Here is a 57,671-nt window from a genome sequence, read left to right as displayed (position 1 = left end):
GACACGAGAGTTGGGGAGGCAGGAACGGCGGTGGCGGAACGGAGCACGGCAGCCGTCGACGGCTCGGCGGCCGGCCGCAGCGATGCGGCCGACACGATGAACGCTGCGGACACGGAAGAACCGGCCGGTGCCGCGGGGGACCCGGCCGCCGAGACCCCCGCTGCCGACACCTCGGCCGCGGAGACCCTGTCCGCGGAGCCTCCTGCCGCGGAGATTCCCGCCGCCGAGCCCTCCGCGGCGGAGGCGGAGCCCGCCGCGCCCGAGGAACCGCCCCGCGGCGGCGTTCCCGCCGTCGACATGCACAGCGGCCACAAACTCGCCGGGCGTTACCGGCTGGAGGAGTGCGTCACCCGGCTCGACGGCTTCAGCAGCTGGCGCGCGGTCGACGAGAAGCTGCGCCGCGCCGTCGGCGTGCACGTCCTGGCCGCCGGGCACGCCCACGCCCGCGCCGTGCTCGACGCCGCGCGCGCCGCAGCCCTCATCGGCGACCCGCGCTTCGTCCAGGTCCTCGACGCCGTCGAGGAGGACGGCGTCGTCTACGTGGTCCACGAGTGGCTCCCCGACGCCACCGAGTTGTCCACGCTGCTCGTCGGCGGAACGCCGCTGGAGCCGCACGAGGCGTACGAACTCGTCACGCAGGTCTCCCAGGCGATGGCCGCCGCCCACCGCAAGGACCTCGCGCACCTCAGGCTGACGCCGTCCGCCGTGCTGCGCACCGGCAGCGGACAGTGGCGCATCCGCGGGCTGTCCGTGCACGCGGCGCTGTACGGCACCGAGGCGGACGACCCGCAGCGCACCGACACCGAGGCCGTCGGCGCCCTGCTGTACGCCGCCCTGACGGGCCGCTGGCCGTACGAAGGGGACGCCTACGGGCTGGCGGGCCTACCCAAGCACGTCGGCCTCATCGCCCCGGACCAGGTGCGCGCGGGGGTGCACCGCGGGCTGTCAGAGCTCGCCATGCGCGCGCTCGCGGCCGGCTCCCCCGCCGCCGCGGCGCACGCGCGGCCGTGCACGACACCCGCCGAGCTGAGCACCGCGGTTGCCGAACTGCCCCGCATCCGCCCCCCGGAGCCGCAGTACCGGCGGCCCGCGCCGTACCAGCAGACGACGTACCAGCAGGGCTACGCGCAGAGCGGCGGTCGCCCCGGCGGGCCCGCCGTACGCCCCAACGCCACCGCACGACCGCCTGCTCCGCCCGCGCTGCCGGGGCGTACCGGGAAGGCCGTGAAGTGGTGCGTGTCCGTGCTGCTGATCGTCGCGCTGGCCCTGGCCAGCTGGCAGCTCGCCGACGCCCTGATCAACCACGACGGCCGCAACGGCGACTCCGGCAACTCGGCGGCGCAGCCCGGGAGCGGGGGCTCCGGCGGCGGGCGCCAGTCCGGCGGCAAGCCGGTGGAGATCGAGAGCGCCCGGGACTTCGATCCGTACGGCACCGGCAGCGAGAGCCCGAGCAGCGTCCCCGCGGCCTACGACTCCGACCCGACGAGCTACTGGGAGACCAAGTGGTACACCAGCGCGGTCTTCGGGAACCTCAAGGAGGGCGTCGGGCTGATCCTGGACCTCGGTGAGGCCAAGCGCGTCGGCAGCGCCAAGGTGACCCTCATCGGCGATACCGACGTGACCGCCATGGCCACCCCGCAGGACGCGGCGTCGATGCCGACGGAGCTCGCCGGTTTCGAGGAGTTCGACGCCGCGACAGGCACCAATCTGACGCTCAAGCCCACCAAGCCGGTCGTCACCCAGTACGTTCTGCTGTGGCTCACGGAGATTCCGCCGTCGGCCGAGGGGAACTTCCGTGGCAAGATCTCCGACATCGAAATTCGGAGCTGAGCACGCAGCACTCGACCTGGGGAGGGGTCGGCGTTGGAAGACGCCAACGGCGGCGACGTCGATGACCGCACGCTCCTCGCCCGCCATGTCTCCGGTGAGGACCCGCACGCCTTCGCCGAGATCGTCAGACGCCACCGGGACCGGCTGTGGGCCGTGGCGCTCCGCACCCTCGGCGACCGCGAGGAGGCCGCGGACGCCGTGCAGGACGCGCTGCTGTCGGCGTTCCGCGCGGCGCACACCTTCCGCGGCCAGTCCGCCGTCACCACCTGGCTGCACCGCATCACCGTGAACGCCTGCCTGGACCGGGCCCGCAAGGCCGCCAGCCGCCGCGCGGCACCGGTCGCGGACACCCAGCACTTCGAGCAGCTGCTGGAGCCGGAGGAGTCCGCCGAGGCGCCCGCGGAGCGGCAGGACACCGGTCGTGAGCTACGCCAGGCGCTGGCGACCCTGCCCGCGGAGCAGCGGGCCGCCCTGGTGCTCGTGGACATGGAGGGCTACCCCGTGGCGGAGGCGGCCGACATCCTCGGCGTTCCCGCGGGTACCGTGAAGAGTCGCTGCGCCCGCGGTCGCGCCCGCCTCCTTCCGCTCGTACGTCATCTGCGGCTGTCCGCCGCCGGCTCCGGGGCAGGAGGACGGAACCCGGCGCCGGGGGCATCCGTCCCACCGACGGCAGAGCAGAACGACGTACGTGCGGCGAAGGGCGGAGGTGAGAAGTCGTGACGCAGACCCCGCAGCCATCCGGCACCGGCGACGGGCACCCGGAGGTCGACGAGCTGGCCGACCTCGCCGAGGGTCTGACGTCCCCCGCCCGCAGCCAGCAGCTCCATCGCCATCTCGACGAGTGCGCCACCTGCCGGGAGATCCGGGAAGCCCTCGACGGCGTACGCGGACTCCTCGGCAGCCTCCCTGACCCCACCCCGATGCCGGCCGAGATCGCGGGACGTATCGACGCGGCGCTGGCGGCCGAGGCGCGCTACGCCGCCGATGTGTCAGCGGCCGATGTTTCACGTGAAACCGCGTCGCCGGACTTCCCTGTACCCGCGCCACGCGAGTCTGTTTCACGTGAAACACGGCCGAGCCGCTCGCACCGCCGCCCCGCCGCACACCGCGCGGACACCACCGGCCCCGGCCGACGGGCGCGACGCTGGCCGCGCGTTCTTCTCGGCGCCGCGGGGGCGGCGGCGATCGTCGCGCTGAGCATCGTGCTCATCCAGCTCCCGGGGAGCAGCGGAGACCGGGCGGGCAATGCGGATGTGTCCGCCGCCCAGGACGGCTCCCGGGACAGCGCCCCGAAGACCATGCCGAGCGAGGGCGGCGGCCAGGCGCCGCTGAACGCCGCCTCGCTTGAGTCCCGCGTTCTCGGCATGCTCCAGCAGCCGGAGAGTCGGGAGAGCGACGACGCCGGCGAGGGTGCGGCCGGCACCGAGGACGGGCCTTTCATGACCGAGGGCGACTCCCCGCAGCTGCCCGAGTGCGTACGGGCCGCCGTCAACCGCACAGAGGCCCCGCTCGCGGCCCAGACCGACACATACGAGGGAACCCCTGCCTACGTGGTCGTGCTGCCGCACACCGGCGACCCCCAGCGAGTGGACGCCTACGTGGTGGATTCCTCCTGCACAGCCTCGCCGGACCAGCCGGGCGAGATCCTGCGGCACGACACCTTCCGACGCCCCTGAACCACGCCCGCCCCGCATCGGGAATGTCCGGCCCGTAGGATCCGTTGGGTGGGGAGAGAGGGACAGGACGTAGTCGGTCCCCGCCCCTTCAGGCAGCCGGTCGTAGACAAGGAAGAGTCCGTGAGCGACGTCCGCAACGTGATCATCATCGGCTCGGGGCCGGCGGGGTACACCGCCGCGCTGTACACCGCCCGCGCCGCGCTGCAGCCGCTGGTCTTCGAAGGCGCTGTCACCGCCGGTGGTGCTCTCATGAACACCACCGACGTGGAGAACTTCCCGGGGTTCCGCGACGGGATCATGGGTCCGGACCTGATGGACAACATGCGGGCCCAGGCGGAGCGCTTCGGCGCCGAGCTGGTACCCGACGATGTGGTGGCCGTCGACCTCACGGGCGACATCAAAACCGTCACCGACACGGCGGGCACCGTGCACCGCGCCCGGTCCGTGATCGTCTCCACGGGTTCGCAGCACCGCAAGCTGGGGCTGCCGCGCGAGGACGAGCTGTCCGGCCGGGGCATCTCGTGGTGCGCCACGTGTGACGGCTTCTTCTTCCGCGAGCAGGACATCGTGGTCGTCGGCGGCGGCGACACCGCGATGGAGGAGGCGACGTTCCTCTCCCGCTTTGCCCGCAGCGTCACGGTGGTCCACCGCCGGGACAGCCTGCGAGCCAGCAAGGCGATGCAGGAGCGGGCCTTCGCCGACCCGAAGATCTCGTTCATCTGGGACAGCGCGGTCTCTGCCATCCACGGCGGGGACAAGGTCTCCGGTCTGACCCTGCGGAACACCAAGACCGGCGAGGAGTCCGAGATCGCGGTCACGGGTCTGTTCATCGCCATCGGGCACGACCCGCGCACGGAGCTGTTCAAGGGACAGCTGGAACTCGACGGGGAGGGTTACCTCACGGTCGACGCCCCCTCCACGCGCACCAACCTCGCCGGGGTCTTCGCGTCGGGCGACGTCGTCGACCACACCTACCGCCAGGCGATCACCGCGGCCGGGACGGGCTGCGCCTCGGCTCTGGACGCCGAGCGCTACCTCGCCGCGATCGCCGACGAGCAGAAGTCGGCGGAGCCGGAGAAGGTCGCAGACGCCGTCTGAGACCGAGCAGCCATCAACGCACAACGACGTAAGGAGTACGCCATGGCCGGTGCCACGGTGACCGCAACTGACGCGGACTTCGAGGAGAAGGTTCTCAAGAGCGACAAGCCCGTACTGGTGGACTTCTGGGCTGCCTGGTGCGGCCCGTGCCGCCAGATCGCCCCGTCGCTGGAGGCCATCGCCGCGGAGAACCCCGAGAAGATCACCATCGTCAAGCTCAACATCGACGAGAACCCGGCAACGGCCGCTAAGTACGGCATCATGTCGATCCCGACGATGAATGTCTACCAGGGCGGCGAGGTCGTGAAGACCATTGTCGGCGCCAAGCCGAAGACCGCTCTGGAGCGCGACCTCAACGAGTTCCTCGCCTGAGAAAGCGCCCCCGTTTCACGTGAAACATCGTCGTGAGCGTGGAGCGTGAACCGCAGTCGCGGACATACGAAGGGCCCGTCCCCGGACGGGCCCTTCGTCGTACGCGGCCGGCATCAGAGCGGTCGCAGCACCGGGTCCTTCTGCACGGCGCCGAGGAGCTTGTCGAGCGCCAACTCCACGTCCTCCTTCCAGGAGATCGCGGAGCGCAGCTCCAACCGCATCCGCGGATAACGGGGGTGGGGCCGTACGGTCTTGAAGCCGACCGACACCAGGTGGTCCGCCGGCAGCACACACGCCGGCTCCTTCCAGGCCGCGTCCCCGAAGGCTTCGACGGCCTTCACGCCGCGGCGCAGAAGATCCTTCGCGACGGTCTGGACGAGGGTCCGGCCGAGACCCTGACCCTGATATCCCGGGTTGAGCCACGCGGTCATCAGCTGGACGGCGTCCGCTGACACCGGGCTCGTCGGAAAGGCGAGGGAGCGGGGCACGTAAGCGGGCGGGGCGTACATCACGAACCCGGCCGGAACATCGTCTACGTAGACGACCCGGCCGCAGGATCCCCACTCCAGCAGAACGGCGGAGATCCAGGCTTCCTTCTCCAGCTCCGGACGGCCGGACTTGACGGCCGCCTCACCATTGACAGGGTCCAGCTCCCAGAAGACACACGAGCGACAACGCTTGGGGACGTCCGGGAGGTTGTCCAGGGTGAGCGGTACGAGCCTTCGCCCCATGAAGCCCGATCCTCTCCTTCACCGGCATCCCCCTCGATACCCGTATGCATCGTATCCGGAGACAACAAAACAGGCCGCGGATTCCCTCCGCGGCCTGTCTCGTCGGGATCGGCGAGAGGAGCGGTCACTCGTCGTCGTCGGCGTCCTCGTCGCTCAGCTTCTTCTCCAACACCCTGCCCTCGCCGGGGGCCATCGAGCCGAGAATGCGCTCCAGATCCTCTATCGAGGCGAACTCGACGACGATCTTTCCCTTCTTCTGGCCGAGGTCGACCTTCACCCGGGTCTCGAAGCGGTCGGAGAGCCGGGACGCCAGATCGGTCAGCGCCGGAGACATCCGGTTGCCGGCCCGGGGCGCCTTCGGCCGGCGCCCGCTCTTGGGCTCCGACCCCATCAGGGTCACGATCTCCTCGACTGCCCGCACCGACAGCCCCTCGGCCACGATGCGGTGTGCCAGCCGGTCCTGCTCTCCCGGTTCCTCCACGGACAGCAGCGCCCGCGCATGGCCCGCGGAGATCACCCCGGCCGCCACCCGCCGCTGTACGGGCGGCGAGAGCCGCAGCAGCCGCAGCGTGTTGGAGACCTGAGGGCGCGAGCGACCGATCCGGTCGGCCAGCTGGTCGTGCGTGCACGCGAAGTCCCGCAGCAACTGGTCGTAGGCGGCCGCCTCTTCCAGCGGGTTGAGCTGTGCCCGATGCAGGTTCTCCAGGAGCGCGTCCAGGAGGAGCTTCTCGTCGTCCGTGGCTCGGACGATCGCCGGGATCTGCTCCATGCCGGCCTCACGGCAGGCACGCCAGCGGCGCTCACCCATGACCAGCTCATAGCGGTCCGGACCCAGTCGGCGGACGACGACCGGCTGGAGGAGCCCGACCTCCTGGATGGAGGTGACCAACTCGGCGAGGGAGTCCTCGTCGAACACCTCACGCGGCTGCCGCGGGTTCGGCGTGATGGCGTCCAGCGGAACCTCGGCGAAGTGCGCACCGGCCACTTCGCCGCCCTCCACGGCGCCCTCGACGGCCGGCGTCGCCTCGTAGGCGTTCTCCGGCGGCGGCTGCTCCTCGTAACCCGGTGTCTCGTGCTGGGGCGCCCGCTCCGACACTATGACCGGCACCGCACCCGGCGACATAGTGGCGCCGCCGACAAGCGGTCCCGAGTCATCGGCGGGAGTGGGGGCGGCGGGGATCAGCGCCCCCAGCCCGCGGCCCAGTCCTCTGCGTCGTTCCGTCACTGAGCCCCTCCGTCGTGCTGCTCGTGATGAGCCTCGCCCTGCCCGCTCATGCCGCGCAGGGCCATTTCGCGAGCCGCCTCCAGATAGGAGAGCGAGCCGCTCGACCCCGGGTCGTAGGTGAGGACCGTCTGCCCGTAGCTCGGTGCCTCGGAGATGCGCACCGATCGCGGGATGCTGGTCCTCAGCACCTCGGCGCCGAAGTGACCGCGGACTTCGTCCGCCACCTGGGAGGCCAGCCGTGTCCTCCCGTCGTACATCGTGAGGAGGATCGTCGACACGTGGAGCCTGGGGTTGAGATGCCCGCGCACCAAGTCGACGTTGTGCAGCAGCTGACCCAGCCCTTCCAGCGCGTAGTACTCGCACTGGATCGGGATGAGCACCTCGTTGCCCGCCACCATGGCGTTGACGGTCAACAGGCCGAGCGAGGGCGGGCAGTCGATGAAGATGTAGTCCAACGGCTGCTCGTAGGTGTCGATCGCCCGCATCAGCCGGCTCTCCCGCGCCACCAGCGAGACCAACTCGATCTCCGCGCCCGCGAGATCGATGGTGGCCGGCGCACAGAACAGCCCCTCAACATCGGGGACCGGCTGCACCACCTCGGCCAGCGGCTTGGCCTCCACCAGCACGTCGTAGACCGACGGCACCTCCGCATGGTGGTCCACACCCAACGCGGTCGAGGCATTGCCCTGCGGATCGAGGTCGATGACCAGCACTCGGGCACCGTGCAGGGCCAGCGATGCCGCCAGGTTGACCGTGGTGGTGGTTTTGCCGACCCCACCCTTCTGGTTGGCGACGACCATCACACGGGTCCGCTCGGGGCGCGGCAGACCCTGACCGGCCCGCCCGAGCGCCTCTACGGCGAGCTGAGCGGCACGCCCGATCGGAGTGTCGTCCATGGGAGGCGGAGTTTCACGTGAAACATCCGCCGATTCGGAGCGGGGACCGGGGACCGGATCGGCCATCGGTCCCGCGACATTGGCGTCGGACCGCAAGGATTCACTCTCCTCGACTTCAGACTCGCACTGCACAGAGCCTGCCATGCTTTCGGGGTCGCGAACCAGCGAGGTCCGTTCTCCTGTGGATGATTCCTTGTTATCCACAGCCGATCCGCGGGCATCTGGGGCACCGCGTCCTCGGCTGAGGATCCCGGGGAGCAACGAACGATGTTTCACGTGAAACACGATGCACAGCCCCGAGGGCACCACCGCAGCGACACTCCGGTGTATGTACGGTAGGCGGCTTTAATGGACCGATCGGCCCTCTTCAGGATACGAGCAGACTAGCGGTGTCGGCCGTGCCCGCCGCGACCGCCCTTGCGAGCGGCCCGCGCCCGCTTCGCGGCGAAGCGCACACCCCCCGGACTCTCGCCCACCACGGCTCGCACCACGGTTGCCGGTGGGTCCACCACATCGGCTCCGACCTGCACGATCTCCGTCTCCGTGACGCCGAGCTTGTGCAGCGCGGCCTTCGAGGCGCGCAGCTCCTCCTCGGCGCTCTCGCCCTTCAGCGCAAGCATCTCTCCGTACGGGCGCAGCAGCGGGACGCCCCAGCCGGCCAGCCGGTCCAGCGGGGCCACCGCCCGGGCGGTGACGACATGGACGGGCTCCAGCGTGCCGAGGACTTCCTCGGCCCGGCCGCGGACGACCGTCACCTGCTGTTCAAGGCCCAGCAGCTCGGTGACCTCCTGCAGAAAGCGGGTCCGTCGCAGCAACGGCTCCAGCAGCGTGATCCGCAGGTCGGGGCGGACCAGCGCCAGCGGAATCCCCGGCAGCCCCGCACCCGAGCCGACGTCGCAGACCGCGACGCCCTCGGGCACGACCTCGCCGAGCACCGCGCAGTTCAGCAGGTGCCGCTCCCACAGCCGAGGCACCTCCCGCGGGCCGATCAGCCCGCGTGTCACCGCCGTGTCGGCAAGCAGCTCGGCGTAACGCACCGCGTCCGGGAGGGCGCCGCCGAAGACCTTGTCGGCGGCTTCCGGCACCGGCGGGAGTTCCGCAACATCGGACACGGGGACGTCCTCTCGCTGGAGCGCCGGCGGTCGAGCGACGGCTGGTGACAGGGGGAGCAGTCTGGGCCGGTCGGTCAACCGGCCCAGGGGTGGAACACGTGCGACCCGGTCAGGCCGGGAGCACGACGACGCGCCGCTCGGGCTCCTCGCCCTCCGACTCGCTGCGCAGCCCCGCGGCCTTCACCGCGTCGTGCACCACCTTGCGCTCGAACGGGGACATCGGCCGCAGCTTCTCCGGCTCGCCGCTCTCCTTCACCCGCGCCACGGCCTCGGTGCCCAGCTCGGTGAGCTCCTCCCGCTTACGGGCCCGGAATCCCGCGATGTCCAGCATCAGCCGGCTGCGGTCACCCGTCTCCCGGTGTACGGCCAGCCGCGTCAGCTCCTGCAGCGCCTCCAGCACCTCGCCGTCGCGCCCCACCAACTTCTGCAGCTGGCGATCCGACGCCCCTTCGCTGATGATCGACACCGAGGCCCGGCCGCCCTCGACGTCCATGTCGATGTCGCCGTCGAGGTCCGCGATGTCGAGCAGCTCCTCCAGGTAGTCGGCGGCGATCTCGCCTTCCTGCTCAAGCCGCGTCAGGACGTCCTCGGCCGTGGCCTCGGTCTTCTCGGGCTGGGCCTCGATCTCCGAACCGGCCTCGCCGGTCGCGGAAGCGGTGTCCGTCACGTGGGGGCTCCTTCTTACTTCTTCGACGGGTGCTTGGGCCGCTGCGGCCCCTTGCGCTGACCGGACTTCGCGTTGCGGGCGTTCCCACCCGAACCCGAACCGCCGCGGCCGGATGAGCCGCCCGCCTTCTTCTTCGCAGAGTTCGACGCGGGCTTCTTGTCCTCGGGCTCCGCGTCATCGTCGGCGCCCTCCTGCCGCTGGCCGGCGCCGCCAGACTGGGCGTGGCTGCGGCGCTGGGACTTCGACTGCCGCTTCGGCTGCTGGCGCCGACCGGGGTCGCCGCCGCCCGGCTTGGCGTCCGACAGCGGCGTCTCGCTCTTGATCACGCTGCCGTCCGCCTGGGGCTGCAGGTCGTGCTTGGCCAGCGCCGACACGAACTTCTTCTCGTCCTCGTTGCGGTCCTTGCCCTTGGCGACCATCTGCTTGACGACGTAACGGTCCCGGCGACCGCGAACGCCGCCGCGGTCGATGACGTGCTTCTGCATGCGCTCCAGCAGGTGCGCGTAGGACTTGCTGCCCGGGGTGGGGTTCCGCTTGATCACGTACATCTGCTGGCCCATGGACCACACGTTGGTGGTCAGCCAGTAGATCAGGACGCCGACGGGGAAGTTGATGCCGAAGACGGCGAACATGAGCGGGAAGATGTACATCAGCATCTTCTGCTGCTGCATGAACGGGGTCTTGACCGTCAGGTCGACGTTCTTCGTCATCAGCTGGCGCTGTGTGTAGAACTGCGACCCCGACATCAGCACGATCATGATGACGGTGACGACCCGCACGTCGGCGAGCGAGGAGCCGAGGCTCTCCACCTTGCTCGCGCTGTCCATGAACTTCGCGGCGATCGGGGCGCCGAAGACGTGGGCCTCACGGGCCTGCTCGACCTGCGTGGCGTTGAGGACGCCGACCTCGTGATTGCCGGCGATCTTGTTCAGCACCTGGAAGAGCGCCAGGAAGAAGGGGGACTGGGCGAGGATGGGAAGACAGCTTGAGAGCGGGTTGGTACCCGTCTCCCGGTACAGCTTCATCATCTCCTCGGACTGGCGCTGCTTGTCGTTCTTGTAGCGCTCCTGGATCGCCTTCATCTTCGGCTGCAGCACCTGCATGTTCCGAGTCGCCTTGATCTGCTTCACGAAGAGCGGGATCAGGGCGATACGGATCACGACCACCAGCGCGACGATGGACAGACCCCAGGCCCATCCGCTGTCCTCGGGGAACACGAGGCTGAACAGCGAGTGGAACTGGACGATGATCCAGGAAACTGCCGTATAGAGAGGACCGAGGATCGTGTCCACGAATCAGGCTCCTTGGGCGTTGGGCTGCGTCTTGCCCAGCCGGCTGCGCAGCCGCTGGTGCCAGACCGGACGCTTACGAGGCGGTACATGATCGACTCCGCCGAGCGACCACGGGTTGCAGCGCAGGATGCGCCACGCCGTCAGGGCAGTGCCCTTCAGCGCGCCGTGCAGCCGGATCGACTCGTAGCCGTAGTGCGAGCACGACGGGTAGTACTTGCAGACCGGCCCGAGCAGCGGGCTGATGGTCCACTGGTAGAGCTTGATCAACCAAAGCAGCGGATACTTCATCGCGGCGCCCTTCCCAGCAACCGCCCCAGCGCTGCGTCCAGGTCATCGCGCAGCCGGTCGAAACCGGCCTCCGCGGCGCCAGGCAGCGCCCGTACGACCACCAGGCTACCTGCGGGCAGCTGATCCAACCGATCCCGTATGAGATGACGCAGGCGACGCTTGACGAGGTTGCGCGCGACCGCCGATCCGACGGCCCTGCTGACGACGAAACCCGCACGCGGCGGGGAGGCGTCCTCCCCGGCGGCATGCGGGTCACCGCCGCTCTTCAGATGTACGACGAGCAGGGGGCGGCCAGCCCGCCGCCCGCGGCGTACCGCTCGGGCAAAGTCCTCGCGCCGCCGCAGCCGGTGCTCAGCGGGCAGCACGGCACACCAGCGGGTCAGGCGGACAGGCGTGCGCGACCCTTGTTGCGACGGGCCGTGACGATGGCACGGCCGGCGCGGGTACGCATACGCAGCCGGAAGCCGTGCGTCTTGGCACGCTTGCGGTTGTTCGGCTGGAAAGTGCGCTTGCTCACTCGGGGGCTCCAGGAGAGTTGTCTCGGGTGGATAGGCGCCGAACAGCTGCCACCGTGCGCCCTCGAGCCGCTCGTCACCGCCCGACACGTGACATGATCACTGTCGCGGCCTGAGACTGATCGGAGGCAGGCGGCAGCAGCCGTCGACATCTCGACCTCGACACGGTACGCGGGCGCGCGCCGTCCGGTCAAACCGGCCCCGCGCGCCCGACACGCCACCGGTCACTGTGCACAGCCTGTGGACAACGACTTGAATGGTGCTGCTCGGCGTGACTACCGTGGCTGGACTTCCGACCCCTGCGCGGATCCATCCCGCCCGTCCCGAGATCACACCTTCGTGACCTGCCGTAACCTGAAAGAGCGTGCCCCGTGGCCGACCTGCCTGCCGATCTCGCTGCAGTCTGGCCACGCGTTCTCGAGCGGTTGCTCGCGGACGACCAGGGCATCGAGGCCAAGGACCACCGCTGGCTCCGGGACTGCCAGCCGCTCGTCCTCGTCGCCGGCACCGCCGTGCTGGCCGTACCCAACGAATACGCCAAAGGCGTCTTCGAGGGCCGCCTCTCCTCCAAGATCACCGAGGCGCTGAGCCACGCCTGCCACCAGCCCATCGGCCTGGCCGTCACCGTCAGCCCCGGCGAGCAGGAGCCGGCGCAGCCGCAGCAGCAGGCCCAGCCCGCGCCCACGCGGCCGGGCCCCGAGTCGAGCGCGCACGGGCCGCACGCGCCCCACGCCCCCCAGGGGTCGCAGCCGCCGGCGCACGAGCAGCCCGCGCATTCCAGCGCCCCGCACCTTCCCCTGCCCCACACCGCCGCCGCGCAGCCTCCACATCAGCAGCCCCCGCATCAGACGCACCAGCCACAGCCGCCGCACCAGAGCCACGGTGGTCAGCTCCCCGAGCCGCCGTACGACGGGTACAGCCGCCCGGCCTCCGCGGACGACCACCTGCCCACCGCCGCCCCGACGTACCCCGAGTACGCCCAGCCGCGCCCGGCGCCGGCCGCCTGGCCCCGCGCCGACCACCACCCGGGCCCGCCCGGCGCGCAGCCGGACGGCACCGTCGGCGCCGACGGCACGGACTTCTACGCGGCCCATGACCACCTCGCGCAGCGGCCCGCCCACGACAGGTACGCCCACCCCGGGAGCCACCCCGGGAGCCACCCCGGCGGGCCCGGCCCCTCCGGCGCCCCGATCCCGCCGCTCGTCCAGGCCATGGGCAACGTCGAGCTGCCCGCGCCCAGCGGCGCGCCCGGCCCGCTCGCCGCCCAGCCCGCCCCCGCCACCGGCCCCGGCGAGCCGACGGCGCGGCTGAACCCGAAGTACCTCTTCGACACCTTCGTCATCGGCGCCTCGAACCGCTTCGCGCACGCCGCCGCGGTCGCCGTCGCCGAGGCCCCCGCCAAGGCGTACAACCCGCTGTTCATCTACGGCGAGTCCGGCCTGGGCAAGACGCACCTGCTGCACGCCATCGGCCACTACGCCCGCAGCCTCTACCCCGGCACCCGCGTGCGCTACGTGAGTTCCGAGGAGTTCACCAACGAGTTCATCAACTCCATCCGCGACGGCAAGGCGGACACGTTCCGCAAGCGCTACCGCGACATGGACATCCTCCTGGTCGACGACGTCCAGTTCCTGGCGAGCAAGGAGTCGACGCAGGAGGAGTTCTTCCACACCTTCAACACGCTGCACAACGCCAACAAGCAGATCGTGCTCTCCAGCGACCGGCCGCCCAAGCAGCTGATCACCCTGGAGGACCGGCTCCGCAACCGCTTCGAGTGGGGCCTGATCACCGACGTGCAGCCGCCGGAGCTGGAGACCCGGATCGCGATCCTGCGCAAGAAGGCGGTCCAGGAGCAGCTGAACGCGCCGCCCGAGGTGCTGGAGTTCATCGCCTCCCGGATCTCCCGCAACATCCGCGAGCTCGAAGGCGCCCTGATCCGGGTCACGGCCTTCGCCTCGCTCAACCGCCAGCCGGTCGACCTCGGGCTCACCGAGATCGTGCTGAAGGACCTCATCCCCGGCGGCGAGGACGCGGCCCCGGAGATCACCGCGGCCGCGATCATGGCCGCCACCGCCGACTACTTCGGCCTGACGGTGGAGGACCTCTGCGGCTCCTCCCGCAGCCGCGTGCTGGTCACCGCGCGCCAGATCGCCATGTATCTGTGCCGGGAGCTGACGGACCTCTCCCTGCCGAAGATCGGTGCCCAGTTCGGCAACCGGGACCACACCACCGTGATGCACGCGGACCGCAAGATCCGGGCGCTGATGGCTGAGCGGCGCTCCATCTACAACCAGGTCACCGAGCTGACCAACCGCATCAAGAACAGCTGAGCCGCTCCGCCGCGGCCGTCCCCGGCGCCTTCCCGCCCCGCTGCGTCCTCCCGCCTCCGCACGCCTCCCGCCGCACGCCGGTACGCCGCGCCGTGCCCACGCCCTGCCCCCACGCCGCACCCACGCGTCCGTCTCCGGCCGGCGCACCCGAACAGCCGATCCCCCGCGCCCTGTTCGATTCCCGGCCCGGACCAGGCACTTCTCCACAACTCGGCGCCCTGTCCGCCGTCCACAGCCTGGGGATCCACGAGTTACCCACCGGCGGGTGTGGACGCGATCTGGACAACTCGGGTCTGCCCAGCTCACCCGCATGTGGATTTGTGGGCGACGGTCGCCCACAGGCTGTGGACACCGATGACCGCCGCGAGCGGCGCCGAGCGCTGTCCACCGCCGAGGACCACTCACCCACAGAAAACACCGCTCTGTACACAGCCTGTCCACAATGTTGTCCACTGTTCGGCAACGCAACGCGCCCCTTCACCGGTCCGAGTGAAAGCCGTCACACCGAGGGGCAGGATTGGCTGTGGGGAAACCCGGGTAACTCTGGGGACAGACCTGTGGCTAAGTGGCCCCTCCCTGTGAACGGCCTGTGCACAGCCGGGCCCCGTCCACAGGAATCACGGGTTATCCACTTCTCGTCCCCAACCCGCCTGTGGGTAAAAATCGCGGGCTGACCTGGGCAGACGGGCTTTTCCACCGTTTCCACAGGCCCTACTACTACCTCTACACGTATCTAGCTCGGAATCCGCTTCGAAGCAGGTGCTGTGCACAACTCGGCTCGACCGCCTCCCGGGCCGACTGCGACGAGTTGACCCCGACCCGCCCCCTGTGTCGGTGCCGTGCGTCAGACTGGTCCCCCACACCAACCGAGTCGGCAAGGGCCGAGAGCACCAGGAGGCGGTCTCCGTGAAGATCCGGGTGGAGCGCGACGTACTCGCGGAGGCAGTGGCGTGGGCAGCGCGCAGCCTCCCGGCCCGGCCGCCCGCGCCGGTGCTCGCCGGACTGCTGCTGAAGGCCGACGCCGCGGACGGCGGGACGCTCAGCCTCTCCGGCTTCGACTACGAGGTCTCCGCCCGCGTCTCCGTGGAGGCGGACGTGGAGGAGGACGGCACGGTCCTGGTCTCCGGCCGGCTGCTCGCCGACATCTCCCGCGCGCTTCCCAACCGGCCTGTGGAGATCTCCACGGACGGCGTGCGCGTGACCGTGGTCTGCGGCTCCTCGCGCTTCACACTCCACACCCTGCCTGTGGAGGAGTATCCGGCGCTGCCGGAGATGCCGACCGCGACCGGCACGGTCTCCGGCGAGGTCTTCGCCGCCGCCGTCGCGCAGGTCGCCATCGCCGCCGGCCGGGACGACACCCTGCCGGTGCTCACGGGCGTCCGGATCGAGATCGAGGGCGACACGGTCACGCTGGCGTCGACGGACCGGTACCGCTTCGCGGTCCGCGAGTTCCTGTGGAAGCCGGAGACCGCCGACGCCTCCTCGGTGGCGCTCGTCCCCGCGAAGACGCTCCTGGACACGGCCAAGTCGCTGACCAGCGGCGACATCGTCACGCTGGCGCTTTCGGGCGCCGGTGCGGGCGAGGGCCTGATCGGCTTCGAGGGCGCCGGGCGGCGGACGACGACGCGGCTGATCGAGGGCGACCTGCCGAAGTACCGCACGCTGTTCCCCACGGAGTTCAACTCGGTGGCGGTCATCGAGACCGCGCCGTTCGTCGAGGCCGTCAAGCGCGTGGCGCTGGTGGCCGAGCGGAACACGCCGGTGCGGCTGAGCTTCGAGCAGGGCGTGCTGACCCTGGAGGCCGGGTCCAGCGACGACGCACAGGCTGTGGAAAGAGTCGACGCGCAGCTGGAGGGCGACGACATCTCGATCGCCTTCAACCCCGTGTTCCTGCTCGACGGGCTGAGCGCGATCGACTCGCCCGCGGCGCAGCTGTCGTTCACGACGTCGACGAAGCCGGCGCTGCTCAGCGGCAAGCCGGCGCTCGACGCCGAGGCGGACGAGGCGTACAAGTACCTGATCATGCCCGTGCGGCTGAGCGGCTGAGGTCCGGCGTAGGCTCGGACCGGACATGTCGCACAGCTGGACGAAGGGGCAGTGATGGAGCTCGGTCTTGTGGGTCTCGGCCGGATGGGCGGGAACATGCGCGAGCGCATCCGGCGCGGTGGCCACACCGTCATCGGGTACGACCGCAACCCGGACATCGCCGATGTCCACAGCCTGCGGGCTCTTGTGGACGCCCTGCCCGCCCCGCGCGTGGTGTGGGTGATGGTGCCGGCGGGTGCGGCCACGCAGTCGACCGTCGACGAGCTGGCCGAGCTGCTCGAACCCGGCGACGTGCTTGTGGACGGCGGTAACTCGCGCTGGACGGACGACGAGAAGCACGCCGCGGAGCTGGGCGCGAAGGGCGTCGGCTTCGTCGACTGCGGCGTCTCCGGCGGCGTCTGGGGCCTGGAGAACGGCTACGCGCTGATGTACGGCGGGGACGCCGAGCACGTGGCCCGGGTGCAGCCGGTGTTCGACGCGCTGAAGCCGGAGGGCGAGTACGGCGCCGTGCACGCCGGCAAGGTCGGCGCGGGGCACTTCGCGAAGATGGTCCACAACGGCATCGAGTACGCGATGATGCAGGCCTTCGCCGAGGGCTGGGAGCTGCTGGAGGCCGCGGACTCGGTCACCGACGTGCGCGAGGTGTTCCGCTCCTGGCAGGAGGGCACCGTGATCCGCTCCTGGCTGCTGGATCTGGCGGTCCGGGCGCTCGATGACGACGAGCACCTGGGCAAGCTCCGCGGGTACGCGGCGGACTCCGGCGAGGGCCGGTGGACGGTGGAGGCGGCGATCGACCACGCGGTGCCGCTGCCGGCGATCACGGCGTCGCTGTTCGCCCGGTTCGCGTCGCGCCAGGACGACTCGCCGCAGATGAAGATGATCGCCGCGCTGCGGAACCAGTTCGGCGGCCATGCGGTCAAGGAGGAGAAGTAGCTTGCCGGTGGCCGGCGGCAGCGCCGGCCGGCCGCCGGCCGGGTGTTCGCTGGGTCGTTAGCTAGGTGCCTGGGGAGGTCGGCGTCGGGCCATGCACGTGTCTCATCTCTCGCTGGCCGACTTCCGTTCGTACGAGCGGGCGGAGGTGCCCCTCGACCCGGGGGTGACGGCCTTCGTCGGACCGAACGGCCAGGGGAAGACGAACCTGGTCGAGGCCGTCGGCTACCTCGCCACGCTGGGCAGCCACCGGGTGTCCTCGGATGCGCCGCTGGTGCGCGTGGGGGCGGCGCGGGCGGTCGTACGGGCCGCGGTGACGCAGGACGGCCGGCAGCAGCTGGTGGAGCTGGAGCTGAACCCGGGCAAGGCGAACCGGGCGCGGCTGAACCGTTCGTCGCAGGTGCGCCCGCGGGACGTGCTGGGTGTGCTGCGTTCCGTCCTGTTCGCGCCGGAGGATCTGGCGCTGGTCAAGGGCGACCCGGACCAGCGGCGCCGCTTCCTCGACGAGCTGGTCACGGCGCGGACGCCGCGGCTCGCGGGGGTGCGCAGCGACTACGACCGGGTGCTCAAGCAGCGCAACACCCTGTTGAAGACGGCCGCGATGGCGCGGCGGCACGGCGGCCGGCAGCTGGATCTGTCGACGCTGGACGTGTGGGACCAGCATCTGGCGCGGGCCGGGGCGGAGTTGCTGGCGCAGCGGCTGGAGCTGATCGCGGTGCTGCAGCCGCTGGTGGACAAGGCGTACGAGCAGTTGGCGCCGGGCGGCGGTCCGACGGCCTTCGAGTACCGGTCGCCGGCGGGCGGGCGGTTCGCGGAGGCGCGGACGCGCGAGGAGTTCGCCGGGCTGCTGCTGGAGGCGATGGCGGACGCGCGCAAGCAGGAGATCGAGCGGGGTGTGACGCTGGTGGGTCCGCACCGCGACGACCTGGTGCTGAAGCTGGGCGAGCTGCCGGCGAAGGGCTATGCGTCGCACGGGGAGTCGTGGTCGTACGCGCTGGCGCTGCGCCTCGCGTCGTACGACCTGCTGCGCGGCGAGGGCGGCGGGGAGCCGGTGCTGGTGCTGGACGACGTGTTCGCGGAGCTGGACGTGCGGCGGCGGGAGCGGCTGGCGGAGCTGGTGGCGCCCGGTGAGCAGGTGCTGGTGACGGCGGCGGTGGCCGAGGACGTGCCGGGGGCGCTGGCGGGGGTGCGGTTCACGGTGGCCGACGGGCGGGTGGAGCGGACATGAGCGAGGAGCCTGTACGCCCCGTACGCCCTGGGGGTGCCGAGGATGCCGAGCGCCCCGACCCTCCCGCGGACCCCGCCGCACCCGCGTCTCCCGCGGCTCCCGAGCCTTCCGGCGTCGACCTGGCGCGCGTCGCCCTGCGCGCGGCGCGCGCGGAGGCCCGCGCGCGGGGTGCGGCCGCCCAGCAGCGCCGGCAGGCGCGCCGCGGCGGTGGCCTGCGGTCGGGTGCCCGCGCCGACGGCCGCGATCCGCTGCCGCTGGGCGCCGCGGTGAGCCGGCTGATCACTGAGCGCGGCTGGGAGGCGCCGGCGGCGGTGGGCGGCGTGATGGGCCGCTGGCCGCAGCTCGTCGGGCCGGAGGTGGCGCAGCACTGCGCGCCCGAGCGGTACGACGAGCAGGAGCGGGTGCTCGTGGTGAAGTGCGACTCGACGGCGTGGGCGACGCAGCTGCGGCTGCTGGCACCGCAGTTGGTGGCGCGGCTGAACGAGGAGCTGGGCCAGGGCACCGTGAAGCTGATCAAAGTGGTGGGTCCGGGTGGCGGCGGGCGGCGCTTCGGGCCGCTCCGGGCGCCCGGCAGCCAGGGCCCCGGGGACACGTACGGGTAGGTACGTACGTTCTGATAAACACCCGCGGCAAACGTGTGGCGGAGTGAGGTCGGTCACAGTAGCTCATGGTTGACGCCCCGAAGCGCTGAGTGGCGCTCAGAGGCTCCGCAGGCCCCGGTGTATGCGCCCCCCCTCGGCGGGCAGATGTTCAGGGCGCCACATGCGGGTTCAGGCACCGGCAAACCGCCATTCTGTCGTGGGCTACCGGTAGACTGAGAGCAACCCGCCCACTTGCGGAACACGCCGACCAACAACGACGCGGCCGCTCCCCGCTCAGCCAGGAGAGTGGCCAGCGCTGTGCCAGAAAGGGCGCTTCGTGGCCGATTCCGGCAACCCCAACGACAACATCCCTGCCAGCGAGAACATGCCTCCAGGCGCCGACGGCGCCGCGGAGGCGGCTGCTGCGGCTGCCGAACGGGCCCACGCCCGCGCGGAGGCGGAGGCCGTCGAGGACGCGGCGTACGACGCGAGTGCGATCACGGTCCTGGAGGGCCTCGACGCCGTACGCAAGCGCCCGGGCATGTACATCGGCTCGACCGGTGAGCGCGGTCTGCACCACCTGGTGCAGGAGGTCGTGGACAACTCGGTGGACGAGGCGATGGCCGGCCACGCGGACACGATCGTGGTGACGCTGCTCGCGGACGGCGGGGTCCGCGTCGTCGACAACGGCCGCGGCATCCCAGTGGGGATCGTGCCCTCGGAGAACAAGCCGGCGGTCGAGGTCGTGCTGACGGTGCTGCACGCGGGCGGCAAGTTCGGCGGCGGCGGATACGCGGTCTCGGGCGGTCTGCACGGCGTCGGCGTCTCCGTCGTCAACGCGCTGTCGACGCGGCTGTCGGTGGAGATCAAGACCGAGGGCCACCGCTGGACGCAGGACTACAAGCTGGGCGTCCCGACCGAGCCGCTGGCGAAGGGCGAGGAGACGGACGAGACCGGCACGACGGTCACGTTCTGGGCGGACGCCGACGTCTTCGAGACCACGGACTACTCGTTCGAGACGCTCTCCCGCCGCTTCCAGGAGATGGCGTTCCTCAACAAGGGTCTGTCGATCACGCTGACCGACGAGCGGGCGGCGGCCAAGCAGACCTCCGGCGCGGACACCGCGGGCGCCGCGGACGAGGACAAGGCGCGCAGCGTCACGTACTACTACGAAGGCGGCATCTCCGACTTCGTACGCCACCTGAACTCGCGCAAGGGCGAGCCGGTGCACCCGTCGGTGATCGACTTCGAGGCCGAGGACACCGACCGCAAGCTCTCCGTCGAAATCGCGATGCAGTGGAACACGCAGTACAGCGAGGGCGTGTACTCCTTCGCGAACACGATCCACACGCACGAGGGCGGCACCCACGAGGAGGGCTTCCGGGCGGCCCTCACGGGCCTGGTGAACCGGTACGCGCGCGACAAGAAGCTGCTGCGCGAGAAGGACGACAACCTCACCGGCGAGGACATCCGCGAGGGCCTGACCGCGATCATCTCGGTCAAGCTGGGCGAGCCGCAGTTCGAGGGCCAGACGAAGACCAAGCTGGGCAACACGGAGGCGAAGACCTTCGTACAGAAGGTCACGCACGAGCACCTGACGGACTGGCTGGACCGGAACCCGAACGAGGCCGCGGACATCGTCCGCAAGTCCATCCAGGCGGCGACGGCCCGGGTGGCGGCCCGCAAGGCCCGCGACCTGACGCGGCGCAAGGGGCTGCTGGAGACGGCGTCGCTGCCGGGCAAGCTGAGCGACTGCCAGTCGAATGACCCGTCCAAGTGCGAGATCTTCATCGTCGAGGGCGACTCCGCCGGCGGCTCGGCCAAGTCCGGCCGCAACCCGCGGTACCAGGCGATCCTCCCGATCCGCGGCAAGATCCTGAACGTGGAGAAGGCGCGTATCGACCGGGTGCTGCAGAACCAGGAGGTGCAGGCGCTGATCTCGGCGTTCGGCACCGGCATCCACGAGGACTTCGACCTCGGCAAGCTGCGCTATCACAAGATCGTGCTGATGGCCGACGCGGACGTCGACGGCCAGCACATCCAGACGCTGCTGCTGACGCTGCTGTTCCGCTTCATGCGCCCGCTGATCGAGGGCGGGCACGTGTTCCTGGCCCAGCCCCCGCTGTACAAGATCAAGTGGACCCGGGACGAGTTCGAGTACGCCTACTCCGACCGCGAGCGGGACCAGCTGATGGAGCTGGGCCGCTCGCAGGGCAAGCGCGTCAGGGACGACGCGATCCAGCGCTTCAAGGGCCTGGGCGAGATGAACGCGGAGGAGCTGCGGATCACCACCATGGACCCGGCGCACCGCGTGCTGCGCCAGGTGACGCTCGACGACGCCGCCGCGGCCGACGACCTGTTCTCGGTACTGATGGGCGAGGACGTCGAGGCGCGCCGCTCGTTCATCCAGCGCAACGCCAAGGACGTCCGCTTCCTCGACATCTGAGCCGGCCGCGGCCCGGGCGGTCCCGCCCGGGCTCCCGGGACTCCCCGCCCGGGGCGCGACCGACTCCTCCCAGACCTCTTTCGCAAAGGTAGAAAAGACCCCCAATGGCCGACGAGCTCACTCCCCAGACTCCCGACCCGCAGCCGGACGGCGAGGGCGAAGACGGCGGCATCGTGCTGCGCGTGGACGCCGTATCGCTCGAAACGGAGATGCAGCGCAGCTATCTCGACTACGCGATGAGCGTGATCGTGTCGCGCGCGCTGCCGGACATCCGCGACGGGCTGAAGCCGGTGCACCGCCGCGTGCTGTACTCGATGTACGAGGGCGGCTACCGCCCGGAGCGCGGGTACTTCAAGTGCGCGCGCGTCGTCGGCGACGTGATGGGCAACTACCACCCGCACGGCGACTCCGCGATCTACGACGCCCTGGTCCGGCTGGCGCAGCCGTGGTCGATGCGGATGCCGCTGGTCGACGGCAACGGCAACTTCGGCTCCCCGGGCAACGACCCGGCCGCCGCCATGCGGTACACCGAGTGCCGCATGGCGCCGCTGGCGATGGAGATGCTCCGCGACATCGACGAGGAGACCGTCGACTTCGGGGACAACTACGACGGCCGCTCCCAGGAGCCGTCCGTCCTGCCCGCCCGCTTCCCGAACCTGCTGATCAACGGCTCGGCGGGGATCGCGGTCGGCATGGCGACGAACATCCCGCCGCACAACCTGCGGGAGGTCGCCGACGGGGTGCAGTGGTACCTGGAGCACCCCACGGCGTCGAACGACGAGCTGCTTGATGCGCTCCTGGAGCGCATCAAGGGCCCCGACTTCCCCAGCGGCGCGCTGGTCGTCGGCCGCAAGGGCATCGAGGAGGCGTACCGCACCGGCCGCGGCTCGATCCCGATGCGCGCGGTGGTCGAGGTCGAGGAGATCCAGGACCGGCAGTGCCTGGTGGTCACCGAGCTGCCGTACCAGGTGAACCCGGACAACCTCGCGCAGAAGATCGCCGACGGCGTGAAGGACGGCCGGCTGACGGGGATCGCCGACGTCCGGGACGAGACCTCGTCGCGTACGGGCCAGCGGCTGGTCATCGTGCTGCGCCGGGACGCCGTCGCGAAGGTCGTGCTGAACAACCTCTACAAGCACACCGACCTGCAGACGAACTTCGGCGCCAACATGCTGGCGCTCGTCGACGGCGTGCCGCGCACGCTGTCGCTGGACGCGTTCATCCGCCACTGGGTGGACCACCAGATCGACGTCATCGTCCGCCGCACCACCTTCCGGCTGCGCAAGGCCGAGGAGCGCGCGCACATCCTGCGCGGCCTGCTGAAGGCCCTGGACGCGATCGACGAGGTCATCGCGCTGATCCGGGCCTCGCAGACCGTGGACGTGGCGCGTACGGGCCTGATGGACCTGCTGGAGATCGACGAGATCCAGGCGAACGCGATCCTGGAGATGCAGCTGCGCCGGCTGGCCGCCCTGGAGCGGCAGAAGATCACCGCGGAGCACGACGACCTGCAGACGAAGATCGACGACTACACCGCGATCCTCGCCTCCCCCGAGCGGCAGCGGCTGATCATCAGCGACGAGCTGGCGGCGATCGTCACGAAGTTCGGCGACGACCGGCGCACGCAGCTGGTGCCCTTCGACGGCGACGTGTCCATCGAGGACCTGATCGCCGAGGAGGACATCGTCGTCACGATCACCCGCGGCGGCTATGTGAAGCGCACCAAGAGCACCGACTACCGCGCCCAGAAGCGCGGCGGCAAGGGCGTACGCGGGACGCGGCTGCGCGAGGACGACATCGTCGACCACTTCTTCGTCTCCACCACCCACCACTGGCTGCTGTTCTTCACGAACAAGGGCCGGGTGTACCGCGCCAAGGCGTACGAGCTGCCGGACGCCGGCCGCGACGCCAAGGGCCAGCACGTGGCGAACCTGCTCGCGTTCCAGCCGGACGAGCACATCGCGGAGATCCTGGCGATCCGGGACTACGAGGCCGCGCCGTACCTGGTGCTGGCCACCAAGGCCGGGCTGGTCAAGAAGACGGTGCTCAAGGACTACGACTCGCCGCGCCAGGGCGGTGTGATCGCGATCAACCTGCGGGAGATGCCGGACGGCTCGCCGGACGAGGTGATCGGCGCCGAGCTGGTCTCGGCGGCGGACGACCTGCTGCTCGTCAGCAGGAAGGCCCAATCGATCAGGTTCACCGCAACGGACGAGGCGCTGCGCCCGATGGGCCGCGCCACCTCCGGTGTGAAGGGGATGAGCTTCCGCGCGGGGGACGAACTCCTCTCGATGAATGTCGTGCGGCCCGGTACGTTCGTGTTCACCGCCACCGACGGCGGTTACGCGAAGCGTACGAACGTGGACGACTACCGCATTCAGGGACGAGGTGGGCTCGGCATCAAGGCGGCGAAGCTGGTGGAGGACCGGGGCTCGCTGGTGGGCGCGCTGGTGGTGGAGGGCTCGGACGAGATCCTCGCCATCACGCTCGGCGGCGGCGTGATCCGTACGCGGGTCGACGAGGTCAGGGAGACGGGCCGTGACACCATGGGCGTCCAGCTGATCAACCTGGGGAAGCGGGACGCCGTGGTCGGCATCGCGCGCAACGCCGAAGCCGGCCGGGAGGCGGAGGAGGTCGAGGAGGCCGCCGACGCCGCCGTCGCCGCGGACGCCGTAGATGGGGCAGACGGGGCCGGGAGCACGGACGCCGGGGCCGCGGGCCCCGCCGCGGACGGTGAAGGCGAGGAGTAGGTCGTGAGTGGAGCCACGGGCGCCGGTGCCGGTCCGGCGGGGGCCGAGGGGTACGCGCAGCCGGACCCCCCGCCCGGTCCGGACGGCCCGCCCGGTCCGGACGGCGCCGGCGCCGGGCGCGGCGGTAGGCGCGGGCGCAGACGCTTCCCCCCCGACTCCGCGGGAGCCGGGGGCCCCGAGGCGGACCCGCAGGCGCACGCGTACACGTACGACAGTGCCCCCGAGGGTCCGATGCCCCCGCCGACGGCCGCCCCCGCCGCCCCGCCGGCGCCGCACCACCCGCCGCAGGCGTACACCCCGCCGGCCGGCGTGGCCCCCGGCGGCGCCGCGGCGCGCACGGCGGTCCGCGGCGGCCAGGCGTACGAGCAGGACCACGGCCAGGGGCAGGGGCACAGCCAGGCGCAGGGGCAGCAGACGGCCGCCGGCGTACGCCGGTCGCGCACGGGCGCCCGTACGGTGCCGCGCACCCGCAAGGCGCGGTTGCGGATCGCGAAGGCCGACCCGTGGTCGGTGATGAAGGTCAGCTTCCTGCTCTCCATCGCGCTGGGCATCTGCACGATCGTGGCGGTGACCGTGCTGTGGATGGTGCTGGACGCGATGGGCGTCTTCAGCACGGTCGGCGGCACGATCAGCGAGGCCACCGGCTCGGACGACTCGGCCGGCTTCGACCTGGAGTCGTTCCTCTCGCTGCCCCGGGTGGTCGCCTTCACGGCGGTGGTGGCGCTGATCGACGTGGTCCTCGCCACGGCGCTGGCGACGCTGGGCGCGTTCATCTACAACCTCTCCGCGGGCTTCGTCGGCGGCATCGAGGTCACGCTGGCGGAGGACGAGTAGCGCCGGCAGCGCCGGCCGGGGGGTGCCCGAATCGATTTGGGCCGGGGCTCGGCGGTGGGGTAATCTCTGTGCAGCGCGCGGCTATAGCTCAGTCGGTTAGAGCGCATCCCTGATAAGGATGAGGCCCCAGGTTCAAGTCCTGGTAGCCGCACCGGAAACGTCGAAGGGCGCCTCCTCGTGACGAGGAGGCGCCCTTAGGGTTTTCAGGCGGGCATGCGCCCGGAGACGGCCCGGTTCGGCCGGGGGAGGAAGGGGACCAGGAGCATCGAGGCGGCGGTGATGAGGCCGGCGGCCAGGAAGGCGCGGGCGTAGCCGTCCTCGGGGGTGCCGTGTTCGGCGGCGGAGGCGGCGACCGTGGCGAGGATCGCCAGGCCCAGCACCGCGCCGATCTGGCGGGAGGTGTTGACCAGGCCGGAGACGCCGCCGGCATCCCGCTCCCCGACGCCCGAGGTGGAGACGTCGGTCAGCAGCCCCATCAGGATCGCCATGCCCGCTGCCATCGGCAGCGCCGGGCCGAGGATCGCGGAGCACGGGCCAGAGACGGGACGGTGGGCTGTCGGCGTCGTGGGTCTTGTCGGTGGCGTCGGTCGTCGTCATGAGCGCCATCGTGCGCGCCGGGCGGCCCCGGGCGGATCGGGCGCCGGATGGAACCGGGGCGGACTTGGGGGCGGACTTAGGTCTTAGTGCCGGGGGCGGGTTCGGGGGCGCTCCGGTGTCGTTCGTGCTGTGTATCATCGGGCTTCGTAGTCCGATGTCTCTGGAAGGACGAGGTAGCGCGGTGAAGAAGCTGTTCCTGATCGCATTGGCCGCTCTGGGCGGGCTTCTCGTGTACCGCCAGATCCAGGCGGATCGCGCCGAGCAAGACCTGTGGACGGAGGCGACCGACTCGGTGCCCTCCTCCTCGGGCGTCTGAGACGCGAGAGTCCCGAACAGGGCCGCCCGTCGCCGGGCCGGCCCTGGGTCCCTGGCCCCGGCCCCGCCGCTGACGCGGCGGTGCGGCTGGGGCTTCGGCATGCCGGAGCCTGTTGCACGACCGTGACGAACGCCCCCTGTTATTTGCTACTGCACACGTTTTACGGTGCATGAGCACATGGCAGAGGACGAGGGGGACATGTCATGGGACGACCACGTCGGGGCAACGAGCGAGGGACCGCGTACGCCGGGGTGGCCGCGGCACTCGCCGCGCTGACCGCCGGCCCGCTGCCGGCGGCCGTCGCCGCACCCGCCGCACCCGCGGCGCCCGCCGCGCCGGGGACACCGGCCGTACCCGCCGAGCGCGCGCCGACCGGCGGCGGACTGGTGATGGTGCTGGACTCCTCCGGCTCCATGGCCGAGGACGACGGCTCCGGCGCCACCCGTATCGAATCCGCCCGCGAGGCCGTCGGCACCGTCGTCGACGCCCTGCCCGACGGCTATCCGACGGGCCTGCGCGTCTACGGCGCCGACCGCGCCAGCGGCTGCACCGACACCCGTCTTGCCGTTCCCGTCGAGGAGCTGGACCGGGGCCGCATCAAGGAAGCCGTAGCAGATGTGAAGCCGAAGGGCGACACTCCCATCGGCTATTCGCTGCGCCGGGCCGCCCGGGACCTCCCCGAGCGCCCGCCCGGCGCCCTCGGCCACCGCTCCATCCTCCTCGTCTCCGACGGCGAGGACAGCTGCGGCACCCCCGACCCCTGCGAGGTCGCGGAGCAACTCGGCGAGACCGGCGGCGCCTTCGGCGCCCTGCGCATCGACACCGTCGGCTTCCAGGTCGGCGGCAAGGCCCGCGAGGAGCTGAAGTGCATCGCGGAGAAGGGGCACGGCGCGTACTACGACGCCCCCGACGCCGACGCGCTCGCCCGCCAGCTGCAGCGCGCCGCGCGCCTCTCCGCGGACGGCTACCGCTTCCGCGGCGACCCCGTCGAGGGCGGCCTCAGTAGCAGGGGCGCCGCGGACATCGTGCCCGGCCAGTACCTCGACAGCATCGGCCCCGGCGAGACCAAGTGGTACGCCGCCGAGCTGGACGCCGCCTCCGCCGCCGACTTCGGCGTCACCGCCGTCCCGCAGCCGGGCGTGCCCGTCGCGTACGACGACGGCATCGAGCTGGAGCTGCACGCCACCGACGACTACGACACGCAGTGCGACGCGCAGCGGGACTACTTCGGGCAGGACGAGGGCGCGCAGCCGCTGACCAACGCCGTCAGCCGCATCCCCAGCGAGGACGGCGACGACGCGTGCGACGCGGCCGGGCGCTACCTGCTCAGCGTCCACCGCACCAGCGAGTCCGCCTCCGACCGCGCGCGCTGGCCGCTGGAGCTGGTCTTCGGCCAGGAGGAGCCGCTGCGCGACGGCGTCACGCCCGCCCAGTCCGAGACCGACTACGGCCCCGCCGGCGAGGAGGGCGCCCCGCTGCCCACCGCGGAGCCGGCGGACGTCACCGGCGGCACCGGCTTCAACGACGCGAAGGCCGTCGGCCCCGGCGTCTGGCGCGACGAGCTGCTGCCCGCGCAGATGCGCTTCTACAAGGTCGACGTCGGCTGGGGGCAGCAGCTGCGCTACCGCGTCGAGTTCGCCAACGAGCCCACGCTCGACGGCGCGGCAGGCGTCTCCAGCTTCGCCGACACCGATCTGTACACCCCCGGGCGCATGCTCGTCGGGGACGGCCCGTTCAGCAGCACCAGGAGCTACTACGGTGAGCCCGTCGCCTCCGACCTCGGCACCGTGCCCGTCAGCTGGACCAACCGCTACGAGACCGACACCGACGTCGTGCCCGTGCGGCGCGGCGGGGAATACTACCTGTCTGTCTCGCTCGGGCCCGACGCGGCGCGGTTCGCGGAGAACACGGCGATCGGCGTCGTCCTGCGCGTCGACGTACTAGGTAAAGAGAAGGCCGGTCCGCAGCACGGGGCGCCGGCCGTCGCGGCGGACGACGAGAGCGACGAGGGCGGCGAGGACGGCAAGGGCGGTAAGGGTGATGCGCGGGCCGGGGCGGACGAGGAATCATCGGAGTCCGTCCTGCCGCTGGCCGGCGGGATCGCGGGGGGCGTGCTGCTCGTCGGCGCGGGGGTCGCGTTCGTGATCGTACGGAACCGGAGGCGGACCGCGGCGTCGGAGGAAGCGGCGGCGGCAGCGGCAGCAGGCAACGGCATGAGGGGTGGATGGTGAGGACGCGAACGAGTGCGGGGCCGGCCGCGGCGGTGGCGGTGGCGCTGGGTGCGCTGGCCGCGCTCCTCCCGGCGGCGGCGGTGGCGGCCTCGGCCGCGGCGCCGGACGCGGCGCCGGCGAACTCGCCGGCCGACGCCGGCCAGTACCAGCCGGCGAAGGACGCCGAGCCCGTCGAGGGCGCCGAGAGCAGCGCGGGCGGCGAGGAACTGGCGGCCGGCAAGACGTACACCGACTCCATCGGCCCGGACGACAAGCTCTGGTACAGCGTCACGCTCGACGCGAAGTCCAACGCCTGGATCTCCGCCGTGGCCGCGCCCAAGCCGGGCACCAAGGTCGCGTACGACGACGGCATCGAGCTGTCGCTGGAGAGCAAGGGCGGCGACCAGTGCAGCAGCTCCGACGCCGACTTCGACGCCGACGGCGCCGCACGCCCGATCGCCAACAACGTCTGGCGCGTGGTCCAGCCCGACGGCTACTGCCAGGAGGCCGGGGTCTACAACCTCACGGTCACCCGCGTCGGCGACTCGACCTCCTCTCCGGAGGAGTGGCCGCTGGAGCTGCGCTTCATGCAGGAGCCGCCGCTGGCGAAGGCCGGGCCCACGACCCCGCCCGACCCCGAGTCGATCCCCACGCGGCAGCCGCCCCCGCCGACCGGCACGGCCGAGCCGCGCAAGGGCGGCACCGGGTTCAACGACGCGGTGGGCATCGGCCACGGCGTGTGGACCGACAAGATCCGGCCGGGTGCCACGCATTTCTACCGGGTGCCGCTGGACTGGGGCCAGCAGCTGTTCCTGCAGACCGAGTTCGGTACGACGCGGGTCGCCGACGACACGGCGTACGCCTCGAACGGGGTGCGCGTCGACTTCTACAACCCCGCGCGCGGGTTCATCGCCGGCGTCAGCGAGACGTACTACGGAGACGACCCCGCGGCGATCCCGGCGCTGAGTCCGCCGGTGGCGTACGAGAACCGCTACGCGGTGTACGGCGGCGACTTTGGCGAGTTCGGCAACGTGGGCTTCGCCGGCTGGTACTACATCGCGGTCAGCGTGACGGAGGAGGTCGGCGAGTTCGCGGACGGTCCGGTGCCGGTGGAGCTGCGCACGACGGTCAAGGGCGATCCGAAGGAAGGCCCCGAGTACGCGGGGGACGCGGAGGCGGCCGGGTTCGCGGTGACGGACGAGGACCGCGACATGGCGCATGAGGGTACGCCGGCGGACGAGGACGGGGGCGGTGCCGGCGCCGGGAAGAAGATCCTGGCGGTCGCCGGGATCGGCGCGGGTGTGCTGCTGCTGGCGGGCCTGGGCCTGTGGATGGTGCTGGCGCGGCGCCGGACGGCGCCGGGCGCGGGGGTCGGTCCGCAGGTGGCGGGCGAGGATACGCAGACGGCGCCGGGGGCGTACCCGGGCGGGCCGCAGCAGGGCCTGCCGTACGGCGCTCAGCACGGCGGACAGCCGTACGGGGAAGGGCACCCGCCGCCCCCGCCGCAGCAGAACCGGCGTCAGTAGGAAGGGAGCCGCGGGCGTCAGCCCGAGGCCAGCGCCCAGACGCCGACCGCTATCAGCAGCACCGCGAGCACCACGACCGGGACCGCCACCTTCACCGGCGGTCCCGGTCGCCGTTGCGGCACCCCGCCGCCCGGCCGGGGCTGCTGGGGCAGGTGTTGCTGTCGCGGTTGGGCGGTCGTGTACGGGGCCGTGGGCGTCGGCGGCTGCGCCGCCGCCGGCGGCGCGATGCCGTAGCTGGTCGCCTCGGCCGGTCCTCCCGCACTCGACGCACCCGGCGCGGGCGGCTGCGCGGCGGGTGCGCCGGGACCCGCCGGGCCCGGCTCGGCGGTGGCGGGCGCGGCGGCGGCCGATGGTACGTATCCGGTGGCGCCGGGGGCGTACGCCGGACCGGGTGCGCCCGCGCCCGCGGGCCCCGCCGGGCCCGCCGCGGCGGCATCCGTACCTCCGGCCGGACCCGCACCCGGACCCGGACCCGAACCCGCACCCGGACCCACACCCGGGCCTGCCCCCGGACCCGCCCCCGGACCTGCGCCCGGCTGATCCCCGCCGCCGTGCCGCTCCGGCCGCTCCGGCCGCTCCGGACCCTCCGGCCCGAAGCCCACCGGCAGCGGCCCGAGCTGGTCGAACACCTCCACCGGCTCCTCCGCCGGATCCAGCTCCGGCAGCAGCTCCGCCGCCTCCGCCAGCGCCTTCCGCGTGCCCGTCGCCGTACGGAACCGCGCGTCCGGGTCCGGCTGCAGCAGGCTCGCCAGCACCTGCCACAGCGGCCCCGGCACCTCCGCCGGGGCCGGCGGCACGCCGTGGTTCAGGTACGTCTCCACCAGTGCCTGCCCGTCCGGACGCTCCCCGGTCAGCAGGTACAGCGCGAGCAGCCCCACCGCGAACAGGTCCGCGGGGAAGTCCGGTTCCGCGCCCAGCATCTGCTCCGGCGCGAAGTAACCGGGCGTGCCGACGACGAAGTTGGTGTCCGTCAGCCGCGGCTCGCCCTTGCGCATGGAGATGCCGAAGTCGGAGAGCCGCAGGTGCGGCCGGGCGGTGCCGGTCGCCTCCAGCAGCACGTTCGCCGGCTTGATGTCGCGGTGTACGACGCCCTCGCCGTGCACCGCGGCCAGCCCCGCCAGCAGCTGGTCGAGCAGCAGGCAGACGAACCGCGGCGGCAGCGGTCCGTAGTCGCCGATCAGATGGGCCAGTGAGCCGCCGCGCACCAGGTCCATCGTGAACAGCACCTTGTCGTCGTCCGCTGCCCAGCTGGCGGGTGCCAGCACGTGCGGGTGGTCGATGCGTACCGCCTGCTCGCGGACGAAGCGCAGCAGCGTGTGCGCGTCGCTCTGCTGCAGCACTTTGGCCGCCACATAGCGCCGCCGTCGGTGATCCCAGGCGCGCCATACCGCGCCCACCCCGCCCCGGCCGATCGGATCGATCAGCTCGTACCGCCCAGCGAAGACCTCGCCCATGCTGCTGCGCCCGCCCCTTGTACGGTTTCTTCTAGTAATTAATTCGGTTATGACTGGTGTGCTTCGTAATGTGCCACCGCGTCGGCGGTGCGGCCGGCGCCGTACACCCGGAGGAACTCTGCCAGCTCCGGATGCGTCGGCGCGAGCCGGTCCGCCGCGTCGATGATGTCACCGGCCGCGGCCACCGAACGCAGCAGCGACTGGAGTTCCCGTACGACCCGTCGCACCGTCGTCGAACCGGTCGACGACTGCGTCTGCGTGGTGCCCAGCACCGCCCCTCCCGCGCTCTTGCGGATACCGTCCATCCGTTCCGTCGCCTCCGCCGCCGATACGCTGCCGCTCGATACCTCCGCCGCCAGCTCTTGCAGCGCCTGTACGCGCTGCACCACCGACGGGTTGCCGATCTTCGCCCGCTGTCCGCTCATGAGCTGCGACAGCATCGGCGCCGAAATGCCGAGCACGGCGGCGAGCCGTGCCTGGTTGAGACCGAGATCGTCGATCAGTCGCCGGAACAGCACGCCCAGCGGTTCGCCGTACCAGCTTCGCTGTAGCTCTCGTGCGCGTTCGCTGGTGTCCTGCCGTGGAGCTCCCATGCCGTGCGGCCTCCCCAGATGTCCCCGAGTCCAGATTCGCGCTTGCGAACTGCATCCTACGGAGCGGGGCCGCGCCCAGACAGACCTCGGGGCGGTGAGATAAGCGGGACGCGTTCTTCCACGTCCGCGTGGGTCTACGCGTGCCAATCCCGGCGGCGGTACGGGGGGCGTACGGGGGCGGGGCGAGGGCGCTCAGGACAGCTCGGGCGGCGGGGTGCGCTGCTCGTCGACGCGGTCCACGCGCTCCAGCTCGCCCCAGACGACGTAGCGGTGCCGGGAGGTGTACATCGGGGTGCACGTGGTGAGCGTGATGTACCGGCCGGGCTCGGTCTTCCCGGACTCCTCCGGGATCTTGTCCAGCACGTCGGTGTTGTACTTCGAGGTCTCGGAGAGGATCGCGTACGTCTTGTAGACGTACCAGCGGTCCTTCGTCTCGAAGACGATCGGGTCGCCCTCGTCGATGTCGTGGATGTCGTGGAACTTGGCGCCGTGGCCGTCGCGGTGCGCGGCGAGCGTGAAGTTGCCGCGGCGGTCCCAGGGCATGGCCGACTTCACGGGCTCGGTGTAGTAGCCGGCGACGCCCCTGTTCAGGTCCTCGGTCGCCGTGCCCTTCCTGACGAGGATGTTCTCCTCCATCGCGGGCACGTGCAGGAAGCCGATGCCGCCCTTCAGGTCGCCGATGTTCACGGGGCGGGGCTTGCCGTCGTCCGGGGTGTCCTCCCAGGAGTCGCGCAGGTCGTCGGTCATGCGGCCGGCCTGGCGGTTGGCCTGGACGTTCGTCCAGTACAGGGAGTAGACGACGAAGAGCGCCATGAGGACGCCGACGGTGATCAGCACCTCGCCGAAGAGGCTGAAGGCGGCGGCCAGGCCACGCCGCCCGCGGCCCCCGCCCCCGCTTCCGCCCCGGGCTCCGGCCGGCGGCGTGGCCCGGGCGCCGCCGGTCTCCTCCGCGGGTCCGCCGTCACCGTCCCGCTCTTCGTCCGTCGCTGCCACCGCTTCCCCGTTCGTTCCGTCCCGCAGGCCGTCCGGCCCGCCCGTGCCGCTCAGTCGACGAGCGCGTCGGGCTTACCCTTGCTGCGTGGACGCTCCTCGACCATCTTGCCCCAGACAATAAGCCGGTATTTGGACGTGTACTCAGGCGTGCAGGTCGTTAGTGTGACGTAGCGGCCCGGCTCGGTGAATCCCGAGCCCGGGGGCACGGGATCGATGACGTCGGTGTTCGACGGCGACGTCGACGGGAGCGTGTTGGCCACCTCGTATATGTAGTAGGTGTCCTTGGTCTCGACGACGATCTCCTCGCCCGGCTCCAGCTTGTTGATGTAGCGGAAGGGCTCGCCGTGGGTGTTGCGGTGCCCGGCGACCGCGAAGTTCCCCTTCTCGTCCCACGGCATCGCGGTCTTGAGGTCGCCCTCCGAGTAGTGCCCGAGGAGGCCGCGGTCCAGGACCTTCTGGCTGTCGATGCCCTGCGCCACCGGGCGGTTCACGTTCAGGGACGGGATGTGCATGATGGCGAAGCCCTCGCCCGCCTCGAACGCCCCCGGATCGCGGGCGTCCTCCTTGCCCGGCCCCTCGCCGCGCTCCCACTGCTCCTCCAGCTGCTTGGCCTCCTGCCGGGACTCGCGGTCGGCGAGGACGTTGGTCCACCAGAGCTGGTAGACGACGAAGAGCAGCATCAGCACGCCGAGGGTGATGAACGCCTCGCCGGTGATCCGGCTGATCAGCACGGTGCGCTGCTGCTTCGCGGCGCGGGCGGCCTTGCGGGCGGCCATGCGGGTGCCGAGGGCGCGGGCGACGTTCAGGGACATCGTCTGAACGGTGCGGTCCTCGCGGTCGCCGCGGCCTTCGGCACGGCCTTCGCCGCGGCCTTCGGTGCGGCCTTCGGTGCCGGGTATGCCGCGGCGGCGGGCGGCGGGGGCGGTGCCCCAGGTGAGGCGCTGGTCGTTCGCGGGGGCGGCGGGCGGGCCGGTCGCCGGGCCGGTCGCCGGGCCGGGGGTACGGGCGGGGGCGCGGCCGGTGGTGCGGCCGGTCGCGCTTCCGGGTTGCGGGGGTGCGGGGTCGGCTGTCGCGGGGTCGGCCGTCCCGGGGGCGCCGGCGTGGGCGGCGGCGGAGAGGTCGCCCCAGGGGGACGGGTCGCGGTGGCCGGCGGCGGGGGTGGGGTTGGCCGGCGGGGTGGTGGTCGGCGTGGGGTTGGCCGGCGTGGGGTGCGCGGGTGCGGGGTGGTCGGGTGCGGGGTGCGCGGCGTTGGTGCCGCCGGCGTGGCGGCCGTAGGCCGGCGCGGGGTACGGCTGCTGCTCCTCGACGGCGGGCCGGCCGGCGTGCCGGCGCGGGGTGGGGCCGGGCGTGGCGCCGGGCAGCGGGTCGGTGAGGGGGTCCCCGGCGGGGGCCGTACGGCCGGTCGGGGCGGCGGTGCCGAGCGGGTCGGTGAGCGGGTCGGTGAGCGGGTCGCCGGTTGCCGCGGGGCGGGGGGTGCCCAGGGGGTCGGCGGGGGCCTGGTCGTAGCCGAGGAGCTGCGGGGCGTACGAGGCCGGGTGCTGGTCGTACGCGGGGGTGGTCTGCCCGTACGCGGCCGCCGGCGGCGCCTCCGCGTACGCCGACGGCTGCGGACCGGCCTCGTACGACGACGTGGGGTACTGCGCCGAGGTCCCCTCCTGCGGCACGATCGCCGCCGGGCCGGACCCGGGGCCGGACCCGGGTCCGGGACCCGGCGCGGGCGGGTCGGGGTGGCGCGGTGCCGGTGCCGATGCCGGTGCCGGATCGTTTCGCGGGGTGCTCTGCGCGGAGTACGCCGAGGGCGCGTAGCCGTCGGCGGCGCGGCGGTCGTCCGGGGAGTGGGGGTGCGGGTCCGCCGCCGGGCCGGTGCCCGGCGCGGGCGCGTAGCCGCCGGTGTGGTGGTCGTTCGGGTGCGCCGGTGGATCGGTGCGCGGGGTGCCCTGAGTGTGGCCCGCCGGGGGCGCGTAGCCGTCGGCCGCGGTGCCCGCGCCGGGGGCGTCCGGCGAGGTGTGCGGCCGGAACCAGCGGGAGGTCGCGGAGGTCGGTGAGTCGGGGCGGGGCTCCAGCGGTCGGGGACGCAGCTCGTCCATGTCCGCGGGTCCCTGCCGCGGGACGTGGGCCTGCGGCAGCGGGGTGTGCGATTGCGGGCTCTGCGGGTATCCGGCGTGCGGCGGCGGGGCATGGCTCTGCGGGTCGTACTGCTGCTCCGCATGCGACTGCGACTGTGCCTGCGGCTGCGCGTCGGCGGTGCGCGGCGGCGGCAGCGGGTCGCCGCGGAGCGGGTTGCGGTGGGCGTACTCCGGCAGGTGGCCCTGCTCCAGCGGATCCTGTCCGCCGGCCCCCGCGCCGTAGCCCTCGGCCCCCGGGCGGTGGCCGCCGGGCTGCGTGCTCCGGTCTCCGGGCGGCCCGGCCGGTTCTGGTTCGTACGTCCCGGGCCCGCCCCCGGGCCCCGCGCCGTAGCCCCCGGCCTCCGCGCCGTGGCCGCCGGGCCCTGCGCCGTGGCCGCCGGGCCCCGCGCCCCGGTCTCCGGCCGGCCCGGCCGGCTCTGGTCTGTACGTCCCGGACCCGCCCCCGGCCCCGCCGCCGTATCCCCCGGAGCCGCCCGGCCCCGGCCCCGTACCGGACGCGCCCCCCGCGCCCGGGCCGTGGCCACCCGTTCCCGAGGTGTCCCGGCGCGGCAGCGGCGGTCGGCCGCCGCCGGACCGCGGGTCCGCGGCGTCGTCCGCCGGCTGTTCGTAGGCGCTCGGGTCGTGGAAGCCGCGGTAGCGCGCGTCGCGCCCCGGCTCGCGCTCCTCCGCGCGCCCCGGTACGTCGCCGTCCGGCCGGGTGTCGGTCACCCCGTGGTCCCGGCCGACCCGCCGCCCGCCGGCGCCAGGCCGCCCGCCGGCGTCAACCCGCCCGTCACCGGCGCCAGTCCGGCGGACCGCGCGACGGCCCCGGCGTCGCCGCACTCGACGAGCCAGTTCGCCAGCATCCGGTGACCCCACTCCGTCAGCACCGACTCCGGGTGGAACTGCACACCCTCCACCGGCAGGTCACGGTGGCGCAGGCCCATCACCAGCCCGCTGTCCGTCTCCGCCGTGACCGCCAGCTCGTCCGGCAGCGACTCCCGCTCGACGGCCAGCGAGTGGTACCGCGTCGCCGTGAACGGCGACGGCAGCCCGGCGAACACGCCCGCGCCGCCGTGCTTCACCGGCGAGGTCTTGCCGTGCAGCAGCTCCGGCGCCCGGCCGACGACGCCGCCGTACGCGACCGCCATCGACTGCAGCCCGAGGCAGACCCCGAACACCGGCAGCCCCCGCTCCGCGCAGTGCCGCACCATCTCGACGCACACTCCGGCCTCCTCCGGCGTCCCGGGGCCGGGCGACAGGAGCACGCCGTCGAACCCGGCGTCCGCGTGCCGCGGCGTCACCTCGTCGTTGCGCAGCACCTCGCACTCGGCGTCGAGCTGGCACAGGTACTGGACCAGGTTGAAGACGAAGCTGTCGTAGTTGTCCACGACCAGAATGCGCGCGCTCATCGCGGGGCGGCTCCCTCGTCGACGGTGACGTCGTTGAACGGCAGCAGCGGCTCGGCCCAGGGGAACACGTACTGGAAGAGCAGGAAGACGATGCCGAGGACGAGGATGAGCGAGATCAGCGCCCGCACCAGCGCGTTGCCCGGCAGATGCCGCCAGATCCAGCCGTACATGCGTCCCTCTTCGCCGATCTTCGCCGTTGTCTGTGTGTGGCCCGTCCGCGGCCCGTTGCCGCTGCCGAATTCGTCCGTACGAGTCACCAGACTAACGACCCGTGCCCCCCGAGGCGGCGGGCTTCTCACGTGCCACCGGTCACGGTGACGCGGCCGGCGCCTCCGCGGCTCACCCCACAGCCCACTCCACGGCTCACTCCACGGGGCGGGCGTGGTGCAGGTCGACGGTGCCGGAGTAGCCGGGCAGCGTCACCGAGTCGTGCGGGTCGACCTCGTAGCCGAGGCCGTACGCCTCCACGTAGCGCAGGTAGTTCTGCACCGCGGGCTCGGCGTCCAGGGCGGCCTGGAGGTCCTGGCGGTCGCCGACGGCGGTGATCTTGTACGGGGGTGAGTACACCCGGCCCTGGAGGATCAGGGTGTTGCCGACGCAGCGCACCGCGCTGGTGGAGATCAGCCGCTGGTCCATGACCCGGATGCCCTTCGCGCCGCCCGCCCACAGGGCGTTGACGACGGCCTGAAGGTCCTGCTGGTGCACGACGAGGGTGTCGGGCGTGGGCTCCGGCACGCCGGGGATGAGCGCGGTGGCGTCCGGCGGGGCGTCGGTGAGGGTCACGGTGAGCCCGGCGCCGCCGACCTTGGTGGCCCCGGCCGCCCGCTCCATCTCGCGCAGCCGCTCGCCGGGGGCGGCGCCGGCGCCGTGGTCGCGCTCGGCGAGGGAGTCGACGTCGTCGCGGAGGGAGGCGTTGTCGCCGTCGAGGCGCTGGTTGGCGCGGTCGCGCTCGTGGATGAGGTCGGTGAGGCGGAGCATGGAGTCGTCGGTGCGCAGGTTGGTGCCCTGCGCGGTGTTGAAGCTCGTCCAGAAGATCAGCCCGGCGAGCCCGAAGGCGGCGAAGGTGAACAGCCGCGCGGGCCTGATACGGAGCCGCTGTGCGGAATTGGTCACCGTACCCTTGTCTCCTTACCCCCGGTGGAAGCACTACGCTAACGGACACGCCCGGGGAAGGAGCCGCCCCCGGCGGCTCGGGGCCTCCCCGACGGGCCCGAAACCGCAGCGTCGACAGGAGAGTCCCTCGTGCCGAAGTCACGGATCCGCAAGAAGGCCGATTACACCCCGCCGCCGGAGAAGTCGGGCGAGTTCAAGCTGTCAGGCTCCGGCCGGAGCTGGGTGGCGCCGCTGATGCTGGCGTTGTTCGTCATCGGACTCGCCTGGATCGTCGTGTTCTACGTCACCACCGGGGACCTGCCGCTTGAGTCGATCGGCAACTGGAACATCGTCGTCGGCTTCGGCTTCATCCTCGCCGGGTTCGTCGTCTCCACGCAGTGGAAGTAGCGCCGCCACCACACTCGGCGGCCCCCCTGTGGGCATAGTTATCCACAGGTCATCCACAGCTGTGCAGAAAGCAGAAGATCTGTGGATAACCTCAGCGGGGTTGACGCCGGTCGGACCGCGGTACACCGTCCGGACCAGCGGTGATCCTGCAGCCTGCCAAGGAAAACGCAGGGGTGTTCGATATCGAACGACTGTCCCCACGGTACGCACAGGATCGCTGACTACCTGTGGACAACTTCGGGCGTGGCTGCTTGCCCCGCACCTCTCCGCGTGGCCGCGGCCTGGAGGTCAGGTCAGCTGCAGGGTGCGGATCACGACCACCGCGACGATCGCCAGCAGCGCCCCCGCGGCCACCGCCCGCTGCACCAGGATCCGCTTCTCGCGGGGCGCGTGCACGAACCCGTACGCGACGGCCGTGCCGATCACCAGCCCGCCGATGTGGCCCTGCCAGGCGATGCCCGACCAGGCGAAGGTGAAGGCCAGGTTGATCGCCAGCAGCACCAGCACGGGCCGCATGTCGTAGTTCATCCGGCGCATCAGTACGGCGGTGGCGCCGAAGAGGCCGAAGATGGCGCCGGAGGCGCCGAGGGCGGCGTCGTTGGGCGCGGCGACCAGATAGAACAGCGCGCTGCCGCCGAGGCCGGACAGCACGTAGAGCGTGACGAACCGCAGCCGGCCGAGCGCGGCCTCCAGCGGCGGGCCGAGGAACCACAGCGCCAGCATGTTCAGCGCGATGTGAGCGGGCTCCTCGTGCAGGAAGACGGTGCTGAGCAGCCGGTACCACTGGCCCTCGGCGACGCCCTCCAGCGGGCCGCCGAAGGAGAAGACGGCCCGGCCGACGAGCAGCATCGGGTCGACGACCCGGTCCCCGCCGGAGAGCGCGGCGAGGAAGACCGCGAGGTTGAGGCCGAGGATGATTTTGGTGATCAGCCGCGGGTCGGCCGCGGTGACGCCGCCGGCGAGCGTACGGGGCGCGGCGGCGCCCGGCGCATGGCCCGTACCGGAACCGCCGCGCACGCACTCGGGGCACTGGAAGCCGACCGAGGCGCTGATCATGCACTCGGGGCAGATGGGCCGGTCGCAGCGCACGCAGCGCACGCCGGTCTCGCGGTCCGGGTGCCGGTAGCAGCCGCGCAGCCCGCTCTCCCCGGCCGGCTTTCCCGCGCCGTCGTCCGGTGCCTGGTCCATCAGCTCCCCGCGTCCCCTCTGTCCCCTCTGTCTGCCCGCCCGCGCCCCGCCCGCCGCGGCACCTGCCGGTGATGCCGGTGATACGACGGGCGGGGCGCCGAGGTTCCCCGGGTCAGCGCCGCGTGATCGTCACGGACTCGATGACCACGTCCTTCTCGGGACGGTCGGCCCGCTTCGTCTTCACGGCGGTGATGTCGTCGACGACCTTCTGGCCGGCCACGTCGGTGACCTCGCCGAAGATGGTGTGCTTGCCCGTCAGCCAGGTGGTGGGCGCCACGGTGATGAAGAACTGCGAGCCGTTGGTGCCGGGGCCCGCGTTCGCCATCGCCAGCAGGTACGGCTTGTTGAACGACAGGTCCGGGTGGATCTCGTCGCCGAACTCGTACCCGGGGCCGCCCGTGCCGTTGCCCAGCGGGTCACCGCCCTGGATCATGAAGCCGCTGATGACGCGGTGGAACACGGTGCCGTCGTACAGCTTGTCCTTCGACACCTTGCCGGTCGCCGGGTGCGTCCACTCGCGCTCGCCGGTGGCGAGCTCGACGAAGTTCTTCACCGTCTTCGGCGCGTGGTCCGGCAGGAGCCGCACCTCGATGTCCCCGTGGTTCGTCTTCAGGGTGGCGTAAAGCTGCTCAGCCACGATGTGCCTTCCTTACGGATTCATTTGCGTCCCCCGATCCTCGCACGCCCGCGCGCGCGGTCGGCAGCCTCCTGCCAAGTCGCAGATGGAGCAGAACGTGCCGAGTCGGGTGAACCCGGGCATGATCTGTACTCAGGTGGACAGGCGAACAGTGCCACCGTCCCGCGAGGAGGAGAGTTCCGTGACCCGCAAGAACGGCACGCGCCCCGCCACTGGCACGGCGAAGCAGAGCGTGCAGCACGCGGCCGAGGTGGTGGCCCCGTACGCCGCCTCCGCCAGGGACCAGTACACGCACATGGCCCACGAGGCGCGCGAGCGCCTCGGCCCGAAGGTCTCCGACCTGGCCGAGAGCGCCCACGTGGCGTACGGCGCCCACGTCGCGCCCCGGATGAAGAAGGTGCGCCGGGCGATGCCCGGTGAACTGGACAGAACCGCCGCCGGCGCGGCCCGCCGGGCGTGCGAGGCGGCGGCGTACGCGACCCCGCGCATCGTGGCCGCCGCCGCGGCCACGAAGGCCGCCGCGGCGGCCACGAAGGCCGTCGCCGGGCCCGCGACCCGGGAGGCCGCCGCCCGCGGCACCGCCGCGCTGTCGGCGCTGAAGGGCGAGGTGAGCCCGGAGGAGATCAGTGAGCTGGCGCGCAAGCGCCACCGCCGCGAGGTCGTCAGCCGTACGGCCAAGGGCACGATGGTCGTCGGCGCGCTCGGCGCCGGGGCCGTCGTCGCCTGGCGCTGGTGGGACCGCCAGGTCAACCCGGACTGGATGGTCGAACCCCCGGACGCGACCGAACCCGCCGACGCCGACGCCGCCACCACCCGCATGGTCGACGACACCGAGTACATGGACCGCGACGCCCGCATCGACCGCGCCGACGCCGGCCGGGCCCCCGACGCCGATGCCGACGCACAGGCGCGCCAGGCGGCGGCGGACATGGACGCCGAGGGCGGCGGCACGCCCCGCTCCGAGGCGGGCGACCCGACGGACACCGGCCGGGCGTACTACGAGCGCGAGGACGACCTCTGAGCGGCGGCCCGCGACGCGTACGCACCCCGGTAGTCAGAGACCCGCGGCCACCACTCCTTGCGCCCCGTCTTCTCACCCGTGCGGCGGGGGGCGTGACGGCCCCCACTCAGGATCTGCCGTCTCACACACCGGCTCAGCCCGACCGAGGACGAGGATGACGACGGCTGCTGCCTACGCCTTCCGCACCTGAGCCGAGCCCAGGCAGCAGCTCGGCTCAGGAGGTGCAGCTGCGTCCGACGACCATCACCGGCATCGAGGCCGTCCCGACGAGACAGGTCCAGGTGCCGGTCGGGAACGTGATAACGATCTGGACGAGGACTTCGCCCTGCTGCGGGGCGCCGTTCAACGCCTGGCAGCGAACGCCGGCGGTGAACGCCGACCCGCCGGCTCCGTCCTCGCAGTTGTAGGTCGGCAAAGGGATGGGCTGCGCCGCCACCTCCGTGCCAGCGCCCAGGGCCACCACCAGTGCGGCGACGACGCCGACCACCAGACCTCGCGCCTCCGAACGGCGCGCTGTTTGTGCTGTCTTCATCGCCATTCACTCCTGATCACGCATGCCGATCACCGGTACCTACCGAAGGCGACATGCGAGTTCCTGATCGAGAGCCAGCACGTGAAGCCGCCTTCCCTACGAGCAGACTGGCCTCACCCGGGCGCCCGTGACAGGGCGCGAAAGCGGAGTGAAGGAGCTTTCGCTCGCGCACAAGTGTCGAACGTCATCAAACGCCAAGGAGAGCGGCGCCAAGTCAGCCGGACGGTGAGGAAGACGCACACGGGTGGGCCGGCCCGAGCTGGAGGAGTTGTCGAAGTGGCCAAGGTAGCTGCTGATGCCGGTGACGGTCTGGCCGGTCTCCTCGGCGGCCAGCTTGAGCGTGCTGGCGTGTACGCGCGCGGCGCCGTGGCAGTCCCGAGGACGGGGTCCCGGGCGACAGGGTGGTGGGGGACCAGCTCCCCCGGGGCGTGGAAGTGGCGCCCCTTGGAAGGGTCCTTCCGAGGGGCGTCGTGCGCCGCTCACCTGCTACGCAGGTCCGTGGAGCCTAGGAGAGTCGAACTCCTGACATCTGCCATGCAAAGACAGCGCTCTACCAACTGAGCTAAGGCCCCGAAGCGGCCCCCAGCCTACCCGCTCGGCGGGGGCGCTCGCATCGCGGTGATCTACGGGCCGCCGCCCGGCCGCGTGGCCAGGGTCACGGTGTCGCCCGCCGTCACCGGCTGTCCCGCACCCGGGTTGTGCCCGAGGACGATCGCGGTGTCGTCCGTGGGCGAGCCGGGGATGAACTCGACGACCAGGCCCATGCCCTCCAGCTGCGCCCGTGCGTCCGCGACGGTCTTGTTGACCAGGTCCGACGGCATCGTCAGCGGCTCCTCCTCCGGCTCGATGGCGACCGTCAGCGTGACCGTGTCGCCCTCCGCGGCGGCCGTGCCGGCCTCCGGGGTCTGCGCGATGACCGTCTCCGGGGCGGCGTCGGCCGTCTCCTGGTCCGTGCGCGTGACGGCGAAGCCCTGGCCCTCCAGGGTCGCCTTCGCATCCTCATACGACAGGCCGTCGACCTTCGGGACGTTGATCGCCGCCGGCTCGGTCTCCTCCGGCGCGGTGGCGACGGTGAGGGTGACGAGGGAGCCCCGCGCGGCCTTGGTGTCGCCCGCCGGGTCCTGGTCCAGGACCTCGCCCTCCGGCTCGCTGGACTCCTGCTCCTCCTGCTCGACGTCGAAGCCCTCTTCCCGCAGGGTGTCCTCGGCCTGGTCGGCGCTCAGGCCCTCCACGTCCGGGACGGTGACCTGCTGGGCGCCCGAGCCCTTGGAGACGACCGCCGTGACGGTCTCGCCGCGCTCGACTTCCTCACCGGCCGCCGGGTCGGTGCTGCAGACGGTGCCCTTGGGCTGGTCGCAGCGCTCCTCGCCGTCCTTCTTGAGGGTGAGCTTGAGGTTGCTCATGTCGCGCTCGGCTTCCGGGAACTTCTCGCCGACGACGTTCGGCACCGTGACCGGGTCCTCCGCCTGGCCGCCGAAGATCGACTTGCCGATGAAGATGGCGCCGACGAGGACCAGGATGCCGGCCAGGACCAGCAGCACCGTCGACGTCGCGCCACTGCGCTTCTGCTGCCGGCGGCGGCCCGGGCCGCGCTCGTCGTAGCCCATGCCGCCGTCGTCGTCCCGTGCGGGCGGCAGCATCGTGGTGCCGTAGCCGTTCTGCGGGGCCATGGCGGTGGTGGGGGTGTCGGTGGCGTAGCCGGCGGCGCCCATCGCGGCGGTCGCGGCGACGGGCAGGCCCTCCAGCGCGGCGTCGATGTCGGCGCGCATCTCGTCGGCGCTCTGGTAGCGGTAGTCCGGGTCCTTGACGAGCGCCTTCATCACGATGGCGTCCATCTCGGGGGTGACCTCGGGGTCGAACGCGCTCGGCGGCTGGGCCTCCTCGCGTACGTGCTGGTACGCCACCGCCACCGGGGAGTCGCCGACGAACGGCGGCCGGCTGGTCAGCAGCTCGTACAGCAGGCAGCCCGTGGAGTACAGGTCGGAGCGGGCGTCGACCTGCTCGCCCTTGGCCTGCTCCGGGGAGAGGTACTGCGCGGTGCCGATGACCGCGGCGGTCTGCGTCATCGTCATGCCGGAGTCGCCCATCGCGCGGGCGATGCCGAAGTCCATGACCTTGACCTGGCCGGTGCGCGTCAGCATGACGTTCGCCGGCTTGATGTCGCGGTGGACGATGCCGCTGCGGTGCGAGTACTCCAGGGCCTGGAGGATGCCGGTGCACATCTCCAGCGTGCGCTCGGGCAGCAGCTTGCGCCCGGAGTGCAGCAGCTCGCGCAGCGTGGAGCCGTCGACGTACTCCATGACGATGTACGGGATGGAGACGCCGTCGATGTAGTCCTCGCCGGTGTCGTAGACGGCGACGATGGCGGGGTGGTTCAGGGAGGCGGCGGACTGGGCCTCGCGGCGGAAGCGGGCCTGGAACGAGGGGTCGCGGGCCATGTCGGTGCGCAGCGTCTTGACCGCGACCGTACGGCCGAGGCGGGTGTCGTGGGCGAGGTACACCTCGGCCATGCCGCCGCGGCCGAGCACCTGGCCCAGCTCGTACCGCCCGCCGAGGCGACGCGGCTCTTCCATAGCTTCTCCCAGCCCTCTTCCGTTCCTGCTCCCGCGCCGAAGTGGAGCGCCGGCACGGGGTGTCCGGCTCGTGCTGCTCGGCATACCGTACCGGGCGCGGATGACACCCTTCCGGCGAGACCGTCAGCCGATACGCGACCGGTATCCGACCGCTATCCGGGGACGCCGGGGACCCGCCCCGCGGTTCCCCTCATGGGGTCACTTTCCCGGCACTCCCCCCGGGTGCACCCCCGCTTCTCCACTCCTCACCCCTTCGTTACCCGCCCGCCGGCGCGGCTCACCGCCCCAGCCCCGCCTCCATGACGCTCTTGGCGATCGGCGCCGCGACGCCGCCGCCGGAGATGTCGTCGCGGTTGGCGCTGGCGTCCTCGACGACGACCGCGACGGCGATCTGCTTGCCGCTGTCGGGGTCCTTCGCGTACGAGATGAACCAGGCGTACGGCAGGTCCCGGTTGTCGATGCCGTGCTGCGCGGTACCGGTCTTGCCGCCGACGGTGACGCCGTCGATCCTGGCTTCGGAGCCGGTGCCCTCGTTGACGACGGTCTCCATCATCTGCTGCAGCTTCTGCGCGTTCTCGCCGGACAGCGGCTCGCTGAGCGTCTCCGGCTGCGTCACCTCGATGTCGTTGAGGTTCGGCGCGACCAGCTTCTCGACCATGTACGGCTTCTTCAGCTCGCCGTCGTTGGCGACGGCCGAGGCGACCATCGCCATCTGCAGCGGGGTCGCGCGGTTGGACGCCTGGCCGATGCCGCCCATGGCGTTCTGCGGGCGGTCCATCTTCGGGTAGACGCTCTCGGCGGCGCGGACCGGGGTGTCCAGCTCGGGGTCGCCGAAGCCGAACTCCTCCGACATCTCGATCATCTTCTCGTTGCCGAGCTTGTCGCTGAGCATCGCGTACACCGAGTTGCAGGACCACTGCAGCGCCACGCGCAGGGTGGCGTCCTCGCACACGCCCTGGACCTCGTTGCTCAGCGTGTCGTCGATGGTCAGCGGCAGCTTGTAGACCTCGGGCGCGCCGGTCGGCTCGTCCATGTCGTACTCGCCGCTCTCCAGCGCCGCCGCGGCGGTGACGACCTTGAAGGTGGAGCCGGGCGGATACGTCTCGCGCAGCGCCCGGTTGAGCATCGGCTTGTCCTTGTCCTCGTTCAGCGCCTGCCAGTTCTTCGCGTCCTCGTTGGAGTTGCCCGCGAAGGTGGAGGGGTCGTACGACGGGGTGCTGGCCAGGCCGAGGATCGCGCCGGTCTCCGGGTCGATGGCGGCGACGGCGCCCTTGCGGTCGCCCAGGCCCTCGAACGCGGCCTTCTGCACGGCCGCGTCGAGGGTGGTGACGACGTTGCCGCCCTTCTTGTCCTTGCCGGTGATCATGTCGATCGTGCGGTTGAAGAACAGCCGGTCGTCGTTGCCGGTGAGGATGCCGTCGTTCAGCGCCTCCAGCTGGTTGGCGCCGAACGCCTGGGAGGCGTAGCCGGTGACGGGGGCCCACAGCGGGCCGTCCTTGTAGGTGCGCTTGTACTGGAAGTCGCTGCCCGAGGTCTCGGTCGAGCCGGTCACGGCCTTGTCGCCGACGATGATGTTGCCGCGGGGGTGGGCGTAGCGCTCGATGGCCACGCGCCGGTTGTCCGGGTTGGTGCGCAGCTCGTCGGCCTCGACGAACTGGATCCAGTTGACCCGCACCAGCAGGGCCATCACGAGCAGGCCGCAGAAGATCGCGACCCGGCGGAGGGGCTTGTTCATGTGCGGACCACCTGGGTCATCTCGGCGTCGGGTGAGGGCGCGGGCGCCGGCGCGGGCCTGCGCGCGGTGTCGCTGATGCGCAACAGGATCGCGATCAGCGCCCAGTTGGCGATGACCGAGGAGCCTCCCTGGGCGAGGAACGGCATCGTCATGCCGGTCAGCGGGATCAGCGCGGTGACGCCGCCGGCGACGACGAAGCACTGCAGGGCGAACGCGCCGGACAGGCCGACCGCGAGCAGCTTGCCGAACGGGTCGCGGGCGGCGAGCGCGGTGCGCATGCCGCGCTCGATGAGGAGCCCGTAGAGGACGATGATCGCCATGAGGCCGGTCAGGCCCAGCTCCTCGCCGACGGTGGCGAGGATGTAGTCGCTCTTGGTGGCGATGCCGCCGATGAGCCGGGAGTAGCCCTGGCCGAGGCCGGAGCCGAAGAGGCCGCCGGAGCCGAAGGAGTACATCGCCTGGGCGGTCTCGGTCACGCCGTCGTTCACGGGGCTGCGCTGCAGCGGGTCGAGCCAGTTGTCGACGCGGTCCTCGATGTGGCTGTTGACGGAGGCCACGCTGACCGCGCCGAGCGCGGACAGCAGCAGGCCGAAGACGATCCAGCTGGTGCGCTCGGTGGCCACGTACAGCATGACCACGAAGAGGCCGAAGAAGAGCAGCGAGGTGCCCAGGTCGGTCTCGAAGACCAGGATCATCAGGCTGAGACCCCAGATCACCAGGATGGGGCCGAGGTCGCGGCCACGCGGCAGGTACAGCCCCATGAAGCGGCGGCTGGCCAGCGCCAGGGCGTCCCGCTTGACCATGAGGTAGCCGGCGAAGAAGATCGCGATGACGATCTTCGCGAACTCACCGGGCTGCAGCGAGCCGAGGCCCGGGATGCTGACCCAGATGCGGGCGCCGTTCACCTCGGCGCCGAGGCCCGGCACCATCGGCATGATCAGCAGGCACAGCGCCACGGCCATGGAGATGTACGTGTAGCGCTGCAGTACCCGGTGGTCCTTGAGGAAGAGCAGCACGGCGACGAAGAGGCCGACGCCGACCGCGGACCACATCAGCTGACCGGGCGCCATCGGGCCGCCGAGCGTGTCCGTGGTCAGCGAGGGCTCCTGGTCGAGGCGCCAGATCAGCACCAGGCCGAGGCCGTTGAGGAGGGTCGCGATGGGGAGCAGCAGCGGGTCGGAGTACGGGGCGAACTTCCGTACCACCAGATGCGCCACGGCGGCCAGGCAGCCGAGTCCGGCGGCGTAGCCGAGGACGCCGGCGGGGACCGAATCCTCCTTGGCCAGGCCCACGTTGACGTAGGCGAAGACCGGGATCAGCACGGCGAAGACGAGCATCGCCAGCTCGGTGTTGCGCCGGCTGGGCGCGGCCACCGAGCTGATGGTGCTGGTGTGGCTGCTCACGAGCGGTCGGCCCCCCCACGGGTTATTGCTTCGGGCACTGCTTCGCCAGATTCTGCTCTTCCTCGCTCAACGAGGCACCCGGCTCCGGCGTCGTGGACTTGTCGTCCCCGGCCTTGTCCCCACCGCTGTCCCCGCCGCTCCCGGCGTCGCCCTGCTCTTCGGGGTTCTGCTCGCCGGGGTTCTGCTTCTCCTGCTCCTGCTGCCGCCGCTCCTCCTCCTGCTCGCGGGCCGCCGCGGCCTCGTCCTCGGCGACGGTGCGGCAGACGTCGGCCTGCTGCTGCAGGTCCGCCACCTTGGCCTCGGCGTCGCCGAGGTTCTCCTCGGCGATGTTGTCCTCGACCTGCTTCTGCTGGTACGCGGGGAGGTACTTCAGTTCGATGTCCGGGTGGTCCTGGTGGACGGAGGACAGGCTCATCCAGGCGAGCTTCTGGTCGATGCCCTGGTACACGGCGACGTGGTCGTCCTTCGTGCCCACGTAGTACTGAGACTGCGTCCAGTCGTACGCCTTGTAGCCGCCGAACCCCAGGCCGCCGAGGATCACGGCGAGCAGCAGCCCGCGCTTGAGCCACTTGAAGCGGGGCGGCGCCTTGATGAAGTCCTCGTCGTTGTACGAGAGGCCGTACGGGTCGCCGCCCTCGTCGGCCGGGCCGAAGCCGCCGGCCTGCGGCGGCGTGGGGCGGCCGAGGCCGGCGGCGCGGGCGGCGGGGGTCTGCATGCCGGCGGTGTCGATCTGGTGCTGGTTCTCGGCGACGGCGCCGACGACCAGGGGCGCGTCGTTGAGCCGGCCGGCCATGGTGTCGTCGTCGGAGGCGTCGAGGACGTCGGCGATGATCACGGTGATGTTGTCCGGGCCGCCGCCGCGCAGCGCCAGCTCGATCAGCTCCTGCACGGTGTCCTGCGGCCCGGCGTAGCCGGCGAGGGTGTTCTCCATCGTCTCGTGGCTGACGACGGACGACAGGCCGTCGGAGCAGACCAGGTAGCGGTCGCCGGCGCGCACCTCGCGGATGGACAGGTCGGGCTCGACCTGGTCGCCGCTGCCCAGCGCGCGCATCAGCAGGGAGCGCTGCGGGTGGGTGGTGGCCTCCTCCTCGGTGATGCGGTTCTCGTCGACGAGCCGCTGTACCCAGGTGTGGTCCTTGGTGATCTGCGTCAGCGCGCCGTCGCGCAGCAGGTACGCGCGGGAGTCGCCGACGTGCACCAGGCCGAGGCGCTGGCCCGTCCACAGCAGGGCCGTGAGCGTGGTGCCCATGCCCTCCAGCCGCGGGTCGTCCTCGACCATGCGGCGCAGCCGGTCGTTGGCGTGCTCCACGGTGGTGCCGAGCGCGGTGAGCAGGTCGGAGCCGGGGACGTCCTCGTCCAGGGCGACCATCACGGAGATGACCTCGGAGCTGGCGACCTCGCCGGCGGCCTGGCCGCCCATGCCGTCGGCGATGGCGAGCAGCCGGGGGCCGGCGTAGCCGGAGTCCTCGTTGTGGTCACGGATCATGCCCTCGTGCGACCCGGCGGCGAAGCGCAGAGAGAGGCTCATGCGCACCTCGCCGGTCGGCTCCGGGTACATCCGCATGGTGCCCGCCCTCCGGTCATGGTCTTCTACTTCCGCAGCTCGATGACGGTCTTGCCGATCCGGATCGGTGCGCCGGGCGGGATCGGCACCGGCACGGTGAGCCGGGTCCGGTCGAGGTACGTGCCGTTGGTGGAACCGAGGTCCTCTACGATCCAACGCCCGTCACGGTCCGGATAGATCCTGGCATGACGCGAGGACGCGTAGTCGTCGTCCAGCACGATTGTCGAATCGTGGGCCCGTCCCAGGGTGATGGTCTGCCCCTGGAGGGTGACGGTGGTGCCGGTGAGCGACCCCTCGGTGACCACGAGCTTGGTCGGGGCACCACGTTGCCCCCGGCGCCCGCCCCGGCCGCCCCTGGCGTCCTGCGGCGGCGCCTGCGGCCGGGGCGGCGGGCGTTCCTGGGCGGCTGCGGCCCGCCGGGTGACCCGGGTGCCGAACAGGTCGCTGCGGATGACCTGTACGGCGACGATGACGAACAGCCACAGTACGGCGAGGAAACCCAGCCGCATGACCGTCAGGGTCAGCTCTGACATCGGCCCCGCTTCACCCTTCGGCTTGCCGGTAGAGGACGGTGGTGCTGCCCACGCGGATGCGTGAGCCGTCGCGGAGCGTAGCGCGCTGGGTGTGCTGTTCGTCCACCACGATGCCGTTGGTGGAGCCGAGATCCTGCACCATCGCGCCGCCGTCGAAGGCACGGATCTCGCAGTGCCGGCGGGAGACGCCGGGGTCGTCGATCCGTACGTCGGCTTCCGTGCTGCGCCCGAGGACCAGCGACTGCCTGGTCATCTGGTGCCGCACCCCGTTGATCTCCAGCCAGTGGCGCAGCCGGCGCGGGCCCCCGGGCGGGGCGCCGACGGGCGCTGCCGGCGGCGGTGCCGCGGGCATCGGCGGCGGCTGGTGCTGCGGCGGGCGGCCGTATGCGGCGTAGTCGGTCGGCTGCGACCCGTAGCCGCCGGGGCCGCCGGGGCCCGTGGGTCCGGGGGGACCGGGAGGCGCCCCCGGCGCGGCGGGTGCGCCGCCGGCGTGCCGGCGGCTCGCGGGCGCCTGGGAGTGGCTGCCCGCCAGGGTGCGGCTGCGGATCCGGTAGAGGCCGGTGTCGAGGTCCTCCGCCTTCTCCAGGTGCACCTTTATCGGGCCCATGAAGGTGTAGCGCTGCTGTTGCGCGTAGTCGCGCACCATGGCGGCCAGCTCCTCGCCGAGCTGGCCGGAGTACGGAGCGAGCCGGTCGTAGTCGGGGGCGCTCAGCTCCACGATGAAGTCGTTGGGCACGACCGTACGCTCGCGGTTCCAGATGGTGGCGTTGTTGTCGCACTCGCGCTGCAGGGCGCCGGCGATCTCCACCGGCTGCACCTCGGACTTGAACACCTTGGCGAAGGTGCCGTTGACGAGACCCTCCAGACGCTGCTCGAAGCGCTTGAGTACTCCCACGGGGCACCTCCTCTCCTCGGGCCTTCCCGCCGGGCCCTCGAACATGCTGCTCGTACTGCACGCTGATCGTATCCACGCGCGGGGGAATGGACTGGTTCCCGTCCCCGCCGCCGGTACGCGGTGTCCTCTCTCACACCTGTCCTGCACCTGTCCGGCCGACTGTCCGGCCGGGCTTCTCCACCGTCCGCCAGGCGTCCACTGGGGATGGTACGGGCGGCTCCTCCCAGTGTCCCGTACCACCGGCCCCGAGCGGCCGAGGTACGGGCAAATCGGATGTGATTCGGGTCCGAACAGCGTGCTAGGCTTCCTGATGTCAGCACGACGCCGGGCGGCCCGCGGGCCGCGTACGGCACACCCTTTGCGCGGGTGGCGGAATAGGCAGACGCGCTGGATTCAGGTTCCAGTGTCCGAAAGGACGTGGGGGTTCAACTCCCCCCTCGCGCACTCGGCGGGCAAGGGCAAGTAAGTGTCATTGCCCGGACCGGAACGACAGAACCCCTGCTTCGGAGAGATCCGGTGCGGGGGTTTGTTGCTGTGCGGGAAAGCGGCGGGCCCGGGGCGGCCGGCGGCCGGTGCGGCCGGGTGCCGCACGGGGGACGACCGCCCTGGTGGGGGCGGTGTCGGCGGGGTGCGAACGCCACCCGGACGTGGTCCGGTCGCCGGCGTGCGTTCCCCTCCCGACGCGCTCTTCACCGCCCCGATTCGAGGTGGAAAATGTCCGTTTCCGGTGCGGTCGGTGACAAGACGTAGTTGATTGACAGCGCCAGAAGTGATCGCGCAGACTCGTGCTCGATTTCACTGAGCAAGATCTCAAACGGGGTGGCGGCCAAGGGGGTTGGCCGCTGGGAGGAGTGAAATGACGGGGCGACAGGCGCAGGGGTCTGCGGAGCTTCCGGCGGTGCTGGACGGCTTCGACCTCACCGATCAGACGCGGTTCACCGACGGCTTCCCGCACGAGGTCTTCGTCCGGCTCCGCGACGAGGCCCCCGTGCTGTGGCACCCGCCGGGGACGACCGTCGACGGCGAGGGGTTCTGGGTCCTGTCCCGGCACGCCGACCTGAAGGCGGCGGCGGAGGACCCGGTGTTCTCCTCGAAGGGCGGCGGCGGACGCGAGGGCGGCGGGACGCACATCGACGACCTGAAGCCCGGCGTGCACGCCGGCAGCCTGATCAACATGCAGGACGACCCGCGGCACCAGATGTTCAAGGACCTGGTCAGCCCGCCCGTCGCCCGGCAGGCCGTCGAGGCGCGGTTACCGGAGTGGCGTGAGGTCGCGGCCCGGCTCGTCGGGCGGGCGGTCGCGCAGGGCCGGGTGAACTTCCAGCCGGCCGTCACGGCCCCGTACACCATCGAGTGCGTGGGGAAGGTGCTCGGCGCGCCCGAGTCCGACATGCCGCAGCTCATCGAGTGGGGCGAGACGCTCGCCGGCTTCGAGGAGCGGCTCTCGGGCAAGGTCAACCAGACCGCCACCGAGACCCAGTACGCCATGTACGAGTACAGCAAGAAGCTGATCGCGCAGAAGCGCGCGGCGGGCGGCCCTCCGGCGAACGACCTGATGTCCGTGCTGGCGCACGGGGACATCCCCGCGGACCGGGGTGAGGAGCCGCTGTCGGAGTACGAGCGCGAGGCGTTCTTCTGCCTGGTGCTGATCGCCGGCAGCGAACCGCCGCGGAACGCGCTGGCGACCGGCATCCTCGCCCTCGCCCAGCACCCCGAGCAGTGGCAGGCGCTGCGCGCCGACCGCTCCCTGCTGCCCGGCGCCATCGACGAGATGCTGCGCTGGTCCACCCCCACGCCGTACAACCGGCGCACCGCGACCCGCGACACCGTCTTCCGCGGCACGGAGATCAAGGCGGGCGAGAAGGTCACCTTCTGGTGGGCCTCGGGCAACCGGGACGGCTCCGTCTTCGCGGACCCGACGGCCTTCGACATCCGCCGTTCCCCCAACCCGCACCTGGCGTTCGCCCACGGCACCCACTCCTGCCTCGGCGAGCAGCTGGCGCGGATCGAGATGCGGGTGCTGCTGGAGGAACTCCTCGACCAGGTCGCGGAGATCAGGATCGACGGCGACGTGACCTGGGCTCCGAGCAACAAGCACACCGTCATCCTGCGCATGCCCGTCGAGCTGGTTCCGGCCCGTACGGCCTGACGACAACCACCGCGTAACGGGATATCACCACCACACGGGGAGCAAGCAAGCATGCCAGAAATGTCAGAAGCATCGGCTGTGGAGGGTGCGGAGGGCGCCGAGGGCGCCGAGGGCGGCGAGGACGCGGGTATCGACCCGGCGATCTTCTCGCAGCTGCTGCCCTTCGACCCCTTCGACCCGGCCTTCCACGCCGACCCCTACGCCGTCTACCGCAAGATCCGCGAGCAGGGCCCCGTGACCCGTACGCCGCTGGGACTCGTCGTGGTCCCGGGGCACGCCGGGATCTCCGCGGTGCTGCGCGACAGCCGGTTCGGCTGGGGCGACGGCGCCACGGTGGCCGAGCACTTCAGCGAGGCGCCCGACGGCACCACCGTGCGCCCGTTCATCTTCATGGACCCGCCCGACCACACCCGCATCCGCGGGCTGGTCGGCCAGGCGTTCTCGGCCCGCCGCGTCGACGCGCTGCGCGACCGGGCCCGCCAGGTGGTCAACGAGCTGATCGAGAAGGCCGTCTCGGCGGCCGGCGGCGGTCCCGTCGACCTGATCTCCGCGGTCGCCCACCCGCTGCCCGCGATCCTCCTGGGCGAGCTGCTCGGCGTGCCGCCGGAGAAGCACGAGCGGTTCCAGGCGCTGTCCGCCGACATCGCCCACGGCCTCGACCCGAGCCTCTTCCTCACGCCCGAGGAGGTCGCCCGCCGCGACAGCGCCCGGGCCGAGCTGTACGAGTACTTCGGCAAGCTCGCCGACGAGCGCCGGGCCGCCCCCGCCGGGGACCTGATCAGCGAACTGGTCGCGGCCGAGGACACCGACGGCGGGCTCACCGGCCACGAACTCGTCGTCACGCTCACCCTCCTGCTGTCCGCCGGGTTCGCGCTCACGGTGAACCTGATCGGCAACGGCATGTTCGCCCTGCTCCAGCACCCCGAGCAGCGGGCGTGGCTGCGCGCCCACCCGGAGGAGGTGCCCGCCGCCGTCGAGGAGATGCTGCGCTACGACCCGCCCGGGCAGATGATCTCGCGGGTCGCGCTGGCGGACGCCGAGGTCGCGGGGGTGCCGATCGCCGCCGGCGAGCAGGTGATGCTGCTGATCGGGGCCGCCAGCCGCGACCCCGAGGTGTACGAGGACCCCGACGCCCTGGTGCTGTCGCGGCCCGCGGGCCGGAACCTGGGCTTCGGCCTCGGCGTGCACTTCTGCGTCGGCGCGCCCATCGCCCGGCTCGCCGCGCAGGTCGCGGTGGACACGCTGGCCGCGCTGGACCTGGAGCTGGAGACGACGTCGCCGCCCCGGGCCTCGTACATCATCACGCGCGGGCTGCAGGAGCTTCCGGTGCGCCTCGCCCCGGCGGGCTGACGGACTTTTCGGCGCAGGGCACCACGGAGGGGGCGTCGCGTCGGCGAAGCGGTGGGTCACGGTCGAGTACGGAGCAACGGCGTCCCGCGCTCGCGTCTCACCCGCGCACGCCCGCCGGATCGTACGGGGGAGTCATGAGCGAGAGAAGCGGTACGAGCCAGAGCAGTAGCCAGAGCAGGACGAGCGAGAGCGGCGGTACGGGGGGCGGGCCGGCCGATCGCCGGATCGCGGTGGTGGGGATGGCCTGCCGCGTTCCCGGAGCGGCGGACCCCGGGGCCTTCTGGCGGCTGCTCCGCGACGGCGTCGACGCCATCACCCCGGCGCCCGCGGAGCGCGGCCTCGCCGGGGACGTCCACGGCGGCTTCCTCGACGGGGTCGACCGGTTCGACGCCGCGTTCTTCGGCATGTCGCCGCGCGAGGCCGCCGCCGTGGACCCGCAGCAGCGCCTCGCGCTCGAACTGTCCTGGGAGGCGCTGGAGAACGCGGGGTTACGGCCCGGCCGGCTGCGCGGCAGCCGTACCGGCGTGTTCGTCGGCTCGATGACCGACGACTACGCCAGGCTCCAGCACGCCGCCGGCGCGCTCTCCGCGCACAGCACCACGGGGCTGAGCCGCGCGGCCACCGCCAACCGCCTGTCGCACCTGCTCGGCCTCGCCGGCCCCAGCCTCGCCGTGGACACCGCCCAGTCCTCCGGGCTGGCTGCCGTGCACCTGGCCGTACGGAGCCTCCTCGACGGCGAGTCGACCCTCGCGCTCGCGGGCGGCGTCCACCTGAACCTCCTCCCCGAGGGGTTCACCGCGGCCGAACTCTTCGGCGCCCTCTCACCGGACGCCGCCGACGCCCGCTGCCGCGTGTTCGACGCCCGGGCCAACGGCTACGTACGGGGCGAAGGCGGCGGCATCGTCGTCCTCAAGCCGCTGGCCGCCGCGGTCGCCGACGGCGACCCGGTCCACGGCGTCATCCTGGGCAGCGCCCTCGGCAACGGCACGGGCCGCACGCTGACGGCCCCCGACCCCGCGGCACAGGAGAGCGTCATCCGGGCCGCGTACCGGGACGCCGGGGCCGACCCGGGCGAGTCGCAGTACGTCGAACTCCACGGCACCGGCACGCCGGTGGGCGACCCCGTCGAGGCGGCGGCCCTCGGCGCCGCGCTGGGGACGGCGCGGCGCGGGGCGGGCGAGGAGCTGGTCGTCGGCTCGGTGAAGACCAACATCGGGCATCTGGAGGGCGCGGCCGGGGCGGTCGGCCTGATCAAGGCGCTGCTGAGCCTGAAGCACCGGGAGCTGCCGGCCAGCCTGCACTTCGAGCGGCCGCACCCGGGGATTCCGCTGGACGAGCTGAAGCTACGCGTACGGGGGGCGCGGGGGCCGTGGCCCCGGCCGGCGGCGGAACGCCTCGTCGCGGGCGTCAGCTCGTTCGGCATGGGCGGCACCAACTGCCATGTGGTGCTGGCGGACTGGCGGCCGGCGGTGCCCGACGACAGCGGGCGAGAGGGCTCGTACGGCACGCCGACTGGCACGCTCCGCGCGCTGCCGTGGCTGGTCTCGGGCCGCGGCGCGGCGGCGCTGCGCGCCCAGGCCGAGGCGCTGACGGCGTACGCGACCGGCGCCGGGCGGGCGGCCGGGCTGCCGGACCTGGCGGGGTCGCTGGCCACCACCCGCTCGGCGTTCGAGCACCGCGCGGTGGTCCTCGGCGAGGGGCGCGAGGCGCTGCTGTCGGGCCTGGCCGCCGTCGCGGAGGGCCGGGACGCGCCGCACGTGCTGCGCGGTGTGGCCGCCGCGCGGCCGGGGGAGCGGGTGGCGTTCCTCTTCTCTGGGCAGGGCAGCCAGCGCGTCGGTATGGGGCGTGGGCTGTACGACGTCTTCCCCGCGTACGCCGAGGCGTTCGACACCGTCTGCGCCGCACTCGACCCGCATCTCCCGCGCCCCCTCCGCGACGTTGTCTTCTCCGAGGTGGACACCGCCGCCCCGGACACCGCCGAGGCGGAGCTGCTGAGCCGGACCGCGTACACCCAGCCCGCGCTGTTCGCCGTCGAGGTGTCCCTCTACCGGCTGCTGGAGCGCTGGGGCGTCACCCCCGACGTGCTCCTGGGCCACTCCGTCGGCGAGTTGGCGGCGGCGCACGTCGCCGGGGTGCTGGACCTGGCCGACGCCGCCGCGCTCGTCACCGCCCGCGGCGCGCTCATGCAGGCCCTGCCCGCGGCGGGCGCCATGGCCGCGATCGAGGCGAGCGAGGCCGAACTGCGCGGCACCCTCGCCGACGCCGAGCGGGAGACGGGCGGCAGGCTCGCGATCGCCGCGCTCAACGGCCCCGCGGAGACGGTCGTCTCCGGTGACTCCGACGCCGTACGGGCCCTGACCGCCGCCTGGTCCGCGCGTGGCCGCAAGACCACCGCCCTGCGCGTCAGCCACGCCTTCCACTCCCCGCACATGGACGGCATGCTCGACGCCTTCCGCCGGGCCGCCGCCCGCCTCACCTACCACCCGCCGCGCATCCCGGTCGTCTCCAACCTCACCGGCGCCCCGGCCACGGCCGGCGAGCTGTGCACCCCCGACTACTGGGTACGGCACGTCCGGGAGGCCGTCCGCTTCCTCGACGGCGCGCGCGCCGCGCACGCGGGCGGGGCCACGGTCTTCGTCGAGATAGGCCCGGGCGCCACGCTCAGCGGCCTGACCCGGGACTGCCTGGGGGACGACGACGCCGCCGCGGCGGCGCTGGTGCTGCCGACGCTCCGGCGCGAGGTGCCGGAGGACCGCTCGATCCTCACCACCCTCGGCGAACTCCACGTGCACGGCGCCGAGATCGGCTGGGACACCTTCTTCGCCGACGCGGGCACGGGCACGGGCGTGCGGCGGGTCGAGCTGCCCACGTACCGCTTCCAGCGCAGCCGCCACTGGACGGGCGGCTCGCCGGAGGCGCGGCCCGTAGCACAGCCGGAGACGCCGGACGCACCGCTGGCTGAACGGGCCGAACCAGCCGGTTCGGCCGGCGAACCCGTCCGCCATGACCTCGCCGGCCTCACCGATCTCGTACGCACCCACACGGCCGCCGCACTCGGCTACGACTCGGCCGCCGCCGTCAGCACCGACACCGCCTTCCGCGACCTCGGCCTCGACTCCTACGGCGCCGTCGACCTGCGCCAGCGCCTCACCGCCGCAACCGGCGTACGCCTCCCCAGCGGCGCCCTCTTCAACCACCCGACGCCCGCGGCCATGGCCGCCTGGCTGCACACCGCCCGCGACGGCGCCGGGATCCGGCCGGAGCAGGACGGCGAACGGGCTCCGGTCCCGGCCCCCGACGACGACGATCCGGTGGTCGTCGTCGGCATGGCCTGCCGCTACCCCGGCGGCGTCGCCTCGCCGGACGAGCTGTGGCGACTCCTCCGTGAGGAACGCGACGCGATCGGGGACTTCCCCACCGACCGCGGCTGGGACCTGGCCGGCCTGCACGACCCTGATCCGGACCGCGCGGGCACCTCGTACACCGCGCACGGCGGCTTCCTGCACGATGTGGCGGGATTCGACGCCGAGTTCTTCGGGATCTCGCCGCGTGAGGCGCTGGCGATGGACCCGCAGCAGCGGCTGCTGCTGGAGACGAGCTGGGAGGCGTTCGAACGCGCGGGCATCGCGGGCGCGACGCTGCGCGGCAGCCGCACCGGCGTGTTCGTGGGCGCCACCGCGCAGGACTACGGGCCGCGCATGCACGAGGCCGCGGACGGGCTCGAAGGCTACGTGCTGACGGGCACCACCCCGAGCGTCGCCTCGGGCCGGGTCGCGTACGTCTTCGGTCTCGAAGGCCCGGCGGTGACGGTGGACACGGCGTGTTCGTCGTCGCTGGTGGCGTTGCACCTGGCGGCGCAGTCGCTGCGTACGGGCGAGTGCGAGCGGGCGCTCGCGGGCGGGGTGACGGTTCTGTCGACGCCCGGGATGTTCGTGGAGTTCAGCCGGCAGCGCGGGCTGTCGGCCGACGGCCGGTGCAAGCCGTTCGCGGCGGGCGCGGACGGTACGGGGTGGGCCGAGGGTGTCGGGGTGCTGGTCCTGGAGCGCTTGTCGGTGGCGCGGCGCGATGGGCGCCGGGTGCTGGCGGTCGTACGCGGTACGGCGGTCAACCAGGACGGCGCCAGCAACGGCCTGACGGCACCCAACGGCCTGTCGCAGGAACGCGTGATCCGCGCGGCGCTGGCCAGCGCCGGTCTGGTGCCGGGTGACGTGGACGCGGTGGAGGCGCACGGTACGGGGACGGAGTTGGGTGACCCGATCGAGGCGGAGGCGCTGCTGGCGACGTATGGGCGGGGGCGGCCGGCGGGTCGGCCGTTGTGGCTGGGGTCGGTGAAGTCGAACATCGGTCATGCGCAGGCGGCGGCGGGTGTCGCGGGGATCATCAAGATGGTCGAGGCGATGCGGCACGGGGAGTTGCCCAGGACGCTGCATGTGGATGAGCCGACGCCGCATGTGGACTGGGACGGCGGGGGTGTTGCGCTTCTTACGGAGGCGCGTTCGTGGCCGGAGGTGGATCGGCCGCGGCGGGCGGCGGTGTCG

The 57,671-nt window shown here is 72.1% G+C and carries 47 protein-coding genes and 3 tRNA genes; 23 read left to right on the top strand and 27 right to left on the bottom strand.

Features of this window, described 5'->3' with window-relative positions; genetic code table 11:
* Positions 1-30 precede the first annotated feature (30 nt).
* The 5 genes from T328_RS25015 (at position 31) to trxA (ending at position 4,976) form a co-directional block, all read left to right on the top strand.
* Positions 31-1,830, top strand: a complete 1,800-nt coding sequence (locus T328_RS25015) for a protein kinase family protein (protein ID WP_496498409.1) — start codon at positions 31-33, stop codon at positions 1,828-1,830.
* Positions 1,831-1,863: 33 nt separating this feature from the next.
* On the top strand, positions 1,864-2,550 hold the full coding sequence (gene sigM / locus T328_RS25010; RefSeq protein ID WP_496498408.1) for an RNA polymerase sigma factor SigM: 687 nt from the start codon (positions 1,864-1,866) through the stop codon (positions 2,548-2,550).
* Complete coding sequence (locus T328_RS25005; RefSeq protein WP_496498407.1) at positions 2,547-3,506, top strand: RsmA family anti-sigma factor; 960 nt, start codon at positions 2,547-2,549, stop codon at positions 3,504-3,506. Before sigM ends, T328_RS25005 begins: the two co-directional genes overlap by 4 nt.
* A 120-nt stretch (positions 3,507-3,626) precedes the next feature.
* Positions 3,627-4,604 carry a thioredoxin-disulfide reductase gene (gene trxB / locus T328_RS25000; RefSeq protein WP_496498406.1) on the top strand — a complete coding sequence of 326 codons (978 nt, stop codon included), beginning with the start codon at positions 3,627-3,629 and terminating at the stop codon, positions 4,602-4,604.
* Positions 4,605-4,616: 12 nt separating this feature from the next.
* Positions 4,617-4,976 carry a thioredoxin gene (trxA, locus tag T328_RS24995; protein ID WP_496498494.1) on the top strand — a complete coding sequence of 120 codons (360 nt, stop codon included), beginning with the start codon at positions 4,617-4,619 and terminating at the stop codon, positions 4,974-4,976.
* A 113-nt stretch (positions 4,977-5,089) separates the two neighbouring features.
* On the opposite strand, the gene T328_RS24990 is transcribed toward trxA, so the two are convergent.
* The 9 genes from T328_RS24990 to rpmH form a co-directional block, all read right to left on the bottom strand.
* Positions 5,090-5,707, bottom strand: coding sequence for a GNAT family N-acetyltransferase (locus T328_RS24990; protein WP_496498405.1), 618 nt, complete (start codon positions 5,705-5,707; stop codon positions 5,090-5,092).
* Between the two features lie 124 nt (positions 5,708-5,831).
* The gene (locus T328_RS24985; RefSeq protein ID WP_496498404.1) at positions 5,832-6,932 is read right to left on the bottom strand and encodes a ParB/RepB/Spo0J family partition protein; all 1,101 of its coding nucleotides are present in this window, start codon (positions 6,930-6,932) and stop codon (positions 5,832-5,834) included.
* On the bottom strand, positions 6,929-7,972 hold the full coding sequence (locus tag T328_RS24980) for a ParA family protein (protein ID WP_496498493.1): 1,044 nt from the start codon (positions 7,970-7,972) through the stop codon (positions 6,929-6,931). Before T328_RS24980 ends, T328_RS24985 begins: the two co-directional genes overlap by 4 nt.
* 239 nt (positions 7,973-8,211) lie before the next feature.
* Complete coding sequence (gene rsmG, locus T328_RS24975; protein WP_496498403.1) at positions 8,212-8,940, bottom strand: 16S rRNA (guanine(527)-N(7))-methyltransferase RsmG; 729 nt, start codon at positions 8,938-8,940, stop codon at positions 8,212-8,214.
* Positions 8,941-9,049: 109 nt separating this feature from the next.
* The gene (locus T328_RS24970) at positions 9,050-9,565 is read right to left on the bottom strand and encodes a Jag family protein (protein ID WP_496498492.1); all 516 of its coding nucleotides are present in this window, start codon (positions 9,563-9,565) and stop codon (positions 9,050-9,052) included.
* Positions 9,566-9,621: 56 nt separating this feature from the next.
* Positions 9,622-10,899 carry a membrane protein insertase YidC gene (gene yidC, locus T328_RS24965; RefSeq protein ID WP_496498402.1) on the bottom strand — a complete coding sequence of 426 codons (1,278 nt, stop codon included), beginning with the start codon at positions 10,897-10,899 and terminating at the stop codon, positions 9,622-9,624.
* A 3-nt stretch (positions 10,900-10,902) separates the two neighbouring features.
* Positions 10,903-11,187: a membrane protein insertion efficiency factor YidD gene (gene yidD / locus T328_RS24960; protein WP_496498401.1), complete on the bottom strand. Its 285-nt coding sequence runs from the start codon at positions 11,185-11,187 to the stop codon at positions 10,903-10,905.
* Positions 11,184-11,552 (bottom strand): ribonuclease P protein component, encoded by a 369-nt coding sequence (rnpA, locus tag T328_RS24955; RefSeq protein WP_496498400.1) that lies wholly within the window; start codon positions 11,550-11,552, stop codon positions 11,184-11,186. Before rnpA ends, yidD begins: the two co-directional genes overlap by 4 nt.
* A gap of 14 nt (positions 11,553-11,566) precedes the next feature.
* Positions 11,567-11,704: a 50S ribosomal protein L34 gene (rpmH, locus tag T328_RS24950; RefSeq protein WP_027741629.1), complete on the bottom strand. Its 138-nt coding sequence runs from the start codon at positions 11,702-11,704 to the stop codon at positions 11,567-11,569.
* A 369-nt stretch (positions 11,705-12,073) separates the two neighbouring features.
* On the opposite strand from rpmH, the gene dnaA reads away from it, so the two are divergent.
* The 9 genes from dnaA to T328_RS24905 all read left to right on the top strand — a co-directional run bounded on the left by dnaA (position 12,074) and on the right by T328_RS24905 (position 24,998).
* Positions 12,074-14,032, top strand: coding sequence for a chromosomal replication initiator protein DnaA (dnaA, locus tag T328_RS24945; protein ID WP_496498399.1), 1,959 nt, complete (start codon positions 12,074-12,076; stop codon positions 14,030-14,032).
* Between the two features lie 906 nt (positions 14,033-14,938).
* On the top strand, positions 14,939-16,078 hold the full coding sequence (dnaN, locus tag T328_RS24940; RefSeq protein ID WP_496498398.1) for a DNA polymerase III subunit beta: 1,140 nt from the start codon (positions 14,939-14,941) through the stop codon (positions 16,076-16,078).
* Positions 16,079-16,132: 54 nt separating this feature from the next.
* Positions 16,133-17,011 carry a phosphogluconate dehydrogenase (NAD(+)-dependent, decarboxylating) gene (gene gnd, locus T328_RS24935; protein ID WP_496498397.1) on the top strand — a complete coding sequence of 293 codons (879 nt, stop codon included), beginning with the start codon at positions 16,133-16,135 and terminating at the stop codon, positions 17,009-17,011.
* A 91-nt stretch (positions 17,012-17,102) separates the two neighbouring features.
* Complete coding sequence (gene recF / locus T328_RS24930) at positions 17,103-18,236, top strand: DNA replication/repair protein RecF (RefSeq protein WP_496498396.1); 1,134 nt, start codon at positions 17,103-17,105, stop codon at positions 18,234-18,236.
* On the top strand, positions 18,233-18,838 hold the full coding sequence (locus T328_RS24925) for a DciA family protein (RefSeq protein ID WP_496498395.1): 606 nt from the start codon (positions 18,233-18,235) through the stop codon (positions 18,836-18,838). Before recF ends, T328_RS24925 begins: the two co-directional genes overlap by 4 nt.
* Before the next feature lie 316 nt (positions 18,839-19,154).
* Complete coding sequence (gyrB, locus tag T328_RS24920; protein WP_496498394.1) at positions 19,155-21,263, top strand: DNA topoisomerase (ATP-hydrolyzing) subunit B; 2,109 nt, start codon at positions 19,155-19,157, stop codon at positions 21,261-21,263.
* A 104-nt stretch (positions 21,264-21,367) separates the two neighbouring features.
* Complete coding sequence (gyrA, locus tag T328_RS24915) at positions 21,368-24,013, top strand: DNA gyrase subunit A (protein WP_496498393.1); 2,646 nt, start codon at positions 21,368-21,370, stop codon at positions 24,011-24,013.
* A 3-nt stretch (positions 24,014-24,016) separates the two neighbouring features.
* Positions 24,017-24,847, top strand: a complete 831-nt coding sequence (locus T328_RS24910; protein WP_496498392.1) for a DUF3566 domain-containing protein — start codon at positions 24,017-24,019, stop codon at positions 24,845-24,847.
* Positions 24,848-24,924: 77 nt separating this feature from the next.
* Positions 24,925-24,998, top strand: a tRNA-Ile gene (locus T328_RS24905).
* A 52-nt stretch (positions 24,999-25,050) separates the two neighbouring features.
* Here the strand turns inward: T328_RS24905 and T328_RS24900 are convergent.
* Positions 25,051-25,335 carry a hypothetical protein gene (locus tag T328_RS24900; protein WP_496498391.1) on the bottom strand — a complete coding sequence of 95 codons (285 nt, stop codon included), beginning with the start codon at positions 25,333-25,335 and terminating at the stop codon, positions 25,051-25,053.
* A gap of 290 nt (positions 25,336-25,625) precedes the next feature.
* Between T328_RS24900 and T328_RS24895 the strand changes: the two genes are divergently transcribed.
* The 3 genes from T328_RS24895 to T328_RS24885 all read left to right on the top strand — a co-directional run bounded on the left by T328_RS24895 (position 25,626) and on the right by T328_RS24885 (position 29,496).
* Positions 25,626-25,760, top strand: a complete 135-nt coding sequence (locus tag T328_RS24895; RefSeq protein WP_018838829.1) for a DLW-39 family protein — start codon at positions 25,626-25,628, stop codon at positions 25,758-25,760.
* 203 nt (positions 25,761-25,963) lie between these two features.
* Positions 25,964-27,991 (top strand): vWA domain-containing protein, encoded by a 2,028-nt coding sequence (locus T328_RS24890; RefSeq protein WP_496498390.1) that lies wholly within the window; start codon positions 25,964-25,966, stop codon positions 27,989-27,991.
* The gene (locus T328_RS24885) at positions 27,985-29,496 is read left to right on the top strand and encodes a hypothetical protein (RefSeq protein ID WP_496498389.1); all 1,512 of its coding nucleotides are present in this window, start codon (positions 27,985-27,987) and stop codon (positions 29,494-29,496) included. Before T328_RS24890 ends, T328_RS24885 begins: the two co-directional genes overlap by 7 nt.
* A 17-nt stretch (positions 29,497-29,513) precedes the next feature.
* On the opposite strand, the gene T328_RS24880 is transcribed toward T328_RS24885, so the two are convergent.
* The 7 genes from T328_RS24880 to T328_RS24850 all read right to left on the bottom strand — a co-directional run bounded on the left by T328_RS24880 (position 29,514) and on the right by T328_RS24850 (position 37,166).
* Positions 29,514-30,950: a serine/threonine-protein kinase gene (locus tag T328_RS24880; RefSeq protein WP_496498388.1), complete on the bottom strand. Its 1,437-nt coding sequence runs from the start codon at positions 30,948-30,950 to the stop codon at positions 29,514-29,516.
* Between the two features lie 47 nt (positions 30,951-30,997).
* Positions 30,998-31,543, bottom strand: a complete 546-nt coding sequence (locus T328_RS24875; protein WP_496498387.1) for a DNA-binding protein — start codon at positions 31,541-31,543, stop codon at positions 30,998-31,000.
* Between the two features lie 192 nt (positions 31,544-31,735).
* On the bottom strand, positions 31,736-32,536 hold the full coding sequence (locus tag T328_RS24870) for a class E sortase (RefSeq protein WP_496498386.1): 801 nt from the start codon (positions 32,534-32,536) through the stop codon (positions 31,736-31,738).
* 50 nt (positions 32,537-32,586) lie between these two features.
* Positions 32,587-35,370, bottom strand: coding sequence for a class E sortase (locus T328_RS24865; protein ID WP_496498385.1), 2,784 nt, complete (start codon positions 35,368-35,370; stop codon positions 32,587-32,589).
* Positions 35,367-36,053 (bottom strand): aminodeoxychorismate/anthranilate synthase component II, encoded by a 687-nt coding sequence (locus T328_RS24860; protein ID WP_496498384.1) that lies wholly within the window; start codon positions 36,051-36,053, stop codon positions 35,367-35,369. The genes T328_RS24865 and T328_RS24860 overlap by 4 nt, the downstream gene beginning before the upstream one ends.
* Positions 36,050-36,223, bottom strand: a complete 174-nt coding sequence (locus T328_RS24855) for a hypothetical protein (RefSeq protein ID WP_407559871.1) — start codon at positions 36,221-36,223, stop codon at positions 36,050-36,052. Before T328_RS24855 ends, T328_RS24860 begins: the two co-directional genes overlap by 4 nt.
* Positions 36,224-36,416: 193 nt before the next feature.
* Positions 36,417-37,166 carry a DUF881 domain-containing protein gene (locus tag T328_RS24850; protein ID WP_496498383.1) on the bottom strand — a complete coding sequence of 250 codons (750 nt, stop codon included), beginning with the start codon at positions 37,164-37,166 and terminating at the stop codon, positions 36,417-36,419.
* A gap of 129 nt (positions 37,167-37,295) precedes the next feature.
* Between T328_RS24850 and crgA the strand changes: the two genes are divergently transcribed.
* Positions 37,296-37,553: a cell division protein CrgA gene (gene crgA, locus T328_RS24845; RefSeq protein ID WP_496498382.1), complete on the top strand. Its 258-nt coding sequence runs from the start codon at positions 37,296-37,298 to the stop codon at positions 37,551-37,553.
* Between the two features lie 288 nt (positions 37,554-37,841).
* Here crgA and T328_RS24840 read toward each other — a convergent pair whose 3' ends face one another.
* Together T328_RS24840 and T328_RS24835 are read right to left on the bottom strand one after the other, a co-directional pair.
* A complete protein-coding gene (locus T328_RS24840) occupies positions 37,842-38,741 on the bottom strand; it encodes a rhomboid family intramembrane serine protease (protein ID WP_496498381.1) in 900 nt (299 codons plus the stop codon).
* Positions 38,742-38,853: 112 nt separating this feature from the next.
* A complete protein-coding gene (locus T328_RS24835; RefSeq protein WP_496498380.1) occupies positions 38,854-39,378 on the bottom strand; it encodes a peptidylprolyl isomerase in 525 nt (174 codons plus the stop codon).
* Between the two features lie 181 nt (positions 39,379-39,559).
* Between T328_RS24835 and T328_RS24830 the strand changes: the two genes are divergently transcribed.
* Positions 39,560-40,399, top strand: a complete 840-nt coding sequence (locus T328_RS24830) for a DUF5324 family protein (RefSeq protein WP_496498379.1) — start codon at positions 39,560-39,562, stop codon at positions 40,397-40,399.
* Positions 40,400-40,613: 214 nt separating this feature from the next.
* Here T328_RS24830 and T328_RS24825 read toward each other — a convergent pair whose 3' ends face one another.
* The 8 genes from T328_RS24825 to T328_RS24790 form a co-directional block, all read right to left on the bottom strand.
* Positions 40,614-40,937 carry a hypothetical protein gene (locus tag T328_RS24825; RefSeq protein ID WP_496498378.1) on the bottom strand — a complete coding sequence of 108 codons (324 nt, stop codon included), beginning with the start codon at positions 40,935-40,937 and terminating at the stop codon, positions 40,614-40,616.
* A 493-nt stretch (positions 40,938-41,430) separates the two neighbouring features.
* Positions 41,431-41,503, bottom strand: a tRNA-Ala gene (locus T328_RS24820).
* Between the two features lie 51 nt (positions 41,504-41,554).
* Positions 41,555-43,504, bottom strand: a complete 1,950-nt coding sequence (gene pknB / locus T328_RS24815; RefSeq protein WP_496498377.1) for a Stk1 family PASTA domain-containing Ser/Thr kinase — start codon at positions 43,502-43,504, stop codon at positions 41,555-41,557.
* 277 nt (positions 43,505-43,781) lie between these two features.
* The gene (locus tag T328_RS24810) at positions 43,782-45,239 is read right to left on the bottom strand and encodes a peptidoglycan D,D-transpeptidase FtsI family protein (RefSeq protein WP_496498376.1); all 1,458 of its coding nucleotides are present in this window, start codon (positions 45,237-45,239) and stop codon (positions 43,782-43,784) included.
* On the bottom strand, positions 45,236-46,576 hold the full coding sequence (locus T328_RS24805) for an FtsW/RodA/SpoVE family cell cycle protein (RefSeq protein WP_496498491.1): 1,341 nt from the start codon (positions 46,574-46,576) through the stop codon (positions 45,236-45,238). The genes T328_RS24810 and T328_RS24805 overlap by 4 nt, the downstream gene beginning before the upstream one ends.
* Positions 46,577-46,664: 88 nt before the next feature.
* Positions 46,665-48,206, bottom strand: a complete 1,542-nt coding sequence (locus T328_RS24800; protein WP_496498375.1) for a PP2C family protein-serine/threonine phosphatase — start codon at positions 48,204-48,206, stop codon at positions 46,665-46,667.
* Between the two features lie 26 nt (positions 48,207-48,232).
* The gene (locus T328_RS24795; RefSeq protein WP_496498374.1) at positions 48,233-48,739 is read right to left on the bottom strand and encodes an FHA domain-containing protein FhaB/FipA; all 507 of its coding nucleotides are present in this window, start codon (positions 48,737-48,739) and stop codon (positions 48,233-48,235) included.
* A gap of 10 nt (positions 48,740-48,749) precedes the next feature.
* Positions 48,750-49,634, bottom strand: a complete 885-nt coding sequence (locus T328_RS24790) for an FHA domain-containing protein (RefSeq protein ID WP_496498373.1) — start codon at positions 49,632-49,634, stop codon at positions 48,750-48,752.
* Positions 49,635-49,994: 360 nt separating this feature from the next.
* On the opposite strand from T328_RS24790, the gene T328_RS24785 reads away from it, so the two are divergent.
* The 4 genes from T328_RS24785 to T328_RS24770 all read left to right on the top strand — a co-directional run.
* Positions 49,995-50,078: transfer RNA gene (locus tag T328_RS24785), tRNA-Leu, on the top strand.
* A 412-nt stretch (positions 50,079-50,490) separates the two neighbouring features.
* On the top strand, positions 50,491-51,783 hold the full coding sequence (locus T328_RS24780; RefSeq protein ID WP_496498372.1) for a cytochrome P450: 1,293 nt from the start codon (positions 50,491-50,493) through the stop codon (positions 51,781-51,783).
* A 60-nt stretch (positions 51,784-51,843) separates the two neighbouring features.
* On the top strand, positions 51,844-53,133 hold the full coding sequence (locus T328_RS24775; RefSeq protein WP_496498371.1) for a cytochrome P450: 1,290 nt from the start codon (positions 51,844-51,846) through the stop codon (positions 53,131-53,133).
* A 134-nt stretch (positions 53,134-53,267) separates the two neighbouring features.
* The coding region (locus tag T328_RS24770) for a type I polyketide synthase (protein ID WP_496498370.1) at positions 53,268-57,671 on the top strand (4,404 nt) is incomplete at its 3' end.

The sequence above is a fragment of the Streptomyces sp. CNX435 genome (assembly GCF_059570575.1).
The sequence above is the reverse complement of the archived record's forward strand: the minus strand, read 5'-3'. Positions and strand labels throughout refer to the sequence as shown.

Coding starts and splice junctions, on each gene's coding strand:
- T328_RS24810 (WP_496498376.1), bottom strand. CDS start 45,239: ATGAACAAGCCCCTCCGCCGGGTCGCGATCTTCTGCGGCCTGCTCGTG.
- T328_RS24880 (WP_496498388.1), bottom strand. CDS start 30,950: ATGGGCGAGGTCTTCGCTGGGCGGTACGAGCTGATCGATCCGATCGGC.
- pknB (WP_496498377.1), bottom strand. CDS start 43,504: ATGGAAGAGCCGCGTCGCCTCGGCGGGCGGTACGAGCTGGGCCAGGTG.
- T328_RS24795 (WP_496498374.1), bottom strand. CDS start 48,739: ATGTCAGAGCTGACCCTGACGGTCATGCGGCTGGGTTTCCTCGCCGTA.
- T328_RS24890 (WP_496498390.1), top strand. CDS start 25,964: ATGGGACGACCACGTCGGGGCAACGAGCGAGGGACCGCGTACGCCGGG.
- T328_RS24780 (WP_496498372.1), top strand. CDS start 50,491: ATGACGGGGCGACAGGCGCAGGGGTCTGCGGAGCTTCCGGCGGTGCTG.
- T328_RS24990 (WP_496498405.1), bottom strand. CDS start 5,707: ATGGGGCGAAGGCTCGTACCGCTCACCCTGGACAACCTCCCGGACGTC.
- T328_RS24775 (WP_496498371.1), top strand. CDS start 51,844: ATGTCAGAAGCATCGGCTGTGGAGGGTGCGGAGGGCGCCGAGGGCGCC.
- T328_RS24805 (WP_496498491.1), bottom strand. CDS start 46,576: ATGCTCGTCTTCGCCGTGCTGATCCCGGTCTTCGCCTACGTCAACGTG.
- T328_RS24855 (WP_407559871.1), bottom strand. CDS start 36,223: ATGTACGGCTGGATCTGGCGGCATCTGCCGGGCAACGCGCTGGTGCGG.
- recF (WP_496498396.1), top strand. CDS start 17,103: ATGCACGTGTCTCATCTCTCGCTGGCCGACTTCCGTTCGTACGAGCGG.
- T328_RS24800 (WP_496498375.1), bottom strand. CDS start 48,206: ATGCGGATGTACCCGGAGCCGACCGGCGAGGTGCGCATGAGCCTCTCT.
- T328_RS24980 (WP_496498493.1), bottom strand. CDS start 7,972: ATGGCAGGCTCTGTGCAGTGCGAGTCTGAAGTCGAGGAGAGTGAATCC.
- T328_RS24840 (WP_496498381.1), bottom strand. CDS start 38,741: ATGGACCAGGCACCGGACGACGGCGCGGGAAAGCCGGCCGGGGAGAGC.
- gnd (WP_496498397.1), top strand. CDS start 16,133: ATGGAGCTCGGTCTTGTGGGTCTCGGCCGGATGGGCGGGAACATGCGC.
- yidD (WP_496498401.1), bottom strand. CDS start 11,187: ATGAAGTATCCGCTGCTTTGGTTGATCAAGCTCTACCAGTGGACCATC.
- gyrA (WP_496498393.1), top strand. CDS start 21,368: ATGGCCGACGAGCTCACTCCCCAGACTCCCGACCCGCAGCCGGACGGC.
- T328_RS24900 (WP_496498391.1), bottom strand. CDS start 25,335: ATGGCGATCCTGATGGGGCTGCTGACCGACGTCTCCACCTCGGGCGTC.
- T328_RS24825 (WP_496498378.1), bottom strand. CDS start 40,937: ATGGCGATGAAGACAGCACAAACAGCGCGCCGTTCGGAGGCGCGAGGT.
- T328_RS24885 (WP_496498389.1), top strand. CDS start 27,985: ATGGTGAGGACGCGAACGAGTGCGGGGCCGGCCGCGGCGGTGGCGGTG.
- T328_RS24925 (WP_496498395.1), top strand. CDS start 18,233: ATGAGCGAGGAGCCTGTACGCCCCGTACGCCCTGGGGGTGCCGAGGAT.
- T328_RS24860 (WP_496498384.1), bottom strand. CDS start 36,053: ATGAGCGCGCGCATTCTGGTCGTGGACAACTACGACAGCTTCGTCTTC.
- T328_RS24875 (WP_496498387.1), bottom strand. CDS start 31,543: ATGGGAGCTCCACGGCAGGACACCAGCGAACGCGCACGAGAGCTACAG.